The sequence below is a fragment of the Planctomycetaceae bacterium genome, assembly GCA_039680605.1.
GTDB lineage: Bacteria > Planctomycetota > Phycisphaerae > SM23-33 > SM23-33 > JAJFUU01.
In genome coordinates this window covers 1-57,671 of record JBDKTA010000061.1, presented here as the reverse complement: position 1 = coordinate 57,671, position 57,671 = coordinate 1, and the positions used below count along the sequence as shown (strand labels likewise).

The window sequence follows — 57,671 nt, the reverse complement described above, 5'->3', positions numbered from 1 at the left end:
CGCAGGCGTATGGAGCCATCGACACGGTACGGCAGAGCCAGCTCGCCCAGCACATCGGGCATTTGCTGAACATTCCGCCAGCCGAGCTGCAGCAGGAGATGCGGCGTCTGTCGCGGCAGGTGCGCCCCACCGCCCGCTCGGGGGCCGCCCCGGCCACGACGGGCTCGGCGATCGAGGGCACGCTTCGCCCGCAGCGGCACGTGCTGGAGGTGCTGCTGAATAAGCCCGAGCTGTTCGACACCGCCGCCGAGCGCGTCAGCCCGCGCGACTTCACTGATGCGTCATTCGCCCGCATCGCCCAGTGCCTCTGGCAGGCGGCGGCAGAGGGCGTAACGGCGCCCGAGCAGATCACCTGCCGCGCCGAGATCGCCGACCTGGGCAACCTGCTGGCCGACCTGATCGCCACGGGCGAACACCGCGGTAATTTTGAAGACACCCTGCGCGGGGCGATGGATTTCATCAGCTACCAGCGCTCGCGTCAGGAAGCGCAGCAGGCACCCGCCTCCGAAGAAGAGCGACTGCGTGCGGCGACGGAGAGACCCAAGGCGGATGTGAGACGACGGCCGCGGATTACGTAGAGCGCGAAAGAAAGAAACAACCGACGACGAGGACGAGGACGAATTGAGCTTCTTCGTTTAGCGGCGGGGATACTGCCCGCCGTAGCCTCTGGCGAAGTCGGATGCCCCGCGGGTTTTTGAGGTCAAGGAAACGTCGAGCAAGCTCGACCGCTAACAAAACCGGGAACTGCCTCCGCCGTGTCTTCTCGTCCTCGTCCTCGTCCTCGTCGTCGGTTTCTTCCCCTTCTTCAAACCTCAGTCAACATCCTCTTCAGCGCCTGATAATCCGTCTTGCCCGTCCCGAGCACGGGGATCTCCTCCACGCGCATCACGCGGTGGATATTGTGCAGCGGCGAGAGGCCGCTGCGGCGGATCTGGGCGTTGGCCTTTTCGCGGTCGATGTCGATCGCGGCTATCAGCACCAGTTCGGGACGCTCGTGGGCCTCGTGGGCGATAACGGCCAGCTTCGGTCCGCCCTCGTGGTCCGGTCCGGTCAAAGGTTCCAGCGCCGCCTCGACGGCTGGCAGCGAGACCATCTCGCCGCCGAACTTGACGAACCGGCGGAGCCGCCCGTGGAACGTCAGCACGCCGCCGGCGTTTTCGCTGACCAGGTCGCCCGTGCGGTACCAGCTCTTGCCCTCGTGCTCGACGAAGGGCGAGGGGCCTTCGTAGTCGAGATACCCGCCGAAGACGCTGGGCCCGCGCACCAGCAGCATGCCCTTTTCGCCGCGAGCGACCGCTCGACCGGTGTCGATATCGACGATGGCATATTCCAGCGTCTGCATGACCTTGCCGATGGTCCCGGCGACGGGACCCCGCGGGTCATTGAGCGAGATGATCGGCGAGCACTCGGTGACGCCATAGCCTTCGAGGATCATCGTCTGCGGGCAGGTGCGGCTGATGGCCTCGTAGACGCGTGGCGGGCATTTTTCGGCCCCGGTGACGGCCATCCGCAGCGAGTCGAGCTGCCCGCTGCGGGCGGCGCGGACGATGCCGCCCAGGAACGTCGGCGTGCCCATGAGGATCGTGGTGCGGTAGGCCTCGATGATCGAGGCCAGTATGCCCGCCTCGTTGGGGTTGGGGTGGTACACCACCGGCATGCCCGCCAGCAGCGGCGCGCACAGGGCAGCGGTGAGGCCGAACGAATGGAACGGCGGCAGGATGCCCACCATGCGGTCGCCCTGATGCAGGTCGACCATGTCCAGCACGTCGCGCAGGTTGATCAGGATGTTGGCGTGCGTCAGGGGCACGGCCTTGGGCAGGGCCTCGCTGCCGCTGGTGAACAGGATCGCCGCGGTGGGGCTGACGGTGGCCTTGTCGAGGCTGCGCCAGCTCAGGCGCGCCTTGAGCAGCGCGGCGATCTTCTGCCCTCGCGTGATCTTGCCGCGCAGGTCTTCGAGATACACGCACAGCGGCGCCATGCCGCCCAGGTCGACCCCCTGCCCGGCCAGGCGCTGGACGAGAATTCGCGACGTCAACACGGCCGAGAGCCCCACAGCCTTGGCGGCGTGTTCCAGGTTGCGCCGTCCGATGGTCCAGTTCAGCAGCACCGGCGTCTTGCCGGCAAACGCCGTCGCCAGATACGCCACGCCGGCGCCGACCGAGGCGGGCAGCATCACGCCGACATTCTCGCCCGGCAGCGAGCGGATGTGTCTCTGCAGTGCCAGGATGCCCATGATCGCCTCGCGGTAGGTCCGCATCCCGCTGGTCTGGTCGGCCATGCAGACGCGCGAGGGACCGCGGCGAGCCTGGGCGAGGAAGACCTGCGGGATGGTCTGGCCCGAGGCCAACTGCACCGGCGCCCCGCGCCGGAACCAGCGGCGCGACGGTCGGCGGATCGTCCGCTGCGAAGCGGAAATGCCCTCGCCGTATGCCGCCAGCATCACGTCGGCGACCGTCAGCAGCGAATCGGTGTCGCCCTGGGGGTGGCCGAACTGCTGCTCGAGCCACACCAGCAGCTCCGTGCGCACCAGCGAGTCCAGCCCCAGGTCCCGCGCGAGGTGCTGCGAGTCGTCGAGGTGCGACAGGCCCGACAGCTCGATCAGGTGCTCGGTGACGATCTGGCGCATCGCCGCCGGCACCGCGTCAAGCCGCCCCGTGTCGGCGTACGCCTGCGGCTCGGGCACGATGCGCGTGCCGCCCCGCTCCCAGATCGAGTACGGCACGTACGTGTTGCGCTGCGGGTCGGTGTTGTAGAAGGTCTCGATGTACGCGTTGATAGCCGCACGCCCCTGGTCGCGCGGAAAGTCGTCGCACTCGACGGCGACGAGGTCCACCCGCCGCCGCGGCGCGAAGAAAATCCCGCTGGCCAGCAGCGCCCGCGCGCCTCGCTTGAGCGTGCCGGCGACGTCCGGAACGCGCCCCGCCGCCCAACTGAACCCGCTGCCCCACAGCCCTCTCTGGCGGATCAACACCACGCGGGCGTCCGGCACGCGAGACAGAACGTACTCCACCGCGCTGTTGCCCCGAACGTCTTCCATCGCCGTGCGGCAGAGCTGCCCCGCCGGATACAGCAGCGCGTTGCGCCCCCGCTTGAGCGACGCCACCAGCAGATCCAGCGCCGCCTCGACCTGCGGCGTAGCCTCGACGCCGTACTTGGAGATGTCGGGAATGCCCAGCACGTGCATGCGGGCCGCCAACCAGCGAACCAGAAAGCGGTCCACCTGGTCGCGATCGGCCAGGAACCGAGGCATAAACGTCTTGTGCAGGGCCGCGGCCATGATGACCGGGTCCATCAGGGCGTTGTGATTGGGAAGGAAGAGGATCTTGCCCCGGCCGCGCGCAGCCACTTCATCGAACCCGTGCAGACGGACGCGATAGCGCAGCCACAACAGCGACTTGACCCACCATCGCAGCAGCGTATTAATCATGCGCTCTCTCCGGGGCCTTGCTGGGCCTGCCAAGCCGCCGGCGGTTCATACCGCAGCAGCACGTGCAGAATGACCGCTGCCACAACCGCCGCGGCGCCCAGCATCGCGAAAAATCCGCTGGGCGTGATCTCACGCCACAACCACGAATGCAGCAGGCCCGTCAGCATGATAGCCGCAAACACCATGAAGTTGGAAGCGGCGATGACCGTGCCCTTCTCCGCCGCCCCAGGGCGAACCTGGATGAAACTCTCGCAGGGAATCATGAACAAACCGCCGGCGATGCCCATCAGCGCCAGCAGCCCCATCAGCACCGGGAACTGCAGCGACTGCGACAGGACCCGCCCGGCCGACAGAGGCGTCCAGAGGACGCCGATGAGCAGCGCCAGGAGGGCAATCACCATGGCGGCCGTCGGCAGAGCACGGTACCAGCGCGGACCGGTCAGCACCTTGGCGGCAATGAGGCCCCCCACCGCGATGCCGACCAGCTCGCTCAAAGCCAGCAGCCCCGAGCGCGTGTCGTCCAGGCCCATCTGGTTCTGCCCCATCTGCATGATGATCAGCACCTGCAGATTGCCCAGCCCCCAGATGAACGCGTCGGCCCAGAGGACCTTCGCCAGCAATGAATCCCCATGCAGGCGCGCCAGGTCTTTGAGCGTCGCCAGCGGACCGGCCCAGGGCACTGCCGCCGACGGCGCCGCCGCGGGGCGGGCGACCGTCCAGAAGCTCGCCGCCACGCCCACCAGCGCCACCGCCACCACAGCCGCCGCCGCCAGGGAAAGCCTGCCTGCTGTGGGCGCCTCGTCCGCCCTGGCCCCGAGCACGAACCCCGCCAGCGCCACGCCCAGAAGGATCGCCGCGGTGATCGCGGCCTTGAGACGTGCGTTGGCCGCGGGCACAAACGTCGGCGGGTACAGCTCCGGGATCGATCCATTCAGCGCGGGGCTGAAGATGGCCGATTGCCAGCCCATGAAGAACACCGTCACCAGCAGCAGCACATAGTTCTGCGAGATGATCCCGAAAGCTCCGACGCACATGGCCGCCAGTTCCATGATCTTGCTGGCGATGACGATCCGTCGCTTGGGGAAACGGTCTGCCGCCCATCCGCAATAGGCGGCGAAGATCACAAAGGGCAGCGCCATGAAGTTCGTGGCCAGTCCCGAATAGTGCCCGCGCCCGGCGCGGTTGGCCATCATGATCACGATGGTCTTAAAGAAATTGTCGTTGAACGCCCCCAGGGCATACGCGCCGGCCATGGCGATGAACTTGCCGCGAGCTTGCCCGATCTGATGTTTTTCCGCATCATCCATAGCGGCACGAGACCCTTCCCTAGCGGACGATACTATACCCTCTGTCTGCCGCAGTGGCACCAAAAGACTCCACGCTTGAGGTACGGCGAAACTCGATTGCCGCGTCAATAAACCAAGCCACTATGCCCCTCTGGGGCGCTAATCAAAAAAATTCGCGATTGTTTTTCTTTTCGTAAGTCTTTCGTAGTCAAATCAGTACAGTTGTCAGTTTTGGGATTTCTGGCGTCTCCGTGATTTTCCGCTTGTAATTACTAGGGGGAAGCCTGTATTATTCCGTCAACATTTACCCCACACCAAGGGCATGGCGGCCCTTCTCACGGGTTCCCGCGGCCACCGGAGGCCGGAAGTCGGAACCACGATTCAGAGACGCCTTATGGAGTTACCGCTATGTCCGTCGCGCCATGTGTACACGTTATGGACGCTCGCCCGCAAGTGGAGCACTTCCTCCCCCTGGCCCGCTCGATCGCCTCGCGACTCAAACGCTGTTACTGCTGGGTCGATTCCGAAGATCTCTACAGTTACGCTCTGCTGGGCTTGTCGCTGGCGGCGGCGCAATATGAAAGCGACCAAGGCGTCGCCTTCGCCGATTTCGCCGCCCGCAAGGCCATGTACCTGGCCATCGACGAAATGCGAAAGGACCGAGTGCTCTCCAAGGCCGGAACCCTTCCCCGACGCGTCGTGTTCAGCAGCGAACTGGCCGACGACGACACCTCGCCGATGTCCATGACGGCCGTCGAACGCCGCTACGACGACCACTCCAGGCAGATGGACCTGCGCGATTTTTTCTCGACCATGCGATCGAAGCTTTGCCCGTGGGAAAGCCTCCTGCTGAAACTGCATTATGAAAAGGGCCTGACGTTCCGCGAGATCGCCCGCCGCCTGGGCGTCGGTCAGCCGACCCTGAGCATGCGGCACAAACGCCTGCTGTCCAAGCTCCGCCGCTTCGCGCAGCCTTGCTGGTGCTGAAAAAGAGAGGACCTCCGCAATGAACGCCAAACCGACGCCTTCGAACTCGACGACGACCGACGAGAAACTCTGGAGCGATTTCCGCCGCAGCGGCGACAGCCGCCTGCGCGGGCAGTTGATCGAGCGGTATCTGCCGCTGGTCACCAGGACCGCCCAGCGCCTGGCGCTGCGATTGCCCGACAGCGTCGAGGTCGACGACCTGGTTTCGGCAGGAACGTTCGGGCTCATCCGCGCGGTGGCGGGATACGACCCGCGGCGAGGCGTGAGCTTCGACGTCTACTGCATTCCCCGCCTGCGCGGGGCCATGCTCGACGAACTGCGGGCGATGGACTGGGTGCCCCGCGGCGTCCGCAGCCGCGCCCGCAGTCTCTCCCGCGCCAGCGAGACGCTCCGCGCCGCCCTCGGGCGGGCGCCCTCCGACGCCGAACTGGCCCGCACCGTCGGCGTCGACGAGCGGGAACTCCAGGCCATGCTGCCCCAGACGCACCTCGCCGGCGTGATCTCCATCAACTGCCGCCCCAACGACGCCGACGACGACCTCGATGTGACCGATATCGCCGCCCGCCAGGAACACTGCGGCGGTCCGCTCGATGCCGCTATCCGCAACGAACTTCGCGATTACCTCGCCCAGGGACTCAACCGAACGCAACGCCTCGTCGTCCTGCTGTACTACTTCGAAGGCCTGACCATGAAAGAGACCGGCCTGGCTGTCGACCTCTCCGAAAGCCGCGTCAGCCAGATGCTCACCGATATCGCGTCGCACCTCAGGGACCGCCTGGACCAGTATCGCCGCAATCAATCCCCCCCGAAGGAAGCGGCATGAAATGCAGTTGAAGCAATTGGTAATCAGTAATCGGTAACACCGGTAATCGGTAACCAGTCACCTACTATTTAGTATTCAATCCGCACGAAATGCCAGACGAGCATCAGCGACCAAAGGACTAATGACCAAACCGGCGGCAGTGGCACTGCGTGTGCAAGGGACCGATTTACTGATTACTGACTACTTTCGCTCTTTGCGGCGCGTGCGCCGGCCGCACGGGGATGGCCGGCAGGAACATGTTGAATGCGCTGCCCTTTCCGGGGCGGCTATCGACGGTGATGAACCCCCCGCTCTGGCGAACGAACCGGCTGACCATCGTCAACCCCAGCCCCGTTCCCTTTCCAGGGGGCTTGGTGGTGAAGAACGGTTGAAAGAGTTGCGAGAGGGTCTGCTTGTCCATGCCCACGCCGTCGTCTTTGACGACCAGCCTGACGAATCGCCCGGCTTGGACCGGAGCGTGGCGGCGGGCCTGCTGGCGATCCACCAGCACGTGGGTGATTTCGACGCCGACGTTGCCGCTCGAGGCCACCGCGTCTCGAGCGTTCATCAGCAGGTTGATCATCGCCTGCTGAAGCTGCGCCGGGTCGGTCTTGACCCACGCCGGCGCCGGCGAGAGACGAATCGACATCGAAACGTACTTGCCCAGCAACCGGTCCAGCGGGGCGGCCATCTCCGTCAGCAGGTCTCCGACGTTCACCAGCACCGGGCGGACGATCTCGCGGCGGCACGCCGACAGCAACCGCTGGCACAGGTCGTTCGAGCGGTCGGCGGCCTTGAGCACCTGTTCGAGCAGGCGGCGGTCTTCGACGTCGCCGGCGCGGCGGCGCATGAGCATTTGCCCGTATCCGCTGATCAGCGAAAGCTGATTGCCGAAGTCATGAGCGACATTGCCCACCAGAAGCGCCAGGGCCTCGATCTTCTGCATCTGCAGGAATTGCCGCTGAAGCGCCGCGTCGTTGGCGGCCGCGCCGCCGATGGGCAGTTGCTGCGATTCGTCGAGCATCGCTCACACCTTGTTAACAGCAGTAATCGGTAATCGGTAATCAGTAATCGGTACCGGGCTCCGTGATTCGTGGCTTGGTTACTGGTTACTGATTACTGATTACTGATATTACTGGTTACTGATTACTGGTTACTGGTTACTGGTTACTGGTTACTGGTTACTGGTTACTGTCTTTCCTCATGCCGCCGGGCGGCGTCCCAGCGCCCGCACCGACAATTCCAGCAGCATTTCCAGTGAAAACGGTTTATACAGCACCTCGATATCCCGCCGGGCCAGCCGCCCGCGGACTTCCTTGTCGTAGCGCCGGCCGGTCAGCACGATGGTGTGTTCGAGCGCCTCGGGGACGGCTTCGCGCATGAAATCGAGAATCTCCCACCCGTCGGGCTGCGGCATGCCCAGGTCCAGGATGAGCAGGTCGTAGCGGCTTTGCGCCAGGCGGTGGATTGCCTCGCTCCCGTCGGTGACGGTCTCGACCTGCGCGCCGGCCTGGGCGAGGATCTCCGATATCAGCGAGACCACCTCGGGCCAGTCATCGACAACCAGGACCCGCGCGTCATGCAAGTCGAAAGCTTGAGCCACCATGGCGGACCTCCCTTCCTTCGTAGTTGCTGGAGTCTTTGGGCACTCTGGCAAGGATCTCCAGAAGCACCTTGGTGCGAAATGCCACAAGGCCCACGGGCATGTCGAGCGCCGCCGCGGCTTCGGCGACGTCGAGGCCGTCCGCCAGGTGGAGCAGGAGCATTCGCCGACTCTGCGGGCAGAGCCCCGCCAGAGCCTGCCGGAGCGCCTGGGCGGGGTGACTCGCTGGGCCGGCTGGGACCGCTCCGCCAGCCCAGGCCCATCGGCAGCGGCAACATTGGGAGGGGACAGCCCAGAGGCATCGCAGCGGCACAGCGTTGGTGCTGAAAGGAAGCGCGAATGTCCGGGGCGGGCATCGTGGAATCGAGATTGCTTCGTGCAGATACATAACTGGCCCTCGCCATAAAAATAGGGCGCTGACCGGTGGGACATCCATGCGTGGCCACGGGGTCAACTGCGCGTCGGAAAGGTCATCTGCTCCGGCTGCAGAGTCCCGGCGAAGCCTCCATGCGTATGAAGCACGCCATAAAGCATTCGGATTTGTCTTGGCGGAGTATTGAGGTATTCCACCTAAAACAAGTTTTTTTCCATAGCCGCCCCTCGGTCAGTCTTTTCCATCGCAAGCGTCATAAACCACCACGTTGCCACAAAGACCGCAGGCGGGTAGAATGCGCCGAAATGCCCGAATATGCCGATGGGTGAAACAGTCGCCAACATCCTCCACCAAAATCGGGCCCTTAGCTCAGCGGTTAGAGCAGGGGACTCATAATCCCTTGGTCGAAGGTTCGAATCCTTCAGGGCCCATCCGCCGTCGCCCGCCGAAGGGGCGGGGACCTGGTGGCGGTACGGCGGCCACCGCGTCCTGGCACTGAGGCCTGTTTATCGCTTGGCGACCTCGATGCCGTACTTGTACGACTCGTCGAAGAACGCCTCGAGGCTGGACAGCGGGCAGTCGCCGTTGATGCCGTTTCCGGCCGTGATCATGCAGCGTCCCTGGCCCGGCTGCCAGTACGTGTCCATCATGAACCGCACTTCGCGGCGCACGTCGTCGGGCGTGCCCCAGGGGATGGTCTGCTGCACGTCCATGCCGGCGAAGAAGGTGATCTTGCCGCCGAACTTCCGCGCGACGTCGCGCTCGTCCATGGTGTACTTCTGGATCGGGTGCAGCACGTCGAGGCCGACGTCGATCCACTTGGGGATGAACTTGAGAATGCTGCCGCACACGTGCAGCCAGAAGTGCATGTTGTGTTTGTGGGCGGCGTCGAACATCCGCTTGTAGTACGGGGCGTAGAACTCGTCGAAGATCGCCGGGGAGAAGAACTCGCCGGTCTGCGTTCCCAGGTCGTCGCTGGTGAAGACGCCGTCGCAGTGCTGCTCGACGCCGGCCCGCTCGATGAGCCCGCAGTAGAGCGTCGTCAGGGCGTCGAAGAGCTGGTGTACTTCCTTGGGGTTGGTGTAGTAGTCCATCAGGGCGTTGGACATGCCCCGCAGCGACCAGTGCCGCTCGAACAGGCAGAACCACCACATGCCCAGGCGGTAACGCTGATCGGGGGCCTCGGGTTTGTAGTCCCACAGACCGGCGAAGTCGGCGCGGGGGAAGTTGGCGACGATCTCGTCGATCTTGCCCCAGTCGTCCAGCAGCACGTTAGAGTCAATGCCGCCGTGACGCCCGAGCGTCGGATTGGCGTACGGCAGATAGGACCAATTGGGGTAGGCGTTGTCGCCGCGGCAGTTGGCGGGCATGTTCATCCCGACCGGCTGAACGTCCTGGGGATAGCGGGCCAGGATGTCGCGGACGGCCTGCGCCCGATCGCCGAAGGCGTCTGGGTGAACCCACATGTGGATATAGAGCGGCACGCGCGGCGTATCGGCGTGCCCTTCGATGACGGATGAAAGCTGCTCGCGAGTCAAGGCTTGATACTCGGACATCGGTCTGCTCCTGAAATTCGTGTGGCATGGGCGTCTCGCCCATGCTCCCTGAACCTCGACTGACTGCCAGGGACACGCACAACGGAGTTGTGCGTGGCACCCGTCTCGCCCATGCATCCTGAACGCACGTTGCGAATCGGCTTTATCCACAAAATCGCGGCGCAGGTAAAGAGGATTTTGTCGCCGCTGAGGTCGCTGAGGACGCTGAGGTATAAAGCAAGGGCGGGCGCCTCGCGTGAAGGCACCCGCCCATTGATGGCTACAGATCACTGAAGCTTAGCTGCGTTTGCGCCGAATCAGGGCTGCAATGCCGCCGATGGCCAGCAGGCTCATCGTCGCCGGCTCGGGGATGGTCGTCTGGTAGACATCGCTGATATTGAAGGCGCCTGCCTCGAACGAGAAGACGTGGACTTCATCAATCCCGCCGAGCCATTCGCCGCCGGTATTGGCATTACCTGTGCCAATCCAGAAGGCCTGATAGCCTCCGGCAGCTTGAACAGGATTGGTAGAATTAGCGTTCTGGCCGGTCCCAACTTGTACGCCGTTGAGGTAGAACTCCCTGTTGTTGCTTCCGTTGTAGACAATCGCCGCATGTACCCAGGTACCCCACTCAGTCACCGGTGCATAGTTACCGGTATGGATCCAGCCATTGGGGTTTGTATCCCAAATGGAAAGCATTTGGTAATAGTTGCCGTTCGACACGGCCATGTAGTTAGGGCGGGCGGGGGCGGGGTCTGGAGGCAACAGCAGCCAGGCGGACATTCCCCAATTGGTCGAAGTACCGGTGAGATACGTGGGAGCCGACCAGCGACCTTGCTGAGTCTGCAGATATTTCGTGCTGCCGGCAGCGCCACTCGATCCGGTCTCAATCGACGAGGTGCCGCGACTCACCATAGCAGCATCCGTCCCTGTGGCGGCGATGAGGCCGACATTGAGGTCGTCACCGTCTTCGCCCATGTGGTACAGGGCCACCGTGGTGACCGTTGCCTGAGCCACTCCTGCCAAAACCAGAATCAGTCCCGCCACCGCGCACATCATCAGTTTGTTCCGCATGCCATTCTCCTTGCGTCAAAAGAACAGGATCCGTCCGTTAAGCTCGTGCTGCGTCCGACAGCACACGTGATTTACGAGAAAAAACCCCGCCTGCCTCAGCGGCGATTGCGCCGAATCAAGGCCGCGATGCCCCCGATGACCAGCAGACTCATCGTCGCCGGCTCGGGAATCGGGTTGGTGTAAGCGCCAGCGATGCCCCACTTCTCCTGAAGATAGTACCCAATGGCATTCTGCTCGTCGGCTGTCAGAGCACCGGTATAGAGCAGGACTTCATAGATGTCGCCGCCCCAAGCGCGGCTGCCGTAACCATCGCGGTCGGAGCCAATGCGGTTGGTATATCTCGCCCAAGTCGGAGCAGTCTCATCTATAGACAGGATGAAGGGGGTATTTAGGGAATATTTCTGCGTTACCAGGTTAATGCCTGTCCCGTCAAGCTTGCCGACCCAGTGCTCGTTCACCGTGCCATAATTGGCGAAAACGCCTGCGCTGCCTCCATTGTGGTAGTCGATGTTGCTGCTCTGGCCCATCATCGTGGAACTGCGGCTGGCGCGGGTTTCCTTGCCAACAAAGAATATGTACGTCGGGGTGATGGAAGGAATGTTGAACCAGTCGCCGATGTCGCCGGCGTAGACGTCGCACCGCATGGCGCCCAGGCCGTTCTGGGCGTTGGCGATCCAATGAATGCCAGTGTACGCGCCGTATCCACCTGTGCTGGCATTGTCATCGCCGCCGGCAAGATCGGCCCATGAGTAGACACGATCGCCGTCATTGACGCCGGTGATGGCGCTGGCATCGTATTGGGCTCGCAGTCCGGTTGTAACCGGCACAGGCGCCGCTGTGGCCACCGCCGCAAGCGCCAGAACAAGTCCAACCGTCAGAATTGTCGCAAGTGCCGTCCTCATTTTCCTGATCCTTTCAAAGATGCCATCGATTAAGGGCTCAACAGCCCAGACAGATGCCTGTACACAGACCGCATAAAACGGATGCGTAGAACCGTTGGTCCAGGATTTGCCCGCCTCCGTCTCTGCTCCCCAACCGGGCTTGAGGACCGGCTTCTCCTGGGGAATCAACGGGGCAATGAGGCCCAACAGAAAGAAAGTATAAGCCGATCCGACATTTTTGCAAGCCAAAAGCCCAGACTTTTCCAAGAAGTCCTTTTGAAGAGCTTGTGTGACCTTAATCGCTGGCCACGCCGGATCCGTCGTCGGAAAGTCTGATCGAGAATTTGCCGTCGCTGGAAATGGCTTTGCCCAGATCGCCCTTGAGGCCTTTGGCGGGTTTCCAGGTCTTGTTGCCGATCTTGACGCTGCCCTGGCCTGCCCCGTGCAGTTCCAGCAGCCCGTTGACCTGGTCGAGGTCGTACCGCAGGAAACGCGTCAACGCCAGCGAATGAATCGCGCTGACGTGCGCGGCGGGCAGGGTGCGGTCGAAGATGCCCACGTCGTCGATGTCTGCCGCGGCGGCGGGCTTTTCCCTCTCGCCGCCGAGGCGCCAAGCGTCCGCATCGTTCTTCGCCGGGGAATGGGGCGTGGGCGAGGAGTCGTTCTTGCCCGGCGCGGCTGGGCCCGCCCGCACGCCGTCGACGAAGAACGTCACCGCGTCGTCTTTGGCGGCGGGGTTGACGGCGGCAGCGACGTGGTGCCACTGGTTGTCGCCGCTCACCGTCAGTCCGTCCGCCACCCGCCGTGATTGCCCTTGTTCGATCCAGAGCCTGTTGTCGACGATCACCATCGCCATTCGCTTTCCGCCAGCCAGCTCGCATTCCAGGATGGGGCAGCGGCCTTTGAGGCTCTCTCCGCCGCGCACCCAGGCACTGAGCGTGACGACTTTGCTGTTGTCGGCATGGAGCGGGGCAGCCGGGTCCACCCTCACCGAGCCCGAAACCGCCGCGCTGCCCGCCACGGAGGGGTCCTTCAGGCGCAAGCCACAGCCGCGCACGCCGTCGTCGATCCAGGAGCATTGCTGCAGCTTTCCGACGCGCCCGCCCACGGCGTCGCGCGTCACCAGACCGTCGCCTTCGTTGAGCGGCCAATACGCCACCAGACCGTGCGCCAGAGGCCCCGGCGGCGCAGGCGGTGCAGCGGGCGGCGCCTTGACCGGCGCGGAGAGCGACTCATCGGCGGGCACGGGGACAGCCGCCGGACCGTCCAGCAGCCGCACCTCGTCCCAGGTGATGAAGTCGCGCCGGGCCACGTCGTTGGGCGAAGCCTCCAGCGGCGAACTCAGCGACGGGTCGCTGACGAATAGCTCCAGGTCTTCAAGATCGCTCTCCCGCGACCATGTCTCCACGGCCACGCCCTTGCCGGCGCTTTGCGAATTGAACCTCGCCTCGGTGAGTTTCTGCCCCTCAAGGGCCCAGAAGCCGCGCACGAGTTCAGGCCCGTCCCGCCGCACGGTCATCTCGGCCATCAGCAGGTACGTGTGGGCGGGAAGGTAATTCTCCACCATCGGCAAGGCCCTGCCGCCGGCAAAGACGCACAGCGAGCTGTCCATCAGCCCCAGGGCCAGGCCCTTGCTCTTGACCTGGTCGACATCCCTGCCCCTGACGCGATAGGGCCCGACGCCCATCGCCGCGATGGAACGTCGGTCGTTGGGCTCGGCGGGACGGATCAACACGCAGAAGGTGTAGACGCCGCTTTTGGCCACCGGCGGCAGCGCCAGCGGACGATGAAGAATGACCACCCCCTGACGCGCCCACTGCCCCAGGCTCCCGCCGGCGGACCGCTCCAGCAGATTGTGCGTGAGCTTGCCTGCCCGAAAATGATAGAAGACCGAGTTGCCCCGCCAGCCCAGATCCGGATCAAACCCCCAGACCCCCACCGACGGCGTCTGACCGTAGGGGCGGGAATGTTCCGCGTACGCGCCCGGACCGGCGCCGGCGACGAACCCGTCGTACATCAGGGTGGCCGATTTCTCGGCCATCGCACAGGCGCCCCATGCCGCAATCACCGCGACGACAGCAATCCCGCCTGCATATTTCCTGCCTTGAATCCTCATCGAGATGCTCCCTGGTGCAATAGATCGAGACTATTCTATTCACCCAGGAAGCGGGATTTCGGGCAAAAAAAAGCTATTCACCGCAGAGATCGCAGAGGTCGCAGAGATTGGAGGAAGTCATTAAATCAGACCTTCTCCGTCTCTATTCTTCTCTGCGTTCTTTGCGAACTCTGTGGTGAATCAGCTTTTCTACTCGCTCTTGACCCCCGTGCCACTGTCGTCGAGCTTGATGGAGAATTTGCCGCCCACGGAGGCGACTTTGCCAGGTTCACCCGAGAGGCCCGACGCGAATGCCCACGACACGTCGCCGATCTTGGCAGAGCCTTTGCCCGCGCGGTGCAGTTCGATCAGCGCGTTGGCCTGGGCGAGGTTGTACTTGAGCTTGTCGGACGTCTGTAGCGAATGGATGGCAATGACCTCTGCGGGCTTGAGGACGTAGCCGAAAACCCCGACCTCGTCGATGTCCCCCACCAGCGCATAGCTGGCGCCGCGCATAGACCAGCCGCTCTTCTCATCCAGGCAGTCGCGCCCGCCGATGTTCAGCGGGCTGGTCACGCCCACGTCGCCGTCGAGTTGATCTTGCGCCACGCGCGGTTTGGTGTCCTTGACTCCATCCACGTAAAACGTGATACCCGCGGCCTTGCTCATGCCGTCGTACGTGACGGCCACGTGATGCCACTTGTTGTCGCCGGGGACTTCAAGCCCGCCCCAGACCTTCAGGCGGTTGTCGCGCTGGGGATAGTTGATCGAGTTGGTCAGTTCCAGCTCGAGCTTGCCGCCGGTGATCATGAAGCCGATGCCCTTGATATCGGCGAAGATCCGCTCGGTGGCCTTGGCGCCGTTGGCCTTGGTGATGATGTCGGCGGCGTTCTTGAAATCCTCGCCGCCGCGAACCCAGGCGCTGTAGGTGAACTTGTGGTGACGCTCCCACGGCAGGTCGTTCTTGACTGCCGTCTCGTGCGGAACGCACACGGAGCTGGCCTCGTGATAGCCATATTTCACGCCGGTGTTGGCCTTGAAGTTCAGCGCCTTGCCGGATGCGCCGTCGCTGACCCACGTGCAACGGACGGTCTTGCCATCGCTCTTGCCAGCCGAGTCCTTGGCCGTCTCGCCCGTGCCCTCGTCGAAGTTCCAGTACGCCAGCAATTTCTCCGGCAGCGACGGGCGGGCCTTGAGCAGCTCTTCCTGCGGCACAACCGCCGTGGGCGCGGGAATGTGCGGCACGGGCACGACGGCCTTGCCGTCCAGCAGCCGAACCTCGTCCCAGGTGTCAAAGTCAGTTTTGGCGCTGTCGCCAACCGAAGCCTGCGGCGGGAACATCCCCTCGACATCCTTGATATACATCTGGAAACGGGCCAAGTCGTCCGGGCTCGACCACGTCTCTATCTGCACGCCCTTGCCGGAGTTGTCCTCGTTGAACTTGGCGGCCGTCAGCGCCTTGTCGCCGTCGATAACATAAAACCCGCGGATGAACTCGGGTCCATCCTTGCTGACGGTCATCTCCGCCATCAGCAGGTATACCTTGCCCACCTCGAACTGCTCGACAATGACGAAATGTTTGCCGCCGGCAAAGACGCACAGGTCGTCTTCGTAGTGGCCGAGGCTGACGCCTCGCTTGCCGTCGTTGCCCCCGCCGTGGGCGTCGCCCGAGAGGGGCGGGTCGTCAGGCACGAAACCGATGAAGCCGTAGGTCTCAGGGAAATTAGTCGTGTGGCCGTTCTTGCCCTTGGCCTTGGTCGTGGGGTTTTCCCACGCCTGGTACAACAGGCACAGCGTGTACACGCCCGTAGTCGACACCGGCCCGGCCGCCAGCTTGCGCCCGACGCAGCGGTGGCCGTTATACGTGTTGTGCCCCAGCGAGCCCTTGCTGGTTTTCTCCAGCAGGCTGTGCTTGAGTTCGCGCCCGTAACGGCTGAGCAGGTGGCTGGTGCTGCCCGTCCAGCCGTGTTCGGCGTCGAAGCCCACCGTGTCGCATATCGGTCCGCCCGAGGCGACCAGGCGGATGTGATTCCGATAGGACCCGGCGCCCACGCTGGTGGCAAAGCCGTCGTAAACCAGCGTCTTGGGTTTATCCTGACCAAAGACCGCTCCGCCGCAAATGGACAACGAAGCCACAGCCGCGACCGCCAGACAAACCGTTGTTTTGAGGCGCATAGTTTTTAGCTCCTTGTAGAGATTGAACCGCAGGCTGTAAGACTTGTTTCGTCTCAAAAGATAACAACCGACGACGAGGACGAGGACGAAAAACGGGACCCGAGGGGGACGTTAGCGGTCGAGCTTGCTCGACGCGGTTCTTCAGACCCTGTAAACGCGCGGAGCAAGTCGAAGATCCGCCGTGGCGGGCTACGCCGCTAACTCTTCGACCCTGATCCCAATCCTCTTAATCTTCTCGATCCAGTAATCCCGCACTCCCCTATCCCGTTTCATCGTCCTCGTCCTCGTCCTCGTCCTCGTCGTCGGCTTTTTTCTTCGCCCTATTCGAGGCCGACATATTGACACCGCCCGCGCGCAAGTGATAATGCCTTTCCACGAAAGGAACACTCAATGAACAAACTTTGGATTAACGCCGACCAGCCGGTCGGGACCATCGACAAGCACGTGTACGGGCATTTCTCCGAGCACCTGGGCCGCTGCATCTACGACGGCTACTGGACGGGCGAGAAATCGAGCATCCCCAACACGCGCGGGATCCGCAACGACATCGTCAAGGCCCTCAAGAAGATGGGCATCCCGAACCTGCGCTGGCCGGGCGGGTGCTTCGCCGACGAGTACCACTGGATGGACGGCATCGGCCCCAGGAACCAGCGGCCCAAGATGATCAACACGCATTGGGGCGGAGTCGTCGAGAACAACCACTTCGGCACGCACGAGTTCTTCGACCTCTGCGAGCAGCTTGGCACCGAGCCCTACATCTGCGGCAACGTCGGATCGGGCACCGTGCAGGAAATGCAGCAGTGGGTCGAGTACATCACCTTCGACGGCAAGAGCCCGATGACGGACCTGCGCCGAAAGAACGGCCGCGAGAAACCCTGGAAGATCAAGTTCTGGGGCGTCGGCAATGAGAACTGGGGCTGCGGCGGCTCGATGCGCCCCGAATATTATGCCGACAACTATCGCCGCTACGCCACATACTGCCGCAATTTCTCGGGCAACCAGCTCTTCCGGATCGCCTGCGGCTCGTGGAATGACAACTACAACTGGACCGACGTGCTCATGCGCGAGTGCTACGGCCGCATGCAGGGCCTGAGCTATCACTTCTACTGCGGCTCGGGCAAGAACTCCCGCTCGGCGACGCAGTTTGAGGAGATCGACTGGGCCTGGCAGCTCAAGACCGCCCTGCAGATGGACGAGTTCGTCGCGCGCCACAGCACCGTGATGGACAAGTACGACCCGCAGGCCTCCGTGCCGCTGGTCGTCGACGAATGGGGCGCCTGGCACGCCTGCGAGCCGGGCACCAACCCCGGCTTCCTGTACCAGCAGAACTCCATCCGCGACGCCCTGGTCGCCGGCGTGACGTTCAACATCTTCCACAAGCACTGCAAGCGCGTTCGCATCGCGAATATCGCCCAGACGATCAACGTGCTCCAGGCCGTCGTGCTCACCGAAGGCAAGAAGATGATCCTGACGCCGACGTACCATGTCTTCGACATGTTCCAGGTACACCAGGATGCGGCCGCCCTCAACATGGCCATCGAGAGCGACAACTACGTCTGCCAGGACGTGACGGTTCCAGCCGTCAGCGCGTCGGCCTCGAAGGACGCTGCGGGCAAGGTGCATGTTTCGCTGTGCAACCTGGACGCCGACAAGGCGCAGGAGATTTCCGGCCTGGTGCGCGGCGCCGACGGCGCGAAGATCACCGGCACGGTTCTGACCGCCCCGGCTATCAACACCTGCAACACCTTCGACAAGCCCAACGCCGTCAAGCCCCAGGACTTCGACGGCGCCACCCTCAAGGCCGGCAAACTGACCGTCAAGCTGCCCCCAAGAAGCGTGGTGGTGCTGGAAATAGCGTAACAACAGTAATCAGTAATCGATAATCAGTAATCGGCCGGACCCGTATCACGGGCGTCCGCAGTGGCACGGGCGTCCCCCGTAGCACGGGCATCTTCCCCGTGAGTAGCATGGGCGTCTCGCGTATGCTCTTGCCGTGTGGCATGGGCGTCTCGCCCATGCTCTTGTTGTGTGGCATGGGCGTCCCGCCCATGCCTGTTATCCGTGTCGCGGACGTCCCCTCCGCGCGTGGCGAGGGCATCTTGCCCTCGTCTGCTGTTCGTGTAAGCGGACGTCCGTCCGCGTGTCCCGCGGGCGTCCCGCCCGCGAGTTATCTTCGCCCCCAGCGGGGCGATAAGGACATAGCCGGGGGCGAGGCCCCCGGTACAGGTTCCTCATGACGACCGCCCCAGCGGGGCGGGCAGGTTTTGTAATGCCGTCTGACTCCCCATCCACCGCGACGGAAAACTGCAAAGGCTGCCGCACCAGCGTGCGAATCCCCCCGCACGAGGTCCAGCGCATCCTTGACGAGTACCTCCGCGATCATCCCCAGCCCTTAGCCGACGAGCCAACCATCCATCGCCGCCTCAAGACCTGCGCCGCCTGCGAAGACCTCCAATACTCCACCACCTGCCGCCACTGCGGTTGCCTGGTGGCCATCCTCGCTCATCTCAAGGGCAAGCAGTGCCCGCACCCTGAAGGAGCGAAGTGGTAGGCAGATCAAGAGTACGAGAGTATCAGCACGTCGGGTTAATCCACCTCGACAATTGACCTTGGCGATGTGAAGATGATACAGTGTGTCTGTCGCCACCGGGACGGTTTTCTCACGGGGCATAAGGTACAGATTCTATGACTCCTCAAGAAATCTATCAGCGAGCGCAATATTATCTACAAGAGCGAGCACCAGAAGCCGTCTGGGTGTTGAGTTGGGATAATGAACAGACGGTGTTGGTGGTGAGGGAAGAATCTGCGGGGCTCCCCAATTGGCCTGATGGCCTTTCAATCCCTGCTGCCGACCCCGGCCCGCGTTCAACTCACTTGACAGGGATGGTTCTCGATCCGAGGCCCTTGGACTTCACAGCAGATGTTGAGCCACTTCTGGAGGCAGCAGTGGTCTCATTTCGGAGTGCTCGCAGCAAGGCTTGAAACTCATTGGATTTGCCTTGAGGAAAAGGGGGCAGGTCCTGGAGTTCTGGGGACGGACTTATTTAATTCATGCATGAAGAAGCCAGCGAGTCACCGTGAGGAGCGAGTTGTCCGGCGGGTGGCATGGGTACCTGAGAAGGCCTTGGCGGTCGGGTGCCACGCACAACTCCGTTGTGCGTGCCAATGTGCCCTGGGCCAGGAAAGAACCGTCGGCGGAAATGAGAATGGCCGATGCAGGACAAGCTGTTCTGCTCTGAATGTTCAGGGACACGCACAACGGAGTTGTGCGTGGCACCCCGGTCACCGTCTCGGGCGGTGCGAAGCGCGGCGGCGATGGGCGGGCTGAGATTTAAGCGGGACGGCTGTCTGGACTTCGCGCTCCAAAGTCTCAATCACGACGGAGTTGAGGCTCTTGCCGCTGGCCTTGGCGAGCACGTCCAACCGCCGGTGCAGATCGGTGCTGACCGGCCGTGCAGGGCCTATCCAAGCTGTGACTCAACCCATCGGCGAACCTGCCGAACCAGATCGAGCATCTCTTGGCGATCAACCGGCTGGTCCAGGCTCATCGCTTCGTAGCGAAGCAATGTTCCGTAAGGAGTCAGGTCGTCGACACGATCGATCCTCTCTGGCAAAGCGCATCCTATGTCTCGCAGCAGGTCAAGAAGCTCTCGCAAATCATGGGTCTTTCGGTAACGGATTTCGCGAAGGGACAGGGCCGCCTTGAGCAACTTCTCAATCGCCTGCTGGGCATGAAACCCGACGATTTCATCGGCGACGCGTGGCGAAGCAAGAACCTCTTCCAGCAGGACCTCGTCCTGCCGCGCTTTGGCCAAAAGTACAAGCGCCTGTTCACGCGGCCTGGTCATAGAGAACCTTGCCGTCCGTGGCGGCCTCGAACATGAGGTTGCCGGGCGTGTCGGCCCAGTAATTGAAGTAGTCCTCGCTGACGACGATGATATCGACGGGAATGCGCAGCGGGCTCAGAACGCGGCGCAATCGAACGGTTTCGGCAATCACGTTGGGCACCGCTGCCTCGATGACCATGAAATCCACGTCGCTGTCTTCGCCGGCGCGCCCGGTTGCATGCGAGCCAAACAAGATGATCCGCTTGGGATCGGCTGCTTTCTTCAGCAGCAAGACCGCTTCCCGAATTGTCTGTTCGTCTACACCCATGGACCGAATCGCCTTATGACAAACAACACTAAGCCCATAGCCACCGAAATTCAAGCCCAAGCATAATCTCTTACCGCCAGCCTTGGCGAGCACTGTCCAGCCGCCGGGCAGGTCGGTGCTGCCTCGCATCACGAAGCGGCCGGTGATATACTGCGGCCGCCGCGGCTGATCGCGGCTATCAGTCTCGAGTGTGCGCTATGGGCGAAAAACTTGCTGCTTTGACGAATCAGACGCGGGGCGACCGGTGGGTCAAAGCGGCAGCGGCTGCATGGCTTGTGGCGGTTTGCCTGGCGTTGGTCGGTTGTCGGGACCCCCGGCCGTTGACGCCGGCGCGGCAGCTTAACGCGGAGCAGTTACTGGCTTTGCCGACGCCCGAGCACGAGCACTGCTATGCCCTGATCTTCAGTTCCCAGAGGCCTTCGCACGAGCCGCGCTACACGCACACGTGGGGCACGGCCGTGCGGACGATCGAGCTGCCCGGCCAGCCTCGGCGGATCATTGCCGTCGATACGATCAGTTGGATGCCGGCGACGCTGGAGATCGTCCCGGGAAGGCTCACGCCCGAGAAGGGCGTCAACCTGGGGCTCGACGCGACGATCCAGGAGATGCTTAAGCAGCAGGAGCGGGTCTCCCTCTGGGGGCCGTACGAAATCTGGCGGGGGCTCTACCTGCGGTTCATCGAGCAGAAGGGCTTCATCGAGTCCGGACGCATCGGCTACCAGTGCATCGATCAGATCGGCGGGGCGGCGCGGAACGCCAATGCCTCGAACTGCTTTCACGCCATCACCGACATGGACCCGCAGTTCGGCCGCGGCGAGTACCCGTTGATCCGCTACGGCGACGACGCCTCGGAGAATATCGTGCGTCAGCTCTTCCGCCGGCCGCTCCTGATCAATCCGCGCCACACCCACGACTGGCTGATCAAGGCCCTTGGCCTGGACCGCTACCCCATCACGTTCCGCCGTTACAGCGGCCCTGCCAGGGAGTTTTCGCCCGAGGCGATGCGGGCCGAAGCGGAGGCCTACATGCCTGCGAGCCAACCGGCGTCGGCCCCCGCCAGCGCCAACAGCAAGTGAACGCACCAGGCTCATCGTCCGCGCGATCATGCCTTCCTGCGTCGTCGCAACAGCCCCATGACGCCCAGGCCGGTGCTGAACAGCACCATCGTCGCAGGTTCCGGCAAAGCCGTGACCTCCCCGTTGATCACCGTCCCGCCCAGATCAGCGTAGCTGTAGCAGTAGATGTGATAGCCATTCAAGTCAAGCGTCGAGCCGTTGCCGACGATCAAACGATTCACATAGAGCGCTTCATTGCCCGACCACAGCGGCTGGTTATCGAAACTGTTGACCAACTGCACATAGCCGGTATCGACGCCGCCGAGCTTGAGCGTGCCCAGGGTGAAGTTCAGATCAAAGCCTTCTGGAACCAGCCCCAGGTCGCGGCCGGCGACTTCAAAAAAGTCGATCTGTCCCGCACCGCCTTCGAAGACCATCGTCAGGTTGGCCAATCCGGCCAGACTCCCAGCGTCGGTTGATTCATTGGTGTACTGCGACCCGGTCATGTGGATCGTGCTGCCCGCCACCGCGCTGAAGACGGCCGTGGCGCCGAACGAGAGCTTGGTCGAGACGGTGATGTGCGCCGCGGCGCCGGTGATGCGGAGTGTTCCGCCGCCCAGGCGGCCAACGTTCAAGGTGCCCACATTTAGCGAGCCGCCGCTGATGTCGTACGAGCCCGCGCCAGTGGCCTGCACGCCCAGGGTGATCGTGCCGGCCTGGGCGCTGCCGCCGGACTGCTGGACCTGGCCCAGGCCCTGCGTGCCGACGTAGAACCCGGTCGCATTGAGGCTGCCGCCGGAAAGGCGGAACGTGCCGCTCTTGTTCTTCGATACCCCGACATTGAGCGCTCCGGTAACGCTGTGCGTGCCGCCGGACTGCTCGAACAGGCCGGTGCTGGAGTAGCCGATGTCCTCCTCCATCTGCACCTGCAGCACGCCGGCGCCGCTGAGGCGGTACGTTCCGCTGCCGCCGGCGCTTCTTCCGACATAGAGCGTGGTGACCTGATTCGTCCCCCCGCTGTGGACGAACTCGCCGACGCCGTTATATCCGACGTACTGCGACGGGGCAGAAAAGCTGCCGCCCTCAAGCTCGTACCTGCCGCTGCTGCCAAGAGCGTAGGCAAGGTAGAGAACGTTGGCGGCCGTCACGGTCCCGCCGCTCTGTGTGAGCGTTCCCTGGCCCAGATATCCGCTGTAGATGCTCGACCCGGCCGCCAGGCTGCCGGCGGTAATGGTGTAATGGCCCTGCACGGCGGCCGATTCACCCAGATGCAGACTGGTCATGCTGTTGCTACCGCCGGTCTGCGAGAACTCGGCTGAGGCACTGTAGCCCACCGTGAGATAGCTGATCGAGAGGCTTTTGTCCGCAGCCAGAGTCACCTGCCCGCTGCCGCTGCCGCCGCCGTGGCCGATCTGGATGTCGCCGGAGGTTGCGAGACTGTCGAATCCCGTTAGACGGTTCACCCGCAGCAGAGAATAACCGTTACTGGAGATACTGCCATGCATGCCTTGGCGGACCTCGTCGGCAATGACCACGCCGCCGTTGAGGGCGAACGACCCGATCCCCTCCAGGCCGATCTCGATCCTGCTGCCGCCCGCATTCAGTATGCCGCCGGAAATAGTGTAGCTTCCATGGCCGTTGGTCAGCGAGCCGATGTTAAGATTGCCGCCCGTCAATTGCACTGTGCCGCTGACCTGGCGGAACTCGCCGCCGCCGCCATAACCCACGTCCAGTTCCCACGCCTGAAGCAATCCTGCGTTCATCTCATACGTGCCGCCGCCGTAAGTCGTCTGGCCCAGGCTGATCCACCCGCCGACGGTGACGGTTCCGCCGTTCTGGGTGAACGTGCCGCTGCCGCTGTGGCCGACGTACATCATGCTGGCGGCATTGAGCGCGCCGCTGCCGCTGAGAGTGTATGTGCCGTCGCCCAGTGCGTGATAGCCCAGGATGAGCCCGCCGGTGTTGTGCGTACCGGCGATCTGCGTGTATTGCCCGACGGCCTCGTAACCCACCTCGGTCTGCAGCGACTGCACCGTGCCGCCGGGTTGCATGAAGGCGGCCTCGGCGTCGTGCCCGACGCGCAGGGCGCCGCCGGTGGTCATGCTGCCGCTGACGGCCAGCGTGAAGGTCGTGCCCTGGCTGAACCCCATGCCGTTACCAAACTCCATCGCACCGTTGGTAGCGAAGGAGGTTCCGCTGAGGGTGAGCTTGTTGACGCGGATCTCGCTCATGGCGGTGCTGGTCAGCGAGCCGGAACTGCCCATCAGCAATTCGTCGGCCGACAGCACGCCGCCCTCGAGTGCCAGCCTGCCCGCGCCGTCTACGCCAACGCTCAGCGTAGAGGTGTTCAACGTGCCGTCGGTCAACTGGTAGACCGCCGTGCCGGCGCTGCTGCCCACGCTCATTCCCATGCTTGCCTGAACCGTGCCGCCGCCCTGGTGGAACGTGCCCATCCCCTGCCCGCCCACGAAGAGGAACATCGTCTCCACATAGGCATCGCCGGAGGTGGTGAAACTACCGCTGGACCCTGCGCCGTTGCCGATGTCCAGGTCGTTCATCACGATCACGCGGCCGCCGGTCTGTTCCATCCGCCCCACGCCGCTCTGCCCTACCGTCATCGTGCCGGCCATCACGTTGCCGTTGTCGAGGATGAACGTGCCGTCAGAGCCGCTCTCGTTGCCGATGACCAGGCTGTTCATCATCTGGCTGAGGCCTTCCACTTGGCTGAACACGCCCACGGCCCCGGCGGCGCTGCCCACGAGAGCCTGGTCTGCCATCACCAGCGCCCCGGTCGTGCCGTCGTAGTTGTAGGCGCCTGTGTGACCAGCGCTGACGCCCAGGCTCAGCAGGTTCGTCACGTGAGTGCCGCCGGTCTGGTTAATGGCGCCCGCCGCCCCGCGGCCCAGTTCGGTAACCAGGGACTGCACGTTGCCTTCCTGCGAAAACACGGCGTCGCTTTCGTAGCCGATCGTCAGCGTTCCGCCGACCGTCAGCGATCGATCCGCCGCAAGCGTCTGGGCGGAGGCTCCCTCCCCGCCGGCATGGCCGAACTGGAGATGGCCGCCGGTGGCGAACTCTGCAGGAGCGAAAGAGAGGCTATTGACCCGCAAGATGCTGTCGGCCTCGCCCGTGAACGTGTCTTGTTGGGCCAATCCCAATTCCCCGGCGATAACGGTTCCGCCGGAATGGATCGTCAGGGAGTTATTGGAGACATTGGTATAGCCTTGGAGATATCCCGCCCTGAGCAATCCGCCGTCGCCGACAGATACCTGGGCGTGATCCATATACAGGACGCCGGCATAGACGGTCTGGCCGGCGTTGACGGTCAGTTGGGCATCTTCGCCCGACGAATAATACGTGGTCATCGAAAGCGTGCCGCTGACGGAGAAAGAATCCGGCCGGTTGGTGATCTGTCGCACCTTCAGCGAGCCTCCGGCGCCTTCGCTATAGAACGTGGACGCGCCGTTGCCAAAGACCAGTTCGTCAGCGACCACCTCTCCGCCCAGCAGTTGAAAGAGCCCCTCGCCTTCCTGGCCAAGTTGGATCCGCCCGCCCGCCACACTCAGATGCCCGTCGCGTATCCTGTAGTTGCCAAATCCTCCGGCGTTGCTCCCCAGATACAGATTGCCCAGGGTGACCAAGCCGGCAGACTGCTCGACGTCGCCCAGTCCGGACGCGCCCACGTTCATCGTCTGCGCAGTAAAGTAGCCCGCGACGATCTCCAGCACGCCTGTCGAACCCAACTCGCTGCCCAGGGTCACGTCGGTATCGCACTCCACTTCGCTGTAGTTGCTTGCGAGTCTGAGGCGCCCGTATCCGGCGCGACCCAATGTCAGCGTTCCAGCATTAACCTCGCAATTGAGCAGGTCCAGCGTCCCACGGCCCGTTGCATGATCCCCCAGCACCAGGTTCTGGCTGATGACATGTGAGGGATAGCCTGTGGCAGTCACTGTCGCAGCGGCGTCATAGCCGATGACCAGCGACTGGTCGGCACGGAGAGTCTTGTTCTCCGGGATAACGTAAGAGCCACTGCCGCTGCCGCCGGAATAACCCAGTTGGAGCGTTCCCGCAAGTTCGATGCTGCCGGACTCCCCCTCCTCGTGCTCGATCGTGTTCACCCGGAGCACGCCGGCGGAACCGACCCCCACCGTGCCGCCGACATGGGCATCGTTGTAGTACAGGAACAGCGTGTCGGCGATGGCCGTTCCGCCGCCAATCCAGAGCGTCCCGCGCCTGCCCGAACCTACGACAATGCGTCCGGCGCTGACGTCCAGCAGTCCAGCCGACATCTCGTACGCCCCGGTGGCGGTCGGGTTGCCCAAGGCCAGATTCAGATCCTGATCAACGCTTACCGTGCCGCCGCTCTGGACGAACTGCCCTCTGCCTGCCCATCCGATATTCACTATCGTGGCCGACAGGCTCCCGTTGCCGGAAAGGGTGTATGTCCCGACGCTTGACGAGCGCTCGCCGATCATGACCTCGGCGGCATCGACGCTTCCGCCGGACTGACTGAACTCGCCGGAGCCCTCATAACCGAGGCGGATGTGGTTGGCCGTTAATGTGCCTCCCGATAGTTGATACGAGCCCGTGCCGGAGGCCCCGTGGCCGACTTCCAGCGCATCGGCGACGGTCACTGCTCCGGCAGATTGCCTGAAGGTGCCCTCTCCGGCAGCGCCGACGGTGATAGAGCCGCCACCAAAGGTTCCGCCATCGACATCCACAATGCCACTTGCGCCCGTTTCTGCGCCCAGAACCATCGTTGAACCACTGACTGTGCCGGACACCTGGCGGAAGTGTCCCTGGCCTTGCACGCCAACCTGCGCGTTCTGGAACGTCACCTGGCCGCCGCCGGAAAGGGTATAGTGCCCGTTGCCTTCCGCCCACACGCCGATCAGCATTTCGCCGGTTGACAGGCTCCCACCCCCCTGGTCGATGCTGCCCGATCCATTGACGCCAACGCGGGCTGCGCCGGATGCGGTAGTGGTCGTGTTACTCAGCGAAACAAAACCATCGCTGATGAGATCGCCATCAAGGAAGATCCGGCTGTCAATGGCATCCAGCCGGGCACTCTCCGAAACCTGCAGCGCTCCCAGATGCAGACTGCCCTCGGCGTGAAGTTGGGCCGAGGTCTGCTGCCCCAGCAGCGTCACCTTCTGGGCGTAGACGTTGCTGGAAATGTGCAGCAATCCGCCATTGGCAAATTCCACGACCGCCAGCGCGCTTGCATCGGGCCCCTGGCCCCCGACCCAGTTGGCAGCCTGCTCCCAACGCGTGCTGGTTTGCGCGATGCCTTCATCGGTGACCCCGCCTGTCCCGGCGCCGGTCCATTTGACGGCGGCGAAAGACGTGTAGCCCACGAGGTTGTCGAAATTGCCGTTGCCGTCCCAGTCCAGGCGCCAGCGGTCATTCTCGAACGTGTAGGAGTGCGTGACGTAGTCCAGTCCGTCTTCGTCCGCGTCGGAATGGCCGAAGGTCATGGTGTCGGCGGTTATCGCGACGACACTGAATGCGTGGCCGGGCACCGTCATCCCCAGAGGCAAGCCCTGGCGCAGAAGGTCCATACATTCCTGCACGGGCGAGCCGGTCCAGGCATAATCTTGACCTGTACTCGCCTCAACAATGCGATATCCACTTCGGATGAGCGGTGTTCCTATCGAGCCGGTTCGAGTCCAGTCGGCGGTGAATGACCCGTCACGCGAAAGCATGCCGTCGACATACATCCAGCGGTGGTAGTAGTCGCCACCGCCGATGGTGCGGATCATGTTGGACGCCGTGGCCGCCCAGCAACTGTCGTCGATATCCGCCTTCCAGGTGCCCCAATTCTCGCCGGCGTCGACTTGCCTATTGTCATTGAGGTCCTGGGCAAAGGTTTCGGAAACCGGTTCCCCCAAGTCATAGAGCCCCGACCCGTTGAGATCCTGGTAATAGTTCCTAGTCCAGCTCAATCCATGCTGCGGCTGGTTGGCAAGGTGGTACTTGTCCTGGTCGTACCACGTGCCGGCATAGCGCGCCTGGGCGCCGGCGATGCCGCAGGCGCAGGCAATTGTCCACAACAATGTAAGAAGGGAGCCCATCCTCCGGCAAGACACCTTGAAGCGGGGCATTCCTGATCTCCTTATTCGCCAGATGAGACTGGCGACGTGAAACAGCCAGAGAGGCGCCGACAATCCGTCCTGTCACCGGCAAGAGGCTCCTGGCTCGGCCGTCATTCTACCATGAAAGTCAAATGTGACCAGTGGCAGGATATGTTTCTTCGTTGCTCCGGACTTGAACAGCTTTCCTGTCAGTCCTTCGGCGACGGGTAGGCGAGCACCTTGTCGGTCGTGTAGTAGACGCCGAGGGAATGGGCAAGCACAGGGTTTTGCCCCAAGCCGATTTCCTCGATCCCGTTGTCCTTGGTGAAGACGCCAAAGCGCAACTGATCGCGGCGGTCGGCGTCGTGCAACTGGCGGAGCAAGTCGAACAGGCTGAGCTTCGCGCCCCCGGGCGCCTGGCGAACGTAGGCGCAGTGCAACGTCAGATCGAACCAGCACCAGCGCCCTCGCAGGCGGACTTCGCCGGCAGTGTGGCCGTCGCTGGCCTGGATGTGCAGCCCTTGCACGATATGCACGGGAGGCTTCAGTTCGACGATGCGCGCTGCCAGCCCCAGTTCAGAGAACACATCCCGGGCGATCGCGCTGAGGCCGCTGCAATCGGCATAGCCGACGCCACTGCGAACTTCTTTAAGAAGCGCAAGACCATCCGGCGAATAAACCAGACGCCCGCGATGGTGCATGGTTGCCGCCAGTGCAGCCTCCAGCGCGTTGAAGACCTGCAGGAAGCGGGCGGTCTCCTCCTCTTCCAGTCGCGCGATGTTCAGATCGGCGCGGAGTTCGCCGGCGCGCGGCCCGATGCGGACCGCCCGCGCCGCGACGCGCCCACGCGGCATGCTGGTCGTCGCGATGAGCACGCCAGGCCGCTTGGCCTGCAGCGAGCGATAGAAGTCGGCCGAGAAGTAACGCAGCAGCAGCGGGTACTGGCGACCGGCCGCAACCACCGCCAGGGTGCGCTGCGCTTCTTTGGCATGAAAGTCAAAGGGGACGCGCAGGCGGCCTGCCTCGACCGGCAGGAGAGAGCCTTCGGAGCTGACCGTGAAGGGCACGCGGGCGTCAAAGCTCAAGACGGCCTCCCCGGCGGCAGGGTCGGCAGAAAGCTCGGCCAGAACGATGTCGTCATCGGGCGGATAGATCTGCTGCAGCAGCGAGAATTCTATCTGTGGGGGCGGGTCGCGGTGCTTGCGGACCGAACGCGACGGCCAGAAGATCACGCAGGCCAGGGCGACGCCGCCTGTGACGATCAAGGCGATTTGAAGTACCCGCCGGCTTTGCCATCCGTGCCACATACCCGATCTCCCGCCAAGTGTATCGGTCGAAACAGACGCTGAACATCAATCCGCGCCTGCCGGGGTCGCCAGCGGCGCCGCCGCGGGTTCAATACGAGCGGCCGTGGGCGGCGGAGAGGATGTTGATGGCATTACAGCCGAAGTTCAGGAACCAGATCACCAGGATCATGTGAGGAATGACAAAGAACGGCGCCACCGGCCCGATGATCCAGAACAGCCCTGCGGGCATGCTCAGACCCAGCAGGGACGCCAGCCATATGGGGGCAACCGGTAACGACAAACGCCGCCGGTCGCGAAGCTTGTTGTAATCCAGCGCCCAGACAATCGCCACAATCATTGCCCACACCGTATTCAAACACGGAACCAGAAACAGAAGCAGCGCCGAGGAGGGCGCCATCCGAGCGGTGGACAAAATGGCGCTCCACATGTTGAACAGCGTGAACAGATATACGGCCAAGGCTATCATCGCCATCACTGCTCCGCCGGCCAGCCACAGCTCGCCATCCTCGCCCAATTGTTTGTCGAGGATAGAAATGCTCGTTTGGCCGTTCACCGTGACCCACCTGAACGCGGAAAACGAGTTGGGCTTCTGCGGTGGCGCCGGAACATTATGAGGCTCGTAATACGCGGCGGAGGAGGCCGCCGCCGCGCCGGCCATAGTAACGATGTACGTCAGCAGAACCAGCGCCTTGCTGATGGACGTGCCCTTACGCACCGGCTGAGGCTGAGTCACTACAGCCGCCGGGACGTCTGCTGCCGGTCTTGGTGCAACGTGCGCCTGCGCCCCGGCTCGCACATACGCCAGGCAACTCAGGCACCGCACGCGCTGCCCCGCAGGTGGCTCGTGATCGGCGATCTGGTTCCCACAATAGGGACAGGAGAATGTTCTCATACGAATTCCCGCCTGGCTCGCCCAATTCGGACCCTGGGCAACGGCCCCAATCTACGCACGTTGAAATCCTCATGCAAGAGCCAACTCCGAAGCGGCATGGCTGCCCAAGACAGCCGCGTGAGGCCCGTCACTGGGCAAGCTCTCGAGCTTCTTCAAGGCTCGGATGGAGGTATCCACTGGCTCTTGTCACGCGTGAAGACAGGAATCGACTCGATGGGCGCATCGACCGTTACGGTCTCGCTGCCAGGGTACACTGCTCCTGTCCACGCGTTTGTCCATGTGGCGCCGGCGGGGAGATAGACTTGGCGCTGCCGTCGGCCGTAGTCCAGGATGGGGGCCACGAGGATGTCGGGGCCGAACATGAACTGGTCTTCGATCTGGCAGGCCCGCGGGTCGTCGGGGAAGTCGAAGAACAGCGGGCGCTGGGGCGGGGCGCCGTGCGTCGAGGCCAGGTCCATCTGGGCCATGATGTAGGGCTTGAGGCGCTCGCGCAGCAGGATCGCGTCGCTGATGCAGCGGCAGGCCTGCTCGCCGAAGGACCAGGGTTCATTGTGGGGGCGGCAGCCGTGCGTGCGGAAGATCGGCGTGAAGACGCCGTACTGGTACCACCGCACGATCAGCTCGCGGAAGTAGTCGCTGTCGGGATCGGGCGTGATGAACCCGCCGATCTCGCTGGCGTGCCAGACGATGCCGCTCATGGCCATGTTCAGCGCGGCTTTCATGTACGTTCGCAGGTGCTCGAAGCTGGACATGATGTCGTGGGCGGCCGGGGCGGCGCCCCAGCGCTGACTGCCGGCCCAGGAGCTGCGGCAGATCGTCACGACGTCCTTTTCGCCGGCGGCGTGCAGGCCCTGGCAGACGTTCTTCTGATGCGCCACGGGGAAGTAGTTGTGTACCTCGACGCCCGGGCCGATGTGGAACTGCACGGCCTCGTAATCGGCGATCTCGTGCAGGTCGTCGCACGGGTCCAGCCAGAAGGTGCGGATGCCCTGGTCGACGTAGTTCTTCTTCCACTTGTCCCACAGATAAGCGGCGGCTGCGGGGTTGGTCGGGTCATACTGGTGCATCCAGTTGTCTTCGCCGTTGACGCCGCCGAAGCACACCGTGTCGCACCGGCCGGCGGTTGAGCCGGTAAAGAGGCCCGCCTCCTTCATCGGCTGCCAGTTCCGGCTCATCGGGTGAACGAGCGTCCAGGGCGAGATCATGATCCGCACGCCCAGGTCGTTCAGTTCGCGCACCAGGGCGGGCACGTCGGGCCAGGCCTGTGGGTCCAGGGCCCAGTCGCCGGTGTGCGTCCAGTGCAGGAAGTCGATCACCAGCACCGACAGCGGCAGGCCGCGCCGCTTGAACTCGCGCGCGACGGCCAGGAACTCCGCCTGGCTGGCGTAGCGCAGCTTGCACTGCCACAGACCCGCCGCCCACGCCGGAAGGGGCGGGGCGTGACCGGTGGCGTCGGCGTAGCGGTGCATGATGTCGGCGCAGGAGTCGCCGGTGCAGATGAAGTAGTCGATCTGCCGGCACCCGTGCGAGACCCAGCGCGTGAGATTGTGCCCAAGCTCCACGCGGCCGACCGATGGATTGTTCCACAGCAGGCCGTACCCTTCGCTGGAGACCAGAAAGGGCACGGTGTGCTTGACGTGCCGCTGGTAGAGGTCGATCACGCAGCCCTTGAGGTCGAGCGTGCCGGTGGCCTGCAGGCCCATGCCGTAAAACCGCTCGCCCTGGCGCGGGGCGAAATGCACCTCGCTGTGGCAGAGCCCCTCGCCGCGCGGACGGTACACGCGCGTCGTCGGATTGTGCGCCCAGACGACGTAGTCCTGTTCCGACAGCAGGCATTTTTCAGCCCCGTCGCTGCCGCGGCGGAAGAACTGCAGATAGCCGCTCTGCGTGTAGATGTCGCTGATACGCGCGGAGATCTTGCCGTTGCGGATGACGGCCGCGGCGTCGGTGACCTCGATCTGCGCCCGCCCGCGCGCCGCCGGTTCGCCCGCCGGGCCCGTCAGCGCCCAGGGCGTCGGCAGAATTTCCGGCCCGACCGTCGCCCGCACGCGGAGCGAGTCGCCGCCCCAGGGCTCGATCTGGAGAATCTCGCTGCCCTGGCGGTGGACCAGGGCGCCGTCGACTATGCTGATTCGCTCTTTGAGATTGGCCATAGATCAGCTCTCTTGCGTTGCCCGCGCCGGCCGCATTCCGCCCGACGCCTGTGTATGTAACCCATCGAATGCATCGCCAGCCCGCTCATGCCGCGATTGACAGTGCCGCAGATGGCGGTATACCCTGTCGTCGCTGGGGCGATAGGATCCCTGATGAAGAAGAGTCATCTGATTGCCGCGATTGTCCTGGCGTTTGGCCTCGGCGCCGCAGGCGGAATGTACTTCGAGCCGTTGCGACGTCATGTCGCGACCCGGCTGGTGAAACCCGACGTCAGGTCGAATGAGGTGTCCCTGGCCGGCCTGGATGACAGTGCCATCCGCAGCGCGCGGGAGCGCGGCTCTGTCGAGGCCCTGCTTCCGTTGTGCCGCGAGGAGTTGTTGGGCGTACTGGGCGACGACTTCGGCCGCGTCGATGAACCCTTACTGCGGGTGATGCTCTCGACGATCGCGGCCGCCAACTTCGCCGAGTACGGCGGCAGTTCAGCCACTCGTTACGAAGACATCAAAGCCGCCAGTCATCTCAATTGCGGAAATACGATTCTGCTGACGGGGTATCTTTTCGGAACGCTGGAGTCGCGCCGGCTCCGATCGATCGGGTTTGACGGCGGATATGTCGGCAATCACGCACAGCTCCTGTATCGCGACGACAGCGGCGAGTTTCTGCTGGACCCCACGGTCGGCCTGATCGCCCGGACGAGTTTCGACGACCTTCTGAGCGGGCGCCCCGTGCCCAGAAGCAAGATACGGGTTTTTTCGATCAAAGCCAGGTCGATCGACGCTTTCAGGGAGAGGGTCTACACGGCCCTGAGGCAAGGCAAGTACCGCCCTTGCGACTTGATGTACATGCACGAGTCGCTCGCCGAGCACGTGCAGAAATCCAGCAGCGACAATTATTTCACCCCCGGGGGCATCTTTCTCAGGCAGAAGCTGAACCGGCCTCTTCCGGATCGCTAAGGGGCAGTATTATTCGAACCGCAGAATCGTGAACGAGTGCGGGGGAAAGAGGTAGCTCACCACGCCCTTGCGGACGGCGTATCGCCACGTGCGCTGGCTTGGCGCGACGCGCGTGGGGTACACGGGGGTGTTGTCGTGCTCAGGGTTGCCCGCGAGTTCCAGCACCGTGGCGGTCTTCTTGCGCGGGGAAAAGTCATCCAACTCGATCGTCGCGGGACGAGGCTGATCGGACTCGTTGACCGCTACTATCGAGACGGTGCGGCCGTCGATGCTTTTGCGCGCGGTGAGGCTGAGCTCCATGGGCTCGACGGTGCTGGACAGCTCCAGCAGGTCCGGGCAATTGTTCCGCGTGAGCATGATGTCGACGTAGCCGCTGGGCTGGTACCAGAACTTCGACTGCGTGAAGAAGATCTGCCCCTGGTCCCAGCCGCGCGTGGTGTACTGCTGCCACGGCTGCATGGTGTTGGGCGCGGCGGCCGCGGGGACGAAACGGCCGAGCTTGGCCAATTCGTTGCTCATGCAGGCGTGCGCGAGGCCGCGTTTGAGGTCGTGGTTGCCGGCGTTCTGCTCCAGCGCCGCGATAGGCACGGGATAGTACGGCACGAGCTTCTCGAACCACGCGTGGAGGTCGGCGATGCCCTTGACGCCGGCGACGAATGGACCGGCTTCCCAGACGTGGACGTCCCACCAGAGCTTGCCGCCCTGGTCGCGCGCCCACTGCAGGAGCTTGATGTGAGCGTCGAGGTTCTCGCACGTGGCGCGGGTGATCTTCTGCGGGTCGGGTATCCCCTCCCAGTACATCCAGTCCGAGACCACCATCGTGATCGAGGGATCCTTGGCCCAGACCGCCGAGGCGGCGGCTTTGAAGTCGGCCAGATACTCCTCGTTGATCCGCTCTTCGTTGCCGTACTGGAGGTACGCAAGCCCCAGCGGTTTCTTGAACCCATCCGCTGCGCGGCGGCGACCCCACTTGCTGGAGGCCGCCCCGTTGCAGTACTCCACCAGGTCCGCCAGGTCCGCGGGCGACTCCGAGCGATTGACGCCGGGCACGGCGACGATGCCGGCGGCCTGGCAGAACGCCAGCGCGTCGGGGATGCCCCAGCCGTGGCTGGCGAAGGGATTGAACGTCCCGACAAACGGCGGGCGCGTCTCGCGCGGGCCGATCATCTTCTTCCACTGATAATCCGCAAAGTTGGGCGTGGTGACCATCGAGCCGTTGTAGCGGATGATCTTGACGCCCTGGTCGATAACGGCCTGGGCGAGGTCCTTTCGCACGTGCAGACCGGCGAAGCGCCCCCACTGCCCCGGTTCCAGCCGCGCGTACCCGACGACGATGCTGGCGGGCTTGCTCAGCGTGATGGCGAATCGCCCGTCGCGGTCCGTGCGCGAGGGCGTGAGTTTGAACGACAGCGTCTGCCACGTGCGGCTGCCTTTGACGCTCAGCGTTTTGCCGGCGAGAATCTTTTTGCCGTTGGCGCTGCGCAGCGAGACGGTGACGGCCGCAGGCTTGAGGCTCTTGAGACACACCGAGCCCTCATACTCGCGCCCGGCCAGCAGGTGCAGGCCCCAGCGGTGCAAGCCGGCATTGTCGATGCCGATCTCGCCGCGCCCGCTCTCGAAGGTGACTCGCTGGCTCTGCCTGCCCGCCAGCGGCTGCTTGTGCTCGAGGCCGAAAGCTCCGACGGCCGTGCCGGTCTGCACCTTCGCCCACCGCATTGAGATATCGTCTCGCGAACCGACGGAGGCGGCCGCCTCCAGGGCGACGGGCTGCTTCTTGCCGCCTTCGGCGGCCAGCCATAGATTGCGGAACTGCGCGTCGGAATTGTGAGCCCGCAGACCGACCGGCGCGCCGGAGAGTTCGCGACGCCACGATTCATCGGGCGCCGAGAAGCTCTGGCCGTTGACGAGCACCTCGAAGTTCTTGCCCACGAATCGCGCCTCGAGCGTCACCCACTGCTTGACGTCGAAAGCGGCCTCGGCGTCGATGAGCACCCAGTCGGTGCGCGGTTTGTGGCGCACGACCAGGAGCTTTCGGCCTTTGGGCTGGAGGTGGATCGAATAGCCCTCGAAGGACCGCGGATCGGCGGAGGGATCGACCACTCGTACGATGAGGCCGGCGGCGCCTTCCTGCTCGTCGCGAAAGAATAGTTCGACGCCGGCTGCCCCGTCGGCGAAGACGGGGCCTTCGGTGACGAGCATGGCGCCGGCCTCGGCGGCGGCATAGAGCACGCCGTCGCGCACGTTCCACGCCCCGCCATAGGCGCGGAAGCCCTTGAGCGGGCAGGTGAACCCGCTGGAGTTTTCCTGGAAGTGCTCGCCGTGGAGGAGCTGGCTGTACAGCCCGCCGTAGCACTGGTAGTTCAGGTCCTCGAGGTTGGCCCCGATCATCAGGGGGCTAAGGCGATGGAGGACGCGGTTGGTTTGCACGCGAAGCGTAGCTTTGGCTGCAGGCATGGAACTACCTCGGCAATAGTGGAATGATGGAATAATGGAATGCCGGGGCGTGGGGAAAGCCTCTCCGGGTCTTCCCAATCTTCCAGCCTTTCATCATTCCATTCTTCCATTGTTCAGAATTTTGCCCCGAGCTTGACGCTGCGCTCGGGGTTGGTGGCGATCAGGGGGTATTCGTTGATCAGCTCGTCGTACGCCACGACCGGCTGCACGACGGGCTCGCCGTTGATGCGGCCTTGGGCGATCCACTGCCAGCACGTCTCGGTGATGCGGCGTTCGGACCATCGCGGGTGGTCGCGGTCGGGCTGGCTGCACGCGCGGGAGAAGATGATGTTGGGCACGTTGAAGTGCGCTTCGGCGCCGAAGTCCAGGCCGGCGCCATAGGCGCTGGGCATCGCCCCGGCGACGACATTGCCGCCGTAGGCCGCCCCGCGCAGGGCGTCGTGCATGGCCTTGACGTCGCCGCTGTAGTCGATCGTCACGTCGGCGCCGCGCTTGTCGGTGGCCTTCTTGACCTCCAGCCCCGCGTCGCAGGCGTTGGGGTCCAGCACCAGGTCGGCGCCGAGTTCCTTGGCCACCGCGCGGCGGTTGGCCAACGGTTCGATTGCGATGACCTTGCTCGCCCCGGCCAGGCGGGCGATCTGGATCACCATCAGGCCGATGGCCCCCATGCCGTAAACGGCCACCGTGTCGCCGACGCGCACATGCCCGTCGCGCACGGCCGAGAAGGCGAACACCGCCGGATCGAGACAGACGGCCGACTTCCAGCCCAGGCCCGCGGGCATCTTGCGCACCGCGCCTTCGGGTAAAACAATCGACGGCTGAAAGCAGCAATGAAAGCAGACCTTATCGCCGACGGCGAGGGTCTTGACGTCCGGTCCGGTCTTTTCCACGCGGGCGACGATCATGTTGCCCACGCCGACGGGGAAGCTGCACCAGCCCTCGGCCCCGGGCATCCAGACCGCCATCTCGCCGTCAAAGTGCCCGCGGTCGTACATCACGCCCTTGAAGCACGACATCTCCGTGCCGTGCTTGGCGGCCGCGAACTCGCTGACCAGCAACACCTGGTCGCCGGTCGGTTCGGTGAGTTCATAGTCTTCCCACGCGAGGGTCTTCTTGGCGGTGCAGATCAGTCGTTTGGGCATCGGACGCTCCTGAATGTATGTTGGACCAACGGCCGCGCATGGTACCGGCAAGCACGCCCGCGTAGCAAGAAACGATTGGGGGCGGTGGGCTGCCTGCAAGCCGCTTTAGCGGCTTTTGTCCCGCCGAAGGCGGGGTTAGCCCCGGCGTTTTACGCCGGGCAGCCACGCGGGGTTTCGCGGTCTCTGCCCAGCCCGCTTCAGCGGGCTTCTGGAAGCCCGCTGAAGCGGGCTGAAAAGCAACGATTCGCTGTCACGTGTGCCAGGGCTAGAAGCCCTGGCCTAACCGCGGCTGCGCCGCGACGAAGGCCGCTGAAGCGGCCTGCGCATTGCCCGAGTGCTGCTGTCTTAACCGGACGTCTCCGCAATTTGGACATGATCCTGAATTTTCACGCGCCCGCTGCGTTATCAGTAGTGGAGCGGTCATGATGATGAAACGGATCACAGGGATCAGTCTGTGCGCGGCCGCGATGGCGTGGGCTGCGGGCGTCGGCGCGGGTGCGGACAGGCCGCGGCCGGCGACGGCCTCGGCGCCGGCGTCGGCCCCGGCGCGGGGCGGCGTGCGGCGCGACGTCGAGTACGCCCGCGTGGGCAACAAGCGCCTGCTGCTGGACCTGTACCTGCCGGCGCGAACGGACAAGCCCGTCCCGGTGATCGTGTGGATCCACGGAGGCGGATGGCAGCAGGGCAGCAAGACCCGCACGCCCGCGGCGGCCGTGCCCGCAATGGGGTACGCCGGCGTCAGCATCAACTACCGGCTCAGCCAGGAAGCCGTTTTCCCGGCGCAGATCCACGACTGCAAAGCCGCCATCCGCTGGGTGCGGGCGCACGCGAAGGAGTACAACTTCGACGCCGACCGCATCGGCGTCTGGGGCGCTTCGGCAGGCGGACACCTCGTCGCGCTGCTGGGCACCGGCGGCGGCGTGAAGGAACTCGAAGGCGACGTCGGCGGCAACAAGGAGTATTCAAGCCGCGTTCAGGCGGTGTGCGACTGGTTCGGCCCGACCGACTTTGTGCCCATGGCGCTGCTGCCGGGGCGGGTTGTCACGCCGGTGACGGCCCTGCTGGGCGGGCCGGTAAAGGACAACCTGGACAAGGCGCGCCTGGCCAGCCCCGTCACGCACGCCACGAAAGACGACCCGCCGTTTCTGATCATGCACGGCGACAAGGACACCATGGTCCATGCCAGCCAAAGCCGCCGCCTTCACGACGTTCTCCAGAAAGCCGGAGTCGACAGCACGCTGAAGATCCTCGAAGGCGCAGGCCACGGCGGCCCCGCCTTCACCTCGCCCGAAACCAACAAGCTCATCCGCGAGTTCTTCGACAAGCACCTCAAGAAAAGGTGAGAGGTTAGAGGTGGGAGGCGAGGCAACTCTAACCTCTCACCTCTCACCTTTCTTCAGCGCAGCGGGAACTTGCCGTGCTCTTTGACCAGCTTGACCATGTAGTCGTACGTGGCCGGGGCGACGTCGCTGGGGACGGAATGGTCGGACTGGACGATGTAACCGCCGCCTTGGCCGGCTGCGAGTTTTCGGAGCACTTCGGCTTTGAGCTTGTCGCGGTCGTTGGTGGCCATGATGCGGGCGTCGATGTTGCCGCAGAAGCCCAGGCGGCCGGCGTATTGCTTCTTGAGCTCGACGACGTCCAGACCGGCCTTGACCTCGAGGGGATTGTACATATCCACGCCGGCGGCGATCATGTCGTCATACACCGCCCGCGCGTCGCCGCAGCCGTGATAGATCACCTTGAGCCCGGCCAGATGAATCGCCTCGCAGATCCGCGCCAGCTGCGGCTGATACACCTGCCGCCAGTACTGCGGCGAGAAGAACATCCCGTGGTCGTACGCCACGTCGCCCCAGACGTACAGGCCCGAGAGCTTGCCCTTGGCGGCCGCGATCTGCCCCTCGACGAGCCCGACGAGGAAGTCGCCCAGTCGCTCGATGAACTTCGCCATGCGGGCGGGCTCTTCGGCGATCTTGATCAGGGCGTTCTCGGTGCCGACGATGCGCCAGAGCATCTCGTGGGGCTCGCACACGCCGCCGAAGACGCAGAAGTCGTCGGCGTAGCTGTTGAGCCGGTCGATCCACGCGGGCAAGCCGAGGTTCAGCTCGTCGCCGACTGCGTTGAGCTGATCGTCGATGGCCTCGAAATACCGCCGCGGGTCTTTCGGATCGTCGAAGACCAGGGCCTCCATCTGCTCGAAGCTCTGCGTCTCGAACGACTCGAAGTGCGGCATGGGATAGGTGCTCTTGCGGACGATGGTCGCGCCGAAGCCGGTGCGCACGCGCTTGTGCTCGGGCGTGTCCTCGATCACCTCGATGCCGCGGATGTGCGGGTCCATGTTCGGGTTGACGATCACCAGGTCCAGGTCCCAGTAGCGGTACGGGTCGAAATCGGCCCCGACGCCCAGTTCGGTGCGGCAGCGGCGGATGAAGTTCGTCCAGAACGCGTCGCTGATGGGCACGCGGTCGCCCTGGCGATGCTCGATAGCCGCCGTCACGCGATCGATCTTGGCCTGCCTGCTGTCCATGGCTGTACTCCGGTAGGGGATCGTGTCGCGGGCGTCCCGCCCGCGCGTGGCGAAGGCATCTTGCCTTCGCACAGCAGTAATTCACGCACGTCTTCCGCGGGCGAGACGGCCGCGGCACGCGCGGACAAGATGATAATGGCAAACGCCGCGCCCGCCAATGGCGAGCCTTCTTTCATTGGCGCAGGTGGCGGTGAGGTTGTAACTGCGGCGGCGGGCTCAGCGCGTTTCGGCGCGCGGGAGCGGGCCGCTGAACTGCACCACTCTCGCGCCAGACGTACGTCAGGGCATAGCCCAGGCTGGAGGCCGTCACGAAGCCATCGCGGCCGGGGACGCGGACGGCGTAATGAGGATCAACCTCGCTCAGCGGACAGGGATAAGCGATGCGGTCCCTGGCGCTGAAGATGAACAGTTCCTTGCGCGGCTGGCGGCCGTCGCGGGTCTGGTCGGTGCCGATCAGGTCGCCGCCGATGGCGAAGCAGTTCTCGTTGGGCTGCTCCCATCCGCCGCTGGGCATCGAGGGGAGATAGTCGCCGGTGAACTGCGCGTGGCGATACAGCACCTCGCGCCTGCCGGTGCCCAGGACGTTGGTGGACTGCAGGCTACCCAGGTGCAGCAGCGTTCCCTCGTTACAGATCAGCGTGTCGGCGTCGAACCACTTCATCGCATCGGGCCAGAAAAACGCCCCCTGGTTGGGCTCGATCACCTGCGAGCAGGTTCCCTGGGCGATGTCGTATCGCCACAGGCCCGCTCGGCCGACGCCGTTGATCCCCAGCCACAGGCAATTTCGCTTTGGATCGGCCAGGATGCGCTGGAGCGAGTAGCGCCGCCCGCCGTCGAGGCCATGGCGGCGGCGGATGGCCCGGTTGTTGGCCAGAACCTGGAAGGATTCGTCAGCGGGATCGAAGCACAGCAGTGCCGACGAGCCTCCTTCGTTGATCTGGGCGTCCATCACCGCCAGGTATATCCGCCCGTCCAGAACGTCCATCGAGGTGATGATCCTTCCGGGCAGGCCGTTGCTGCTGTCGATGCACTTGACGAACTTGCCGCCGCGGCAGAGGAACAGCCCGTGCTCGCGGCTGGCGATGACCGTCGTCTCGCCGACGGTGCGGGCGGTGATCAGAATGGGAATGGCGTTGGTGCAGGTCCAGTTGCCCAGCACTCGAAACGACCACGTCGCGGGATCGAGTTTCAGGAGGGTGTAGAGCCGTTTGTCGAAGGCCACGCCCACCAGCAGCGATTGTTCCTGGGGGTGGATGAAGAACCAATCGACGTGCTCAAACTTCCCGCGCGGCGAGCCCAATGAAACCTGTTGCGTGCGGTAGGCCTGCCACGGCGAAAACCTCTGCCCGGCCACGCCGGAACGTGAGCCCTCGCCCAGGTACGGGTTGATCATGCTCCGCAGGGCGATCTCAAATTGTTGGCGGTCCGGGCTGGGAATCTCCAGATTCATCAGCCTGCGCAGTCGCGAGGCCCACTGGCGCGCCGTCGCCGCCGGGCAGCGCTCCAGGGCCAGGTCCCACGCGATGGGGCTGGCGACGATATGGGCGGCGGAGGATTCATTTTCGGCCCGCCGCAGCAGCGACTCGAAATACATTTCCATCGCGCCGCCGGCCTCGAGCCGGCGCACCAGTTGCGACAGGATCGGCGCATTCTGGTCGAACGGAGCGTTGTTGACCGCCCCGCCGACAGGAAGATGGTCGAAATAAACATCCAGCGCTGCCGCGGCGGCGTGAATGCCCGTAGCGCCCGGGACATAGCTCAATTCCGCCCGGCAGGCGAAGGCCACCATCGCCGAGGCGTCTCCGCCGCTGAAGGGGACGATCACATCCTGCAGCGCGGGCTGACCGAACCGCAGCGACGCCTGGCGCAGCACGAAGGTCAACTGCTCGCCGAAGTATTGATGAGAGTTCGACCGGGCATTGGGCAGGCGGCACAGGGGCAGCAGTTGCGTCAGCACGCCGCAGAACTCTTCGCTGGTGCGGCTGATGTCGGCGGCCGTCAGCACGCGCGTGATGTAGAAGTCGTACACCGGTCGCTTGTGCCGGAGCCTGTAGGCCAGCATCGTCTCATAATGGGCCAGGTACAATTCTCGCAACTCATCGGCGATGCGCAGGACCTTGGCGCGGTCGCCCGGTTGCGCAAACTGGTCCTGAAGCCCCCGGTCCAGCGCCCCTCGCATGGGCGTCATGCATTCGTATCGCCCCTCCAGCGTCGGGTCCTCCATGTTGGCGCGGACCATGGCCGTGTCCATGCGGAGCAGGCGCTTGAGCGCCTCGACGCGCAGCGGCAGCGGGTAGAGGTACGTTCGCTGGCGCGGCAGGAATCCGTTCTCGACCGCCTCCTTGCCCTCACCGCCTTCCCATGCCGTCGGGCTGCCCTCTTCGGCGAAGGCGATGGCGTACGACACCCGCCACAACACGCGGCGGGTCTCGACGCTGTCATGCAGGCTCACGGCCGTTTGCGCCAGGCGCAGCGCGTCGGGCAGGTCGCCCTGCCACACGCGAAGGCGCGACTGGAGGGCGTAATTCAACGATTCCCGCCGAGCCGAAACGGCCGCCGGGGCGGGCGGCACGGCCTTGAGCAGCGCCGCCACCTTGCCAAACAACTGCGCGCGGATCTGCGGCACGGTGGTGCCGGCGAATCGTTCAGTCGACATCGAGGCCTCGCCGCCCGCCAGCGGCCGCAGGCGAATTTCGGCGACGGTCTCTGTGCCGAGGCGTTGGAGCGATACCTCCACCAGAACGGTCGATCGCTTCAGGTCCAGTTCCGCGCCCGTGAGCACCTGCTCCTGCCGCAGCCGGGCAAGCTGCCGGCGCTCGAGCACCACCACCTGCGGGCAGGTCGAAAGGTCATGTTCAAGGAGTTGCCCCAGCGCGGCGGCCGCATCGTCCATGTCGCGCCGCAGGTCCTGGCTGCGGACCTCGAGCACCGAGACGTATCGGCGCTGAGCCCCGCCGGTGCGCATCTTGGCAATGCCCTGACGAACGGCTGCCATCGCCGCTTCTGCCCCACCTCCCGACTGGAGAGTTTGATTGAGCAGCATGCCGCTGGAGCTTTCGAGCACTCGCACGTACACGCTGGGCGCCGAGGCGCCCCTGCCGCCGCTGTCGACGATCTCGAGAATGCAGAAGGCGTCGGCCTTGACGAGCCTGCCGACTTCGGCAGCCGTGGCGGGGTCCGTCAACCCCTTCATCGCCAGACGGCGCTCATCGAGCACGCGTGCGAGGTGCTGTCGCTCGACCAGCGCAACGCCGCTGTCATTGGAGAGCCCCGCCAGCAGCGCCGCCTCGATAGCGTTAAGGTGACTCGACTGCCCGGAAACGATGGCCAGCGACACCGTCGCCGGCGCCGCGGGCCGGCTCTGCCCCTGCGCGGCGCCGCCCAGCGCCGCCACCAGCCCAACGACCAAAGCGAACATGATGAGTTGGTGTCGCATCGACATCACGATTCCCGATCCGTCCCAAGGCCTTGTGCCCCCAGGACTCGACGACAGATTACCCCGCGGCGGCCTCAGACGCCAGTGTTCACCCGGGCCGCCACAATGCAGCAAAGCCGCACCGACGCATCACCCGCAAAAGTGGTAGGGGCTGTGCCACAATTCCACTTCCTTGCACTTTGTTGTACTTTTCACAGCGGTTTCGCCGTCTTCAGGTGCGCATAGTGCGCCTGTCGAAGGCATGGAGAATACATTCCCGCGAGCCTCCTATGTCACAACCCCATATACGACAATTATTTAGGTACCTGGTGCGCCTCGGCCGGCATCCAGGCGACCGTGCATGCGGTGGACGTACCGGCCTTTGGCGAAGACGCACGCCGCGGCATTGCAGGCCTTCTTGCCTGTGAGCAATGGACCGTTCACCTTCATCTCCTCGCCAAGGCAGGCCTTTATTTAGTGTGCCATTGCAATCCGAAAACGCTTAACTTAGGGCCATTGGGATTTGTCCCCCTGCGTGGCAGGGAAACCTGTGCATGATGCCGTGGCAGGTGTCACATAGCGAATAGGCTGAAAGGAACTTTATGATCAAGACACATGTGCTGGCGGGCGCCCTACTGATCGCGGGACTGGCGGGCGGCGGCGAAATGGCTGGCGTCGACCACATCGAGTGCCTGGGCATCTGGCAGTTTGAATATGACGTGGCCGGGTCGCACGTGAAGGAGACCTGGGTCCTGCGAGCCAATTCCAAATACATCCGCTTCTTCGATGGCCTGCCGGGGGCCAAAACGGCACTGGATGAAGAGACTGGCACCTATACCGTGGTCGACAAGAACCGGATCATCTTCATCTTCGACAGCGAAGTCTGCGGACAGATGTCATTCCAGGTCGGTAAGAAGGAAGGCAAGCACTACGTCTCGCGCGACGGCAACCAGTGGTGGGAAGCGCGACGCAGCCTTGTTGGGCACCTGGAGAAGTGACCGTCGCCGATCCCGCACGTTCGCGGCCGGGGGCCTGGGACGCCCACCGCTTTCATTGGCCAAATGAAGGGGCCAACTTTCCGGGGGCAGAGTGCGCGCGTAAACGCACACCGTCGGCTGGCAGGTGAAAGCGGTGGACGTCCCCCCGCAAACTGCAGGTCAAGAAAAGGTTCCCAGCATTGTCAAGCACCCGCCATGAAACAGGTGACTGTCCCAGATTATCGAGATCGCAAGCCCATTCGAGCGTTCGCGTCCTCTTTGACACTCGAAAAACCTCAAGGCGGGCAGCTTTCTCCTGCACCCATCCCTTCCGGCTCTCGTCATAGCGTTCGCGGCCGGGGGTGACGTGGGCGACAAACCCGCCGCTGGCGGAGGAATAATCCCGTTCTGCGGGCGGCCCCCAGGAGTCGGCCCGCGCCATGGCATAACCAAAAGCAACCCACACCGCCGCACAACCGCCGACTGAGAGCAACAGGCTCACGACATACGCTGCGATGCCTTGATTAACTTTCATTGTTCGTCCCGCCGAAAAAGAGTAACCGTCCCGGATTCCCCGTCTTCCCTATATCATCCACTATTGTTTTGTTGGCCGCTCCTCGCCGGCTGGGATAGTGTCAACAATATGGCTTGGCTGTTCCACAATTGAAATTGCAGCTATCGCGGACAGTGCGACGGGACCAGATGGACTCACAATGGTAGTATCATGAAACCGCTGAGAGATTTGGCCTGGTGTCACTTCAGGTGGCAGCACTCGCCTGAATTTACGAGCAGCCTCTTCAGCCGTTTCCCTATCAAGGTTATACCGCGGCAGCTCTGGAACAAGGACTTGAATTTCAACCATACTGATCATCTTGGCAGTCACTACCGGTATGGCCCGCGTGTCGAGATCGACTGTGACGTGAGTATTCACCGGAAGCTGCTCTGTCGTCGAATTGATGACGGTCAGGAGAGACTGAACTCTGTCTTGAGGTAGGCGAAGATAAACAGCTACTTCACCCATTTGACTGATGCTCACGATCGGTCCATTTAGATAATGAGAAATTGCACCATGCTGGATCTGCTGAAGAATAGGCAACGCCACACGTTCTCGCATCATTCGAGGTGACGTGTTTTCCGCATGTGCAGTTATGCGTATTAGAGAAGGGCCACGTGATTGTCCACACCCAAATGACGATGTAACGAGACACATCAACAGCACATTGGCGTCGACGCGCAGACTTGATCGTATTCTTCGCATGGCAAAATCCTCATTGTGCCGAGTTTCTGCGACGATCACAGGCCGGCACATAAAGCAGGCCGCTTCAGCGGCCTTTGTCGCGGCGCAGCCGCGGTTAGGCCAGGGCCTTTAGCCCTGGCGCGAATCGGCCTCTGCCTCTTTGTCAGCCCGCTTCAGCGGGCTTCCAAATAAGCCCGCTGAAGCGGGCTGGGGCGGGAGTCACAGACCCGCTCTCGACCCCCGGCGTAAAACGCCGGGGCTAAGCCCGCCTCCCGGCGGGACAAAAGCCGCTGAAGCGGCTTGCGATCCTATCTATCGGAAAAGAGTAACCGTCCCGGATTATCGTCACTCCCTGCTAACACTGGCCGTGGCTAACACATTGTTACTATCCTTGGCGATTCTCTCAACAAGCGTAAAGCGAGCGAGGGCCTCATCAGCGCGAATGATCTCAAAATCGGTATTCCCCTCTAGTGCTTCCTTCTGGACCACAACTACCTTCTTCCCCTCGATTGCCAGCAACTGGTATCGAGGGCCCCGTATAGAAGCCCTGGTTCTTAGCTGCTCGACCGACAGACCTTGTAAATCTGTCTCGCCCAAGGTACCGAAAATTTCCACCTCAACTGGCAACGGATGAGCGTCCAGTTTCTTCGCCAGCGCAGCCTTATCGACTTCTTGTGTCCCCACCACAACTGTTTGGGCCGAAGCGCTCGTGATGCACACCGCAAATTGTCCTCGCGTGCGGGTCCGACATGCGGCAACTGAGATAGCAGCAAAGAGGGCAAGAAGAACCAGGAAGACCCTTGCTCCGGAATATCTGTTGCACATGCTGTTTCTCCTGTTTCACCTTCAAGAAAATATCTTCGCGACTTTCTCTCTGACGATGACACTGCTCCGCTTACTGCGCGCCCGACACAAGGTGCAGGCCCATGTCTTTGAAATCCTCTCGCTCACCATTGCTATCCTCGTACTTGCGCCTGGGCCACTTCTGAAGGGGCTCGATCTTTCCCACGCTGATGATGATGCCGTCAGCGTAATCCGGGTAGATTTGCGGGAGGTTTTTGGGGGAGCGAACCATGATCTGAATCTGGCTGTTGGCGCCAAGGACAAAGAAGTAGCGCACCTCGTTGCTGGACATTCGCTGAAAACACGGAGAACTGTTCGCGACGGGAACTATCTCCTGGAGCATCTGCTCGACGCTCATTCCTGGTCGCACGCGCGCAACAGCGGCAAGAATCTCCTTCGCAGAGGGATCGTTTTGAGACACGAGCAGGGTATGGCCGTCAGAACAACCAGCAGCTATCCAGATCACAATGATTGTCGGTCCAAGTCGCTGCATGGCATATCCTTTTCATCGCAATGCGCAGCACCCAAGGCTACGGCTGAGGCTTGGGCGCGGCGGGCAGGGTGTCTGCAAGATGCTGCAGGATGCCCAGGGCCAGGCGGCGGCCGGTTTTTTGCAGGGCGGTTTTGGCGGCGATGGCTTCGGCCAGGTCGACGGCGCGGTCCGTCTGGCGGTCGGCGTGGATGATCTTGCCGCTCTTGCGTTCGATGACGTTGATCTCGGCCCGGGCGGCGCACGAGAGCAGATCGTCGATGCGGCCGGCGGTCTCGCTGAAGGCCTCGCCGATGATGACGTAGTCGGCGTCCTTCAGCGCCTCGGGCCAGGGCGAGTCCTGCTTCTTAGCCAGGGCCTTGGCCCAGTCGGCCAGATCGTTCCTGCCGGTATCCACCACCGTCACGCCGGCGGCGATGAGCGTCTTCTTGATCTCGGTCTCGACGGCAGGGTCGATCACCGCCCGCGTCAGGTGCGTCTCGGGAATCACCACGGCGATCTTCGGCAGGGCCTTGCCGGCGAGTTTCTTCTTGAGCTCCACAACCGGATCGGCCAGTTTCAGGTCGGCCGGCAGGAGCTGCTCGCCGCTCTTATTAATGATGGCGGCGACGTCTTCGGCGACGGCTGTCAGGGCATCCGACAGCGGGGCTTTGAGATCGACCGACTTGAGCGTGCCCTTGACGCGCCCGGTCGAGACGCCCACGACTTTCGTGACGATCATCAGCTTGCTGTCGAGCTTGAAGGCCTTGCCCATCACCAGAAGCTGCGCCCCGGTGAGCTTTCCGACCTGGGCGGCCTGGTCCTGGTCGACCAGCCCGGAGAGCTTGAGCTTCTGCTCGGTGAGCACCTTTCCGAGCTTGGCCCGCTCGACGAGTGTAAAGCTGTCCTCGACGCTCAACCGCGCCGTCAGCACGTCGGCGATCTGCCGCCCCATGTCGCCGCTGCCTTCGAAGGTGACTTCATAGTCGAGTATCGCCATGCTGATAGCGGCCGCCGGGCGGGTCGTGGCGACGGGGGTCCCCTGCTCCGCCGCGGGCCCCTGCGCGTAGGCGGCTGAGACCATTGCCAATGCGGATATGCCCAGGATCGTTCTGATGGTCATCGTCGTATCTCCTGCGGTCCGCCGGCAGCGGACCTGCGTTTGAGCACCCACAGCAGGGCCTCGTCCATTACGCCTCGCCCCACCGCATCCGTCAAGGGGGCTGTTGCCTGCGGCAACGCCGCCACGATCACATGTCCTTTGCCGACGGTCGTGTCGACCATAAGCGCCGCCGGCGCCGCGCCACCGCCGGCGACCCAGGCCAGCGCCGTGCCGCCTTTGATGGTCGCCGGCCACGGTCCGCGCCCGAGATCGGCGGTCTCGAGCGCCTGTCCGAGCCGCTTGTCCAGCAGCACCGGTCCGCTCAGGTCGCCCGCTTCTACCGAGAGGCCCCACCCACTCCACAGCGGCGGCGGGTCCAGCACGATCAGGTCCATGCCCGCGCGCACCCGGCGGTCGAGGCCGCGGCACAATTGCGCCAGGGCGGCGGGGTCGTCGTAGCCGCCCACGATCATGACTGCGGCGGCCGAGTCGTCATCCGCCGGCGAGGCCGTCGCGTCGGCAAACGCCACGCCTTCCTCGACCAGCGCCTTGTGCAGCAGCCCGCGCGGGTCCACAGCCGCCAGCGACAACGCCTCGATGCCGCGGCGATTATGTTCCAGCCGCGATCGCGGAAAGACCACCACGTTCATCGTGCTGCGGCGGCCATCCGTCACCAGCAGCGTACACTCCAGCCTTGCCCGGACCGGCGCCACGAGCAGCTTGATCTGCCCGAGGCCCTGAGCGTCCAGTTGGACGCTGCCGTGAGCGATCACCACGTCCTGATATCCGAACTGCCAGCGGCCCTTGGCGCCGGGCGGACCGCTGACGAGCACCGCCAGACCCCCCGAGCCCATCATGCGATGCACCGCCTGCGGAGCGCCGTGCAGGTTCATCGCCGCGGCGGACCACGCCGTCGGCCGCTGGGCCACGTTGCCCGGCGACAACCCTGCCGCCGCCGCGCCCAGGATCGCGCCGGCGGCCATGATGGCTCGCACTGGACCCATTACCCCGTCCCTGTATCCCCGCCCGGGTGGCTTCTCAAGCCGGCCCGGGCTGTCCCGTCCCCAGCGCCAGCGCCTGCACGACGACGTGCAGGGTCTGGCCGTTGAGCCTGAACTGGCCTACTTCAACCGGGCCGCTGTCCAAAGTCACTCGTCCGCTGACGCCGGTGGCGCCTTCGCCGGCCCCCCCCACCCGCAGCCCGACGACGGTGCTGTCGCCGGCGCCGACGACGTCGAGCGAGATTGTCTTTCCGTTGAACTCCCCCGCCTCGCTCAGCGCCAGGCGCGATTCGCTGGTCAGGGGCATGACCAACTGGATCTTCCGCACGGTCTGGGTCTGGCTGTCGATGATGTGGCATCGCACCAGGGCCAGTGTAGACTTGAGCCCCGGTCGCTGCGGGAGATATCCGAACCGTCCGCCGCCCTCATCGAGCAGCACCCAGGGCGCCTGGTCGTCGCCCTGGCGAACCTGCTGCCAGACGTTGCGGAACATCGCCAGTTCCTCGCTGCCCAGGCGGGGCATCTGCACCGCCTGCTCGAGGCGCGACAACTGCCGCGTCAGCCTCTGGTGCGAATCCCACGCCACGTAGACCGATGCGGCCACGATAAACACCGCCGCCGCACGCAGAGCCCACGACAGGCTCCGCGCCACGCGGCGGGCCTTCCAGATGCGCCACCTCGGCGGCGCCGCCGGCGCTTGCAGGCGGGTTTGGAGCTGCTTGAGAGACGTCTCCATGACCCGCCGGGCGGCCTCGTCATGTCCGCAGGCCTCGCGCGCCAGGCGCTGGAGCGTCAGCATCTCATCCAGCACCTGGCGGGCGCCGGCGTCCGAGGCGATCATCGCCAGCAGTTCGGCGCGCTCGCCGCCTTCCAGGCGGCCGCAGATCAACGCGTGCATGCGCTGTTCAAGATCGTGCTGTGCCATGGACGTCATGCCTCACCTTTATGATCGCGGACGAAGCCGGCCAAATGCGTGCGGGCCTGATGCACTCGCGACGAGATTGTCCCCAGCGGCACATCGAGAATCTCGGCCGCTTCGCCGTATGAATACCCGTCAACCACCGTCACGACGAACGCCGCTCGCACGGGCGCATCGAGTTCGCCGATGGCCTCGAGCGCGGCGGCGGCGGATTCCCGCCGCGTCACCTGGGCGGCCGGGTCGTCCTGAAGGTCCCGCGGCATCGCCCATTCGTCCAGCGGCTGGGCCTGGCGGTGGTGCTTGTTGCGCCGGGCCCAGTCGCGTACACAGTTGAGCAGGATGCTGAACAGCCAGGTTACCGGCTTGGACCGCCCATCAAACTGCTCCCAGTTTTCAAGGCCCCGAAGAAACGCCTGCTGAGTGACATCAGCGGCGTCTTCGGGGCAACGAGTCAGGCGCAGCGCAGAGTAAAACAGTGAAGGGTACCATGCCGCTATGTCCTCTTCTGTAGGCCGTTTCACTACAATGCCTGCACTCGCTCGGCCGGACCCCAAGCCGGCCCTTTTGTCGTCTCCCACCCGCTGGCAATGAGACGCAGCAGCGGGCGAAGAATTTTGACTAATTGAAAATTATTTTCGCCTCGAACGCAATGCCTCCGTCACGGGAGGAAAGTCGCGACGGAGGCACCAGGTATGTGATCTGTCAGCTATGATCTGATGGATGGTCTCAGGAGTGGGCCACAGAGGCACAGAGAACTTGGCGCGGCCTCGCTGTCGCCCGGCCGCAACCAAAGGCGGGTTCTCGGCGCCCAGAGCCTTGAGCAGTTTCGCCGGCCGCCGTCGCCGTAGGACCCCAGGCCCCAAGCCGGCCCCCCGTGAGCCTCCGTTTGGGGCCTGCCCACGACGCCAGCGGCCTGATCCTGCTGCTATTGAAGCTATCTTGTTTCTCCCACACCGGGGGGGACCTCCGACGGAGTCGGCTCGGGATGGCGTTGTTGTTTCATGCCATCCCGTGTTGTGGCTCATCGCTGATGCAGCAAATCTTCGTAGGAAGAAAAGAAATGGACGGTTAGCAGTACAGAGCAGGTTTGTTGTTTTCTATTCAACGCCCTCTGTGACCTCTGTGTCTCTGTGGCCCAATACTCCTCGTTTCACGGCTGACAGAGCACTAGTGCCCGCAACGCAATCAAAAAAGCCGCCGGAGCGGTCATACGCTCCGGCGGCCTTGCGACAATGGTTGCCCTGCCGGCTGTCAGCGCCGGCGGTAGTGATCGCGGCGGTGATCGTAGCGATCGTGGTAGTAATGCTGCCGCGGGTAGTAATAGTGGTAGCGAGGCGCCGCGACGTACGGATAGCTCCGGACGTATGGGTAAGAATACCCGTACGTGTACGACGGGTAGGAGTGGTATCTCACGACGTATCCAGAGGGATACGCCGGGGGATAATACGCAGGAGGTGCGTAATAGTACCCTCCGCCGCCGACGCCCACGCTGATGCTTACCCGTGCCTCGCTGCGGTCTGGCATCATTACCAGAACCGCCACCGCTGCCGCCGCGCCGATCAGAAACTTGTTTCTATGAGACATCATCTTCACCTGACCTTTCTTTCGTGAGGTATTACACCTGTCCAACGGGTTTGTGCGCCGCCGCGGGCGGCGGTTACACGCGGGCGGGAATTTCAACGCGGGGTGGCATCGCACGCATTGTTCGGCGGGCCTGCCTGCCGGCAGGCAGGTCGCCATAGCCCGAAAACTGCATGAACCGCAGAGACCGCAAAGCACGCAGAGAACAAATTGGCTCAAAACAAGACCATCTAACGTCCATGAGACCCACTCGTAAAGTTTCTGTAAGCCTTTTGATTCAAGACACCTCTGCGGTCTCTGCGATCTCCGCGGTGAAATATTCGGGGGCGGCTGAGAAACGGCCGCCATGGCACCCTTCTGCGCCTCCCGTCACACGGCTGTATTTTCAGGGCAGAGCCTGTAACTATTCCGCCGGCGGCGCTACAACCCATGTGAGGAGTTGTCCGATGAGAGCCTGTGACCGCACAATCAGGATCGCCGTTGCCCCGGACCCCAGCGCGGCCCAGGGGCGGATGATCGACGGGCGTTTGTCGTGGACAGAGCGACCGGAGGCGGAGATAGTATTCTTCGATGGAACCGGGAGACTTGCAGGACATCCAGGCGACCCTGGCCGGGCAGCGAGACGCTTACGCCCGCCTGATTCGACGGCATCAGAATGCCATTGCCGCGCGCATGTGGCATTTTACGCGCGACAAAAGTCAGCTTGAGGAGTTGGTGCATGACGTGTTCGTGGAAGCGTATGTGAGTTTGAAAGGTTATCGCGGGACGGCCCCGTTCGTCCACTGGCTCAACCGGATCGCCACGCGCGTGGGTTATCGCCACTGGAAAGACCAGGACCGGAAGCGCCAGACCATGGCCTTGGAAGATTGGGACGCCCCCAAGGACGACCAGGCCGACCCTGCCGCCGCCGATGAGGCCGCCGAGCTGGTTCACAGGGTGCTGGGGCAGTTGCCCCCGCGCGACCGGCTGGTGCTGACGCTGATGTACCTGGAAGAACTGCCCGTCAGCGAAGTGGCTCAGCGCACCGGGTGGAGCCAGACGATGGTGAAAGTGCAGGCCCACCGGGCACGAGGCAAGCTGCGGGCGGTGCTGGACAAGATGGGCATCGAGAACCTATAACACAAGAGGCGGAGGTAATTATGAACGACAATCTGAACATGCAGAACCTGGCAGCCAAGGCCAGACTCAGCCGCCCGCCCCTGGTCGATGTCGCGGCCTGGGTGATGGCGGATCTGCCCGCCCCGGTCGCCGCCGCCGTGCCCCTGTTCAGCCGGCGGATGATCTGGAGCTTCGCCGGCGCCGCCGCCACGATGGCCGCCGCGGTGCTCGTGGCCGCCTTGGTCTTTGCGCACCCGGGCGCGGACGTCATCGCGGATCTTTTCGATCCCATCTTGAAGGTGGTCTGATGAACGGCGTACAAAAACCCGAACGTGACGCCCTGCGACCGGCCGCAAAGGTCCGCGTCGCGCCGGCGCTGGCGCTGTGCGTGATCATCCTGCTGGCCGGCGTGACCATGGGCGTGGGCATCTCCGCCATCTTTCCCTCGGTGCCAAACCTGTTCACCTCTCAACCGGCCGGGCGCTGGAGCGACCCGGCGTATCTGACAGAGCGGTATATGAAGCGCATCGACGAGACCGTTGGGCTCAGCAAGGACCAGGAAGCACGTGTGCGGCCGGTGATTCAGGACCACGTCCAGGAAATGCTGAAGATTCGCCGGCAGCTCCAGCCCGAACTCATCGCCCAGACCCGGCAACTCGATCGGCAGATCAGGCCCCTGCTGCGGGATGATCAGATCCCCTTGTGGGAAACCTACTACAACGAACGCATGCAGCGATGGAACCGCCCCGTCGAGACCCAGCCCGCCACCCAGGCCGCTCCGGCAGAATGAACACATCTTCGGCTGGCAGAGCGGCAGCCCTGCCTTGCTGGTAGTCGTGCCCATCATTTATCGCTTGCGTTACATCTGTCAAGCGGTGACTATTCTTCACGGTCGCAGCCAATCAGGAGATCAGAGCATGTTGATAGATCCGTTTAATCTTTCGGGCAAGGTCGCCATGGTCACCGGCGCCGGGCAGGGGCTCGGGTATGAAATGGCCTTGGCGCTGGCAAACGCCGGGGCTGACGTCGTCATCGCCGAAGTCAACGACGAGACGGGCGAAAAGGCCGCCGGCGACGTCGAAGACCTCGGACGCGAGGCCCTCTTCCTCCACATGGACGTCACAGACGCCGCCAGCGTCAACGCGGCCGTCGACGCGGTCATCGAGCGCTTCGACACCATCGACGTGCTGGTCAACAACGCCGGGATCGTGCAGTGGGACCGCGCCGAGGACGCCAAGCTCGAAGACTGGCACCGCGTGATGAACGTCAACCTCAATGGCGTGTTCATCACCAGCCAGGCCGTCGGCAGCGAGATGCTCGAGCGCGGCGGCGGGTCGATCATCAACATCGCCTCGATGTCCGGGTCCATCGTCAACGTTCCCCAGTGCCAGGCGTCGTACAATGCCTCGAAGGCGGCCGTCGTCCACCTGACCAAGTCGCTGGCCGTCGAGTGGGCGCCCCGCGGCGTGCGGGTCAACTCGATCTCGCCGGGCTACATGGCCACGCCGATGGCTCAGCCGTTCTTCGCCGACCCCAAGTTCGGCGGCGTCTGGATGGACCGCATTCCCCTCGGACGACCCGGCCGACCCGAAGAACTCGGCCCAGCCGTCGTGTACCTGGCCTCCAACGCCTCGAGCTACATGACCGGCGCCGACCTGATCATCGACGGCGGATATACGTGCCTGTGAGAGAAGTTGTGAGTGGTGAGTGGTGAGTGGTGAGGAAGACCGTCTCGATGCCATGACGGCCGTTTCCAGCCGCCATGCGGAATGGTCCCGGAACCGCTGGTCCTCACACAAGAAACCTCTGTTCGATTCGCTTGTTCAAATACAAGACATCGCCTTCGCTCCAGAAAGGACAACTGCAATGCAACGATTCACTCTTGCCGCCATAGCGTGCTTACTTGTCGTTTCCCCCGCCTTCGCCGCCGGGGAGCTTAAGCTGCCGGCGATTATCTCCGACCACATGGTGCTCCAGGCCGAAAAGGATGCGCCCGTGTGGGGATGGGCGCCGGCCGATGCGAAGGTCACCGTCGCCTTTGCCGGTCAGAAGCTCACCGCCACGGCCGACAAGGAGGGCAAGTGGAGCGTCGAGTTCAAAGGGCTCAAGAGCGGCACGGCGGGCAAGCTGGTAGTATCGGCCGGCGACAAGACCCTCACCGTCAACGACGTGCTGGTCGGCGAGGTGTGGCTGGGCAGCGGGCAGTCGAACATGTGGTGGCGCGTCTCGCAGTCGGGCAACGCCAAGGCCGAGGCGGCCAAGGCCAATTACCCGCACATTCGCATGTTCACGGTCAACCAGGCCGGTGCGCCCGCTCCGGCTGGCGACTGCGCCGGCGCCTGGCACGTCTGCACGCCCCAGACGGTGATGGGATTTTCGGCCACGGCGTATTACTTCGGGCGCGAATTGCACACGGCCCTCAAGCAGCCTGTGGGGCTGATCAATTCCTCCGTCGGCGGAACACCGATCGAGTCGTGGTTGCCCGCGGCGCCTAAGACCGACGACGCCAAAGCCGATGCGCCCAAGGCCACGCCCGCCCCGCGGCGAAGAGGCGCTCGACGCAGCGCTGGCGGCGGCGACTTGTACAACGGCATGATCGCCCCGCTGGCGCCGTACGGCCTGCGCGGGTTCCTGTGGTACCAGGGCGAGTCCAACGCCGGAAAAGGCAAGCTCTACGTGACGCAACTGGCGACACTGATCAAGACCTGGCGCGACGCCTGGGGCGACGAGTCGGCATGCTTCCTGACCGTGCAGCTGCCCAACTTCCAGGCCCCGCAGAAGCAGCCCGTCGAGGGCAGCGGATGGGCGATGGTGCGCGAAGCCGAGCTCAAGTCGCTGGCACTGCCCAAAACGGGCATCGCCGTCACGATTGACATCGGCGAGGCGGGCAACATCCATCCCGGCAACAAGCAGGACGTCGGCAAGCGCCTGGCTTTATGGGCCCTGGGCACCGTGTACGACAAGAAACTCGTCTACAGCGGTCCGCTGTACAAGGCGATGAAGATCGACGGCGACAAGGTCATCCTGAGCTTCGATCACGCCCAGGGACTGGCCGCCCGCAAGGGCGAAAAGCTCAAGGGCTTCGCCGTCGCCGGCGACGACAAGAAGTTCGTCTGGGCACAGGCGACCGTCAAGGGCGATACCGTCGTGATCAGCGGCGCGAGCAATCCCAAGGCCGTCCGCTACGCCTGGGCCAACAACCCCGACTGCAACCTGGTCAACGGCGCCGGACTGCCCGCCTCGCCCTTCCGAACCGACGACTGGGATCAATAGGTGGCACAGCCTTTCCAGGCTGTGAGCCATAGTATTGTTCTGAGCCACAGGCTGGAAAGCCTGTGCCACCGGAGGACTTGAAATGCGATATGTCAATCTCGGCCGAACCGGGCTGAAAGTCTCCACCCTCTGCCTGGGCACGATGAACTTCCTCAAACTCGACGCCGATGAAGAACAAGGCACGAGCATCATCCACGCTGCCGTCGACGCGGGGATCAACTTCATCGACACCGCCGACTGCTACGGCGAGTCCGAACTCATCGTCGGCCGCGCCCTGGCCGACCGCCGCGACAAGGTCGTCCTGGCCACCAAGTGCTGGGCGCCCTGGAGCAAGTGGCCCAACGAAGGCGGCTCGAGCCGCTACCACATCATGGCCGCTGCCGAGCGGTCGCTCAAACGCCTGCAGACCGACCACATCGACCTGCTGCTGATCCACCGCCCAGACTGGCAATGGCCGCAGACGCCGACGGAAGAGATGCTCGGGGCCTTCACCGACCTGGTGCGCCAGGGCAAGGTGCGATACATCGGCTCGTCGTGCTATCCGGCCTGGAAGCTCGTCGAGGCCCAGCTCACCAGCCAGTTGCACGGCATGGAACGCTTCTGCTGCGAGCAGCTCAACTACAGCATCACCAACCGCCTGCCGGAGAACGACATCCTCCACCTGTGCGAAAAGTACGGCATCGGCGTGACGGTCTACAGCCCGCTGCAGGACGGATGGCTGACCGGCAAGTACCGCCGCGGCGCCGAGCCCCCAGCCGACAGCCGCATGGCCCGCAAGTTCCGCCTGCGCGCCAACGACCCCAACGCCGAGAAGTATTACGACATCGTCGAGAAGCTCGTGCCGCTGTGCGAAAAGCTTTCGGTGCCGATGAGCCAGCTCTCCCTGGCGTGGCTGCTGCAGAATCCGCTGGTCCACAGCGTGATCCTGGGCCCGCGTACGCTCGAGCAGTTCCAAGACAACCTCAAGAGCCTCGACGTGACCCTTGACGCCGAGACGCTGGCGGCCATCGACCAGATCAACCCGCCCGGCAACGCCGTCTACGCCGAATACCCGCCCATCCGAAGCTGGCGAAAGTAACCGCCAACTGCGAAACGACGGAAGGATGGGCCCTATGGAGTGCGGCAGCCTTAGCTGCCGCTTTGGAAGTTGTTCAATTCGCGCGGCAGGTGGCATGGCGGACGGATGGATGGATGGATGGATGGATGGATGGTTGGGTGGATGAATGGATGGGTTTCATCCACGGCTGGACGCAGCGCAGCGGAGTCCAGCGTTCCCCGACGCCAGATGTCTGAAGGGTCTCTCCCCTGTTGCCTCCGGTCCGCACCTGGGGTAGACTTCTTCGCAATGCTTCTCTTTTATGGGAAAGGGGTACACCATGAAAACGCTGCACGTCGCCGTCCTGACCGTTCTGTGTGCAATCGTCGCCGCATTGTGCGCGGCGGCCGGCGCGCAACCGCAGACCAGCGACCCGCCCGTCCGCCAGCAGGCCCAGGCGCGGACGAACGAGGCGCCAGCGTCCCAACCGGCGGCGCGCCCGGAGAGCGAGCCTCTGCGGTTCGACATCGCGTCCTATCCCCGCGTCGACGGTTCGACTTCGGCCAACCCGCTGGGCGTGCTGGCGGCGTGTGTCCTGACTTACCGCGATTATCTGTGGGTTCTGGACAATGGCGGCAACAAACGGCTGGCACCCGTGCGAAACAGCTTCCCGCCGGCCCCAGGGCGCGGTGAACGGTGGCGGGCTCCCCTGGTTGCAGCCAACAACGTCCCACCGCTGCGATCGCTCAAGGAAGATTACTTCGAAACGCTTCTGCTGGAGAAGACCGACCACACCGGCACCGACAAAGCCTTCGTCAACGTCATCCAGGGCAAGTCCGACCTGGCGCTGCTGTGCCGCAAGGCCTCCGACGACGAAGAGGCCCTGATGAAGAAGTCCCGCGTCGAACTGGTCTATCAGCCCGTCGCCCTGGACGCCTTCGTGTTCCTGCTCAACGAGAAGAACCCCCTCCCCGGCCTGACCGTCGATCAGATCCGAAAGATCTACGCCGGCGAGATCAAGCTCTGGGAGAAGATCGGTTGGCCAATGCCCAACCAAGGCATCCATGCCTACGTTCGCGAGAGGAACTCCGGCAGCCAGGTGACCTTGGAGAGACTGGTCATGCGTGGCAAGACCATTAAGGCTGGCACGAACATGACGGCCATGTCGATGATGGGCCCCTACAACCGCCTGCCTGAAGATCAACACGGCATCGGTTTCACGTTCTACTACTACGACAAGTTCATGGCCTCGCTGCCTGGCACGAAGCTGGCCGCCATTGACGGCGTGGCGCCCAGCACCGAGACCATCGCCTCGCGGAAGTACCCGCTGGTGACGGAGGTGTACCTGGTGTACCGCAAGGGCCTCGACATGGACAGCGCGGCCGGCAAGCTCGCCCGCTGGTTCCTCTCCGACGCCGGCCAGCGCACCGTCGCCCGCAGCGGCTACGTGCCGTTGCGGAAGATCGCTCCCGAATCACCCGCGCGACACTGAAAGGCGACTCGCTCAGACCCCGGAGTGCGGGCTCCAAACTCACTCCCACCCTGCCGAGTGCCATCCGGGTCTCGTGCCACCTGTTTCTATCTACCCGTGTAGCCATGCCACCCGTCGCACTTCTTGGCGGCCCAGGGATTGAGGTTCCGTTTAGAGCAAGTCACGAACACATCTAGCGCCCTCTGAAGAAGTTGTGTATGCTTGGGTCAAGCATGGAGGCTTGAAATGAAAGCATACTCAATGGATTTACGTAAGCGTGTGTTGGCAATGTGCGACG

44 protein-coding genes and 1 tRNA gene (1 of these 45 running past the window's edge) are annotated in these 57,671 nt (G+C 63.7%); 17 read left to right on the top strand and 28 right to left on the bottom strand.

The features are described 5' to 3' along the window. Positions 1–578 carry the end of a DNA primase gene (gene dnaG / locus ABFD92_18385; protein MEN6506509.1) on the top strand. It extends 1,201 nt beyond the left edge of the window, so only the last 578 of its 1,779 coding nucleotides appear in the window; its start codon lies off the left edge, out of view; it ends in the stop codon at positions 576–578. Between the two features lie 227 nt (positions 579–805). Here dnaG and ABFD92_18380 read toward each other — a convergent pair whose 3' ends face one another. Together ABFD92_18380 and ABFD92_18375 are read right to left on the bottom strand one after the other, a co-directional pair. Then, positions 806–3,427, bottom strand: coding sequence for an AMP-binding protein (locus ABFD92_18380; protein MEN6506508.1), 2,622 nt, complete (start codon positions 3,425–3,427; stop codon positions 806–808). Beyond that, a complete protein-coding gene (locus ABFD92_18375) occupies positions 3,424–4,734 on the bottom strand; it encodes an MFS transporter (GenBank protein ID MEN6506507.1) in 1,311 nt (436 codons plus the stop codon). The genes ABFD92_18380 and ABFD92_18375 overlap by 4 nt, the downstream gene beginning before the upstream one ends. A gap of 387 nt (positions 4,735–5,121) precedes the next feature. Between ABFD92_18375 and ABFD92_18370 the strand changes: the two genes are divergently transcribed. Continuing rightward, positions 5,122–5,700, top strand: coding sequence for a sigma-70 family RNA polymerase sigma factor (locus ABFD92_18370; GenBank protein MEN6506506.1), 579 nt, complete (start codon positions 5,122–5,124; stop codon positions 5,698–5,700). A gap of 19 nt (positions 5,701–5,719) precedes the next feature. Continuing rightward, positions 5,720–6,523 carry a FliA/WhiG family RNA polymerase sigma factor gene (locus ABFD92_18365; protein MEN6506505.1) on the top strand — a complete coding sequence of 268 codons (804 nt, stop codon included), beginning with the start codon at positions 5,720–5,722 and terminating at the stop codon, positions 6,521–6,523. A gap of 166 nt (positions 6,524–6,689) precedes the next feature. Here ABFD92_18365 and ABFD92_18360 read toward each other — a convergent pair whose 3' ends face one another. The 3 genes from ABFD92_18360 to ABFD92_18350 form a co-directional block, all read right to left on the bottom strand. After that, the gene (locus ABFD92_18360) at positions 6,690–7,526 is read right to left on the bottom strand and encodes an ATP-binding protein (protein ID MEN6506504.1); all 837 of its coding nucleotides are present in this window, start codon (positions 7,524–7,526) and stop codon (positions 6,690–6,692) included. A gap of 177 nt (positions 7,527–7,703) precedes the next feature. Then, entirely contained in the window at positions 7,704–8,108 is a 405-nt protein-coding gene (locus ABFD92_18355; protein ID MEN6506503.1) for a response regulator, read from the bottom strand. Further along, positions 8,080–8,493 carry a sigma factor-like helix-turn-helix DNA-binding protein gene (locus ABFD92_18350; protein ID MEN6506502.1) on the bottom strand — a complete coding sequence of 138 codons (414 nt, stop codon included), beginning with the start codon at positions 8,491–8,493 and terminating at the stop codon, positions 8,080–8,082. The genes ABFD92_18355 and ABFD92_18350 overlap by 29 nt, the downstream gene beginning before the upstream one ends. A 343-nt stretch (positions 8,494–8,836) precedes the next feature. On the opposite strand from ABFD92_18350, the gene ABFD92_18345 reads away from it, so the two are divergent. After that, positions 8,837–8,909, top strand: a tRNA-Ile gene (locus ABFD92_18345). A 75-nt stretch (positions 8,910–8,984) separates the two neighbouring features. On the opposite strand, the gene ABFD92_18340 is transcribed toward ABFD92_18345, so the two are convergent. The 5 genes from ABFD92_18340 to ABFD92_18320 form a co-directional block, all read right to left on the bottom strand. After that, a complete protein-coding gene (locus ABFD92_18340; GenBank protein MEN6506501.1) occupies positions 8,985–10,034 on the bottom strand; it encodes a uroporphyrinogen decarboxylase family protein in 1,050 nt (349 codons plus the stop codon). Between the two features lie 276 nt (positions 10,035–10,310). Continuing rightward, positions 10,311–11,087 (bottom strand): LamG-like jellyroll fold domain-containing protein, encoded by a 777-nt coding sequence (locus ABFD92_18335; GenBank protein ID MEN6506500.1) that lies wholly within the window; start codon positions 11,085–11,087, stop codon positions 10,311–10,313. 95 nt (positions 11,088–11,182) lie between these two features. Beyond that, positions 11,183–12,235, bottom strand: a complete 1,053-nt coding sequence (locus ABFD92_18330; GenBank protein ID MEN6506499.1) for a PEP-CTERM sorting domain-containing protein — start codon at positions 12,233–12,235, stop codon at positions 11,183–11,185. A 28-nt stretch (positions 12,236–12,263) separates the two neighbouring features. Further along, positions 12,264–14,084 carry a LamG-like jellyroll fold domain-containing protein gene (locus ABFD92_18325; protein ID MEN6506498.1) on the bottom strand — a complete coding sequence of 607 codons (1,821 nt, stop codon included), beginning with the start codon at positions 14,082–14,084 and terminating at the stop codon, positions 12,264–12,266. Positions 14,085–14,273: 189 nt separating this feature from the next. Next, complete coding sequence (locus tag ABFD92_18320) at positions 14,274–16,238, bottom strand: LamG domain-containing protein (GenBank protein ID MEN6506497.1); 1,965 nt, start codon at positions 16,236–16,238, stop codon at positions 14,274–14,276. Between the two features lie 390 nt (positions 16,239–16,628). On the opposite strand from ABFD92_18320, the gene ABFD92_18315 reads away from it, so the two are divergent. Continuing rightward, positions 16,629–18,098 (top strand): alpha-N-arabinofuranosidase, encoded by a 1,470-nt coding sequence (locus tag ABFD92_18315; GenBank protein MEN6506496.1) that lies wholly within the window; start codon positions 16,629–16,631, stop codon positions 18,096–18,098. Positions 18,099–18,507: 409 nt separating this feature from the next. After that, a complete protein-coding gene (locus ABFD92_18310; protein ID MEN6506495.1) occupies positions 18,508–18,789 on the top strand; it encodes a DUF6171 family protein in 282 nt (93 codons plus the stop codon). A 910-nt stretch (positions 18,790–19,699) separates the two neighbouring features. Here the strand turns inward: ABFD92_18310 and ABFD92_18305 are convergent. Beyond that, the gene (locus tag ABFD92_18305; GenBank protein ID MEN6506494.1) at positions 19,700–20,086 is read right to left on the bottom strand and encodes a HEPN domain-containing protein; all 387 of its coding nucleotides are present in this window, start codon (positions 20,084–20,086) and stop codon (positions 19,700–19,702) included. Then, positions 20,070–20,393, bottom strand: a complete 324-nt coding sequence (locus ABFD92_18300) for a nucleotidyltransferase domain-containing protein (GenBank protein MEN6506493.1) — start codon at positions 20,391–20,393, stop codon at positions 20,070–20,072. The genes ABFD92_18305 and ABFD92_18300 overlap by 17 nt, the downstream gene beginning before the upstream one ends. A 197-nt stretch (positions 20,394–20,590) precedes the next feature. On the opposite strand from ABFD92_18300, the gene ABFD92_18295 reads away from it, so the two are divergent. Further along, positions 20,591–21,469, top strand: coding sequence for a hypothetical protein (locus ABFD92_18295; protein ID MEN6506492.1), 879 nt, complete (start codon positions 20,591–20,593; stop codon positions 21,467–21,469). Positions 21,470–21,495: 26 nt separating this feature from the next. Here ABFD92_18295 and ABFD92_18290 read toward each other — a convergent pair whose 3' ends face one another. From ABFD92_18290 to ABFD92_18275, 4 genes are all read right to left on the bottom strand, one after another. After that, positions 21,496–27,522, bottom strand: coding sequence for a PEP-CTERM sorting domain-containing protein (locus ABFD92_18290; protein ID MEN6506491.1), 6,027 nt, complete (start codon positions 27,520–27,522; stop codon positions 21,496–21,498). Positions 27,523–27,731: 209 nt separating this feature from the next. Then, positions 27,732–28,829, bottom strand: a complete 1,098-nt coding sequence (locus ABFD92_18285) for a transglutaminase domain-containing protein (GenBank protein MEN6506490.1) — start codon at positions 28,827–28,829, stop codon at positions 27,732–27,734. Positions 28,830–28,917: 88 nt separating this feature from the next. Beyond that, a complete protein-coding gene (locus ABFD92_18280) occupies positions 28,918–29,562 on the bottom strand; it encodes a hypothetical protein (protein MEN6506489.1) in 645 nt (214 codons plus the stop codon). A 311-nt stretch (positions 29,563–29,873) separates the two neighbouring features. Continuing rightward, entirely contained in the window at positions 29,874–31,874 is a 2,001-nt protein-coding gene (locus tag ABFD92_18275; GenBank protein MEN6506488.1) for a TIM-barrel domain-containing protein, read from the bottom strand. Between the two features lie 153 nt (positions 31,875–32,027). Between ABFD92_18275 and ABFD92_18270 the strand changes: the two genes are divergently transcribed. After that, positions 32,028–32,828 (top strand): hypothetical protein, encoded by an 801-nt coding sequence (locus ABFD92_18270; GenBank protein ID MEN6506487.1) that lies wholly within the window; start codon positions 32,028–32,030, stop codon positions 32,826–32,828. A gap of 9 nt (positions 32,829–32,837) precedes the next feature. Here the strand turns inward: ABFD92_18270 and ABFD92_18265 are convergent, their stop codons facing one another. Together ABFD92_18265 and ABFD92_18260 are read right to left on the bottom strand one after the other, a co-directional pair. Next, entirely contained in the window at positions 32,838–35,282 is a 2,445-nt protein-coding gene (locus ABFD92_18265) for a family 16 glycoside hydrolase (GenBank protein ID MEN6506486.1), read from the bottom strand. Positions 35,283–35,395: 113 nt separating this feature from the next. Further along, complete coding sequence (locus ABFD92_18260; protein ID MEN6506485.1) at positions 35,396–36,424, bottom strand: zinc-binding alcohol dehydrogenase; 1,029 nt, start codon at positions 36,422–36,424, stop codon at positions 35,396–35,398. A 422-nt stretch (positions 36,425–36,846) separates the two neighbouring features. On the opposite strand from ABFD92_18260, the gene ABFD92_18255 reads away from it, so the two are divergent. Beyond that, positions 36,847–37,767: an alpha/beta hydrolase gene (locus tag ABFD92_18255; GenBank protein ID MEN6506484.1), complete on the top strand. Its 921-nt coding sequence runs from the start codon at positions 36,847–36,849 to the stop codon at positions 37,765–37,767. Positions 37,768–37,820: 53 nt separating this feature from the next. Here ABFD92_18255 and ABFD92_18250 read toward each other — a convergent pair whose 3' ends face one another. Beyond that, positions 37,821–39,023 carry a uroporphyrinogen decarboxylase family protein gene (locus ABFD92_18250; GenBank protein ID MEN6506483.1) on the bottom strand — a complete coding sequence of 401 codons (1,203 nt, stop codon included), beginning with the start codon at positions 39,021–39,023 and terminating at the stop codon, positions 37,821–37,823. A 100-nt stretch (positions 39,024–39,123) separates the two neighbouring features. Further along, positions 39,124–42,396, bottom strand: a complete 3,273-nt coding sequence (locus tag ABFD92_18245; GenBank protein ID MEN6506482.1) for a hypothetical protein — start codon at positions 42,394–42,396, stop codon at positions 39,124–39,126. Between the two features lie 572 nt (positions 42,397–42,968). Here ABFD92_18245 and ABFD92_18240 point away from each other — a divergent pair. After that, positions 42,969–43,364 (top strand): hypothetical protein, encoded by a 396-nt coding sequence (locus ABFD92_18240; protein MEN6506481.1) that lies wholly within the window; start codon positions 42,969–42,971, stop codon positions 43,362–43,364. A 574-nt stretch (positions 43,365–43,938) separates the two neighbouring features. On the opposite strand, the gene ABFD92_18235 is transcribed toward ABFD92_18240, so the two are convergent. The 8 genes from ABFD92_18235 to ABFD92_18200 all read right to left on the bottom strand — a co-directional run bounded on the left by ABFD92_18235 (position 43,939) and on the right by ABFD92_18200 (position 50,498). Next, on the bottom strand, positions 43,939–44,460 hold the full coding sequence (locus ABFD92_18235; GenBank protein MEN6506480.1) for a hypothetical protein: 522 nt from the start codon (positions 44,458–44,460) through the stop codon (positions 43,939–43,941). A 465-nt stretch (positions 44,461–44,925) separates the two neighbouring features. Then, on the bottom strand, positions 44,926–45,405 hold the full coding sequence (locus ABFD92_18230) for a hypothetical protein (GenBank protein MEN6506479.1): 480 nt from the start codon (positions 45,403–45,405) through the stop codon (positions 44,926–44,928). Positions 45,406–45,475: 70 nt separating this feature from the next. Next, entirely contained in the window at positions 45,476–45,916 is a 441-nt protein-coding gene (locus ABFD92_18225; protein MEN6506478.1) for a hypothetical protein, read from the bottom strand. 37 nt (positions 45,917–45,953) lie between these two features. Beyond that, positions 45,954–47,015: a CsgG/HfaB family protein gene (locus ABFD92_18220; GenBank protein MEN6506477.1), complete on the bottom strand. Its 1,062-nt coding sequence runs from the start codon at positions 47,013–47,015 to the stop codon at positions 45,954–45,956. Then, positions 47,012–47,998 carry a hypothetical protein gene (locus ABFD92_18215; protein ID MEN6506476.1) on the bottom strand — a complete coding sequence of 329 codons (987 nt, stop codon included), beginning with the start codon at positions 47,996–47,998 and terminating at the stop codon, positions 47,012–47,014. The genes ABFD92_18220 and ABFD92_18215 overlap by 4 nt, the downstream gene beginning before the upstream one ends. A gap of 34 nt (positions 47,999–48,032) precedes the next feature. After that, positions 48,033–48,929, bottom strand: a complete 897-nt coding sequence (locus ABFD92_18210) for a hypothetical protein (GenBank protein MEN6506475.1) — start codon at positions 48,927–48,929, stop codon at positions 48,033–48,035. Next, positions 48,926–49,435 carry an RNA polymerase sigma factor gene (locus ABFD92_18205; protein MEN6506474.1) on the bottom strand — a complete coding sequence of 170 codons (510 nt, stop codon included), beginning with the start codon at positions 49,433–49,435 and terminating at the stop codon, positions 48,926–48,928. The genes ABFD92_18210 and ABFD92_18205 overlap by 4 nt, the downstream gene beginning before the upstream one ends. Before the next feature lie 730 nt (positions 49,436–50,165). Continuing rightward, the gene (locus ABFD92_18200) at positions 50,166–50,498 is read right to left on the bottom strand and encodes a hypothetical protein (GenBank protein ID MEN6506473.1); all 333 of its coding nucleotides are present in this window, start codon (positions 50,496–50,498) and stop codon (positions 50,166–50,168) included. A gap of 567 nt (positions 50,499–51,065) precedes the next feature. Here ABFD92_18200 and ABFD92_18195 point away from each other — a divergent pair. The 7 genes from ABFD92_18195 (at position 51,066) to ABFD92_18165 (ending at position 57,394) form a co-directional block, all read left to right on the top strand. Then, complete coding sequence (locus tag ABFD92_18195; GenBank protein MEN6506472.1) at positions 51,066–51,614, top strand: RNA polymerase sigma factor; 549 nt, start codon at positions 51,066–51,068, stop codon at positions 51,612–51,614. Positions 51,615–51,634: 20 nt separating this feature from the next. Continuing rightward, positions 51,635–51,901 (top strand): hypothetical protein, encoded by a 267-nt coding sequence (locus tag ABFD92_18190; protein MEN6506471.1) that lies wholly within the window; start codon positions 51,635–51,637, stop codon positions 51,899–51,901. Next, the gene (locus ABFD92_18185; GenBank protein MEN6506470.1) at positions 51,901–52,383 is read left to right on the top strand and encodes a hypothetical protein; all 483 of its coding nucleotides are present in this window, start codon (positions 51,901–51,903) and stop codon (positions 52,381–52,383) included. The genes ABFD92_18190 and ABFD92_18185 overlap by 1 nt, the downstream gene beginning before the upstream one ends. A 127-nt stretch (positions 52,384–52,510) precedes the next feature. Then, positions 52,511–53,281, top strand: a complete 771-nt coding sequence (locus ABFD92_18180) for a glucose 1-dehydrogenase (GenBank protein ID MEN6506469.1) — start codon at positions 52,511–52,513, stop codon at positions 53,279–53,281. Positions 53,282–53,459: 178 nt separating this feature from the next. After that, positions 53,460–54,866, top strand: a complete 1,407-nt coding sequence (locus ABFD92_18175; protein ID MEN6506468.1) for a sialate O-acetylesterase — start codon at positions 53,460–53,462, stop codon at positions 54,864–54,866. Between the two features lie 82 nt (positions 54,867–54,948). Continuing rightward, positions 54,949–55,944 carry an aldo/keto reductase gene (locus ABFD92_18170; GenBank protein MEN6506467.1) on the top strand — a complete coding sequence of 332 codons (996 nt, stop codon included), beginning with the start codon at positions 54,949–54,951 and terminating at the stop codon, positions 55,942–55,944. Between the two features lie 298 nt (positions 55,945–56,242). Beyond that, positions 56,243–57,394, top strand: coding sequence for a substrate-binding domain-containing protein (locus tag ABFD92_18165; protein ID MEN6506466.1), 1,152 nt, complete (start codon positions 56,243–56,245; stop codon positions 57,392–57,394). The last annotated feature ends 277 nt before the right edge of the window (positions 57,395–57,671 follow it).

What these genes read in the sequence shown, in the direction of transcription:
- ABFD92_18380 (MEN6506508.1), bottom strand. Translation starts at nt 3,427, where the DNA reads ATGATTAATACGCTGCTGCGATGGTGGGTCAAGTCGCTGTTGTGGCTG.
- ABFD92_18375 (MEN6506507.1), bottom strand. Translation starts at nt 4,734, where the DNA reads ATGGATGATGCGGAAAAACATCAGATCGGGCAAGCTCGCGGCAAGTTC.
- ABFD92_18370 (MEN6506506.1), top strand. Translation starts at nt 5,122, where the DNA reads ATGTCCGTCGCGCCATGTGTACACGTTATGGACGCTCGCCCGCAAGTG.
- ABFD92_18365 (MEN6506505.1), top strand. Translation starts at nt 5,720, where the DNA reads ATGAACGCCAAACCGACGCCTTCGAACTCGACGACGACCGACGAGAAA.
- ABFD92_18360 (MEN6506504.1), bottom strand. Translation starts at nt 7,526, where the DNA reads ATGCTCGACGAATCGCAGCAACTGCCCATCGGCGGCGCGGCCGCCAAC.
- ABFD92_18355 (MEN6506503.1), bottom strand. Translation starts at nt 8,108, where the DNA reads ATGGTGGCTCAAGCTTTCGACTTGCATGACGCGCGGGTCCTGGTTGTC.
- ABFD92_18350 (MEN6506502.1), bottom strand. Translation starts at nt 8,493, where the DNA reads ATGTATCTGCACGAAGCAATCTCGATTCCACGATGCCCGCCCCGGACA.
- ABFD92_18340 (MEN6506501.1), bottom strand. Translation starts at nt 10,034, where the DNA reads ATGTCCGAGTATCAAGCCTTGACTCGCGAGCAGCTTTCATCCGTCATC.
- ABFD92_18335 (MEN6506500.1), bottom strand. Translation starts at nt 11,087, where the DNA reads ATGCGGAACAAACTGATGATGTGCGCGGTGGCGGGACTGATTCTGGTT.
- ABFD92_18325 (MEN6506498.1), bottom strand. Translation starts at nt 14,084, where the DNA reads ATGAGGATTCAAGGCAGGAAATATGCAGGCGGGATTGCTGTCGTCGCG.
- ABFD92_18320 (MEN6506497.1), bottom strand. Translation starts at nt 16,238, where the DNA reads ATGCGCCTCAAAACAACGGTTTGTCTGGCGGTCGCGGCTGTGGCTTCG.
- ABFD92_18315 (MEN6506496.1), top strand. Translation starts at nt 16,629, where the DNA reads ATGAACAAACTTTGGATTAACGCCGACCAGCCGGTCGGGACCATCGAC.
- ABFD92_18310 (MEN6506495.1), top strand. Translation starts at nt 18,508, where the DNA reads ATGCCGTCTGACTCCCCATCCACCGCGACGGAAAACTGCAAAGGCTGC.
- ABFD92_18305 (MEN6506494.1), bottom strand. Translation starts at nt 20,086, where the DNA reads ATGACCAGGCCGCGTGAACAGGCGCTTGTACTTTTGGCCAAAGCGCGG.
- ABFD92_18300 (MEN6506493.1), bottom strand. Translation starts at nt 20,393, where the DNA reads ATGGGTGTAGACGAACAGACAATTCGGGAAGCGGTCTTGCTGCTGAAG.
- ABFD92_18295 (MEN6506492.1), top strand. Translation starts at nt 20,591, where the DNA reads ATGGGCGAAAAACTTGCTGCTTTGACGAATCAGACGCGGGGCGACCGG.
- ABFD92_18290 (MEN6506491.1), bottom strand. Translation starts at nt 27,522, where the DNA reads ATGGGCTCCCTTCTTACATTGTTGTGGACAATTGCCTGCGCCTGCGGC.
- ABFD92_18285 (MEN6506490.1), bottom strand. Translation starts at nt 28,829, where the DNA reads ATGTGGCACGGATGGCAAAGCCGGCGGGTACTTCAAATCGCCTTGATC.
- ABFD92_18275 (MEN6506488.1), bottom strand. Translation starts at nt 31,874, where the DNA reads ATGGCCAATCTCAAAGAGCGAATCAGCATAGTCGACGGCGCCCTGGTC.
- ABFD92_18270 (MEN6506487.1), top strand. Translation starts at nt 32,028, where the DNA reads ATGAAGAAGAGTCATCTGATTGCCGCGATTGTCCTGGCGTTTGGCCTC.
- ABFD92_18265 (MEN6506486.1), bottom strand. Translation starts at nt 35,282, where the DNA reads ATGCCTGCAGCCAAAGCTACGCTTCGCGTGCAAACCAACCGCGTCCTC.
- ABFD92_18260 (MEN6506485.1), bottom strand. Translation starts at nt 36,424, where the DNA reads ATGCCCAAACGACTGATCTGCACCGCCAAGAAGACCCTCGCGTGGGAA.
- ABFD92_18255 (MEN6506484.1), top strand. Translation starts at nt 36,847, where the DNA reads ATGATGATGAAACGGATCACAGGGATCAGTCTGTGCGCGGCCGCGATG.
- ABFD92_18240 (MEN6506481.1), top strand. Translation starts at nt 42,969, where the DNA reads ATGATCAAGACACATGTGCTGGCGGGCGCCCTACTGATCGCGGGACTG.
- ABFD92_18235 (MEN6506480.1), bottom strand. Translation starts at nt 44,460, where the DNA reads ATGATGCGAGAACGTGTGGCGTTGCCTATTCTTCAGCAGATCCAGCAT.
- ABFD92_18230 (MEN6506479.1), bottom strand. Translation starts at nt 45,405, where the DNA reads ATGTGCAACAGATATTCCGGAGCAAGGGTCTTCCTGGTTCTTCTTGCC.
- ABFD92_18225 (MEN6506478.1), bottom strand. Translation starts at nt 45,916, where the DNA reads ATGCAGCGACTTGGACCGACAATCATTGTGATCTGGATAGCTGCTGGT.
- ABFD92_18220 (MEN6506477.1), bottom strand. Translation starts at nt 47,015, where the DNA reads ATGACCATCAGAACGATCCTGGGCATATCCGCATTGGCAATGGTCTCA.
- ABFD92_18215 (MEN6506476.1), bottom strand. Translation starts at nt 47,998, where the DNA reads ATGGGTCCAGTGCGAGCCATCATGGCCGCCGGCGCGATCCTGGGCGCG.
- ABFD92_18210 (MEN6506475.1), bottom strand. Translation starts at nt 48,929, where the DNA reads ATGACGTCCATGGCACAGCACGATCTTGAACAGCGCATGCACGCGTTG.
- ABFD92_18200 (MEN6506473.1), bottom strand. Translation starts at nt 50,498, where the DNA reads ATGTCTCATAGAAACAAGTTTCTGATCGGCGCGGCGGCAGCGGTGGCG.
- ABFD92_18195 (MEN6506472.1), top strand. Translation starts at nt 51,066, where the DNA reads ATGGAACCGGGAGACTTGCAGGACATCCAGGCGACCCTGGCCGGGCAG.
- ABFD92_18190 (MEN6506471.1), top strand. Translation starts at nt 51,635, where the DNA reads ATGAACGACAATCTGAACATGCAGAACCTGGCAGCCAAGGCCAGACTC.
- ABFD92_18185 (MEN6506470.1), top strand. Translation starts at nt 51,901, where the DNA reads ATGAACGGCGTACAAAAACCCGAACGTGACGCCCTGCGACCGGCCGCA.
- ABFD92_18180 (MEN6506469.1), top strand. Translation starts at nt 52,511, where the DNA reads ATGTTGATAGATCCGTTTAATCTTTCGGGCAAGGTCGCCATGGTCACC.
- ABFD92_18175 (MEN6506468.1), top strand. Translation starts at nt 53,460, where the DNA reads ATGCAACGATTCACTCTTGCCGCCATAGCGTGCTTACTTGTCGTTTCC.
- ABFD92_18170 (MEN6506467.1), top strand. Translation starts at nt 54,949, where the DNA reads ATGCGATATGTCAATCTCGGCCGAACCGGGCTGAAAGTCTCCACCCTC.
- ABFD92_18165 (MEN6506466.1), top strand. Translation starts at nt 56,243, where the DNA reads ATGAAAACGCTGCACGTCGCCGTCCTGACCGTTCTGTGTGCAATCGTC.